This window comes from Streptomyces sp. NPDC058145 (assembly GCF_042884245.1).
GTDB lineage: Bacteria > Actinomycetota > Actinomycetes > Streptomycetales > Streptomycetaceae > Streptomyces.
Map to the genome: position 1 here is coordinate 469,444 of NZ_JBHVUH010000002.1, position 56,370 is coordinate 525,813.

Annotated in this window: 53 protein-coding genes and 2 pseudogenes (2 of these 55 cut by a window edge); 24 read left to right on the forward strand and 31 right to left on the reverse strand. The window is 72.0% G+C overall.

Translation table 11 applies throughout. The features are described 5' to 3' along the window. The 3 genes in view from ACFVVO_RS05955 to ACFVVO_RS05965 are tightly spaced (at most 5 nt apart) and all read right to left on the reverse strand, a layout consistent with a single transcriptional unit that may run on beyond the window. On the reverse strand, positions 1-2,164 hold the 5' portion of the coding sequence (locus tag ACFVVO_RS05955; RefSeq protein WP_390052060.1) for an acyltransferase domain-containing protein. 815 nt of this gene lie to the left of the window's left edge; the window shows 2,164 of its 2,979 coding nt (coding positions 1-2,164); its start codon is at positions 2,162-2,164; the stop codon falls past the left edge of the window. After that, positions 2,161-3,243, reverse strand: a complete 1,083-nt coding sequence (locus ACFVVO_RS05960) for a beta-ketoacyl synthase N-terminal-like domain-containing protein (protein WP_390052358.1) — start codon at positions 3,241-3,243, stop codon at positions 2,161-2,163. Before ACFVVO_RS05960 ends, ACFVVO_RS05955 begins: the two co-directional genes overlap by 4 nt. Positions 3,244-3,248: 5 nt before the next feature. Further along, complete coding sequence (locus tag ACFVVO_RS05965; RefSeq protein WP_390052062.1) at positions 3,249-4,949, reverse strand: fatty acyl-AMP ligase; 1,701 nt, start codon at positions 4,947-4,949, stop codon at positions 3,249-3,251. Between the two features lie 213 nt (positions 4,950-5,162). On the opposite strand from ACFVVO_RS05965, the gene ACFVVO_RS05970 reads away from it, so the two are divergent. Next, positions 5,163-5,489, forward strand: a complete 327-nt coding sequence (locus ACFVVO_RS05970) for an MFS transporter (protein WP_390052063.1) — start codon at positions 5,163-5,165, stop codon at positions 5,487-5,489. Here the strand turns inward: ACFVVO_RS05970 and ACFVVO_RS05975 are convergent. Beyond that, positions 5,452-6,981 (reverse strand): AMP-binding protein, encoded by a 1,530-nt coding sequence (locus ACFVVO_RS05975; protein ID WP_390052064.1) that lies wholly within the window; start codon positions 6,979-6,981, stop codon positions 5,452-5,454. The two genes, ACFVVO_RS05970 and ACFVVO_RS05975, sit on opposite strands and share 38 nt — an antisense overlap. A gap of 183 nt (positions 6,982-7,164) precedes the next feature. Between ACFVVO_RS05975 and ACFVVO_RS05980 the strand changes: the two genes are divergently transcribed. Continuing rightward, on the forward strand, positions 7,165-8,385 hold the full coding sequence (locus tag ACFVVO_RS05980) for a PucR family transcriptional regulator (RefSeq protein ID WP_390052065.1): 1,221 nt from the start codon (positions 7,165-7,167) through the stop codon (positions 8,383-8,385). 181 nt (positions 8,386-8,566) lie between these two features. Here the strand turns inward: ACFVVO_RS05980 and ACFVVO_RS05985 are convergent. Next, positions 8,567-8,659, reverse strand: a pseudogene (locus ACFVVO_RS05985) (DNA-binding response regulator); the annotation flags it as partial. A gap of 8 nt (positions 8,660-8,667) precedes the next feature. Here ACFVVO_RS05985 and ACFVVO_RS05990 point away from each other — a divergent pair. Beyond that, complete coding sequence (locus ACFVVO_RS05990; protein WP_390052067.1) at positions 8,668-9,198, forward strand: hypothetical protein; 531 nt, start codon at positions 8,668-8,670, stop codon at positions 9,196-9,198. 20 nt (positions 9,199-9,218) lie between these two features. Here ACFVVO_RS05990 and ACFVVO_RS05995 read toward each other — a convergent pair whose 3' ends face one another. From ACFVVO_RS05995 to ACFVVO_RS06005, 3 genes are all read right to left on the reverse strand, one after another. After that, the gene (locus ACFVVO_RS05995; RefSeq protein WP_390052068.1) at positions 9,219-10,244 is read right to left on the reverse strand and encodes a MerR family transcriptional regulator; all 1,026 of its coding nucleotides are present in this window, start codon (positions 10,242-10,244) and stop codon (positions 9,219-9,221) included. Next, on the reverse strand, positions 10,238-10,936 hold the full coding sequence (locus ACFVVO_RS06000; RefSeq protein ID WP_390052070.1) for a HEAT repeat domain-containing protein: 699 nt from the start codon (positions 10,934-10,936) through the stop codon (positions 10,238-10,240). Before ACFVVO_RS06000 ends, ACFVVO_RS05995 begins: the two co-directional genes overlap by 7 nt. 159 nt (positions 10,937-11,095) lie before the next feature. Next, positions 11,096-11,896 (reverse strand): alpha/beta fold hydrolase, encoded by an 801-nt coding sequence (locus ACFVVO_RS06005; protein WP_390052072.1) that lies wholly within the window; start codon positions 11,894-11,896, stop codon positions 11,096-11,098. Positions 11,897-12,040: 144 nt separating this feature from the next. Here ACFVVO_RS06005 and ACFVVO_RS06010 point away from each other — a divergent pair, with 144 nt between their 5' ends. Then, positions 12,041-12,925 (forward strand): AraC family transcriptional regulator, encoded by an 885-nt coding sequence (locus tag ACFVVO_RS06010; protein WP_390052074.1) that lies wholly within the window; start codon positions 12,041-12,043, stop codon positions 12,923-12,925. A gap of 65 nt (positions 12,926-12,990) precedes the next feature. On the opposite strand, the gene ACFVVO_RS06015 is transcribed toward ACFVVO_RS06010, so the two are convergent. The 7 genes from ACFVVO_RS06015 to ACFVVO_RS06045 form a co-directional block, all read right to left on the reverse strand. Continuing rightward, positions 12,991-13,773 (reverse strand): phosphatase PAP2 family protein, encoded by a 783-nt coding sequence (locus ACFVVO_RS06015; protein ID WP_390052076.1) that lies wholly within the window; start codon positions 13,771-13,773, stop codon positions 12,991-12,993. Then, on the reverse strand, positions 13,774-14,727 hold the full coding sequence (locus tag ACFVVO_RS06020) for a YihY/virulence factor BrkB family protein (protein WP_390052078.1): 954 nt from the start codon (positions 14,725-14,727) through the stop codon (positions 13,774-13,776). Next, entirely contained in the window at positions 14,727-16,457 is a 1,731-nt protein-coding gene (locus tag ACFVVO_RS06025; RefSeq protein WP_390052079.1) for a diacylglycerol kinase family protein, read from the reverse strand. The genes ACFVVO_RS06020 and ACFVVO_RS06025 overlap by 1 nt, the downstream gene beginning before the upstream one ends. A gap of 555 nt (positions 16,458-17,012) precedes the next feature. Next, the gene (locus ACFVVO_RS06030; protein ID WP_390052081.1) at positions 17,013-19,232 is read right to left on the reverse strand and encodes a SpoIIE family protein phosphatase; all 2,220 of its coding nucleotides are present in this window, start codon (positions 19,230-19,232) and stop codon (positions 17,013-17,015) included. 191 nt (positions 19,233-19,423) lie between these two features. Beyond that, entirely contained in the window at positions 19,424-19,822 is a 399-nt protein-coding gene (locus tag ACFVVO_RS06035) for an STAS domain-containing protein (RefSeq protein WP_390052083.1), read from the reverse strand. 104 nt (positions 19,823-19,926) lie between these two features. Then, positions 19,927-20,235, reverse strand: a complete 309-nt coding sequence (locus ACFVVO_RS06040; RefSeq protein WP_390052084.1) for an STAS domain-containing protein — start codon at positions 20,233-20,235, stop codon at positions 19,927-19,929. After that, positions 20,235-24,350 carry a SpoIIE family protein phosphatase gene (locus ACFVVO_RS06045; protein WP_390052087.1) on the reverse strand — a complete coding sequence of 1,372 codons (4,116 nt, stop codon included), beginning with the start codon at positions 24,348-24,350 and terminating at the stop codon, positions 20,235-20,237. The genes ACFVVO_RS06040 and ACFVVO_RS06045 overlap by 1 nt, the downstream gene beginning before the upstream one ends. Positions 24,351-24,797: 447 nt before the next feature. On the opposite strand from ACFVVO_RS06045, the gene ACFVVO_RS06050 reads away from it, so the two are divergent. The 6 genes from ACFVVO_RS06050 to ACFVVO_RS06075 all read left to right on the forward strand — a co-directional run bounded on the left by ACFVVO_RS06050 (position 24,798) and on the right by ACFVVO_RS06075 (position 29,584). Beyond that, entirely contained in the window at positions 24,798-25,163 is a 366-nt protein-coding gene (locus ACFVVO_RS06050; protein WP_390052088.1) for an STAS domain-containing protein, read from the forward strand. Positions 25,164-25,446: 283 nt separating this feature from the next. Further along, complete coding sequence (locus tag ACFVVO_RS06055; RefSeq protein ID WP_390052090.1) at positions 25,447-25,689, forward strand: hypothetical protein; 243 nt, start codon at positions 25,447-25,449, stop codon at positions 25,687-25,689. Next, a complete protein-coding gene (locus ACFVVO_RS06060) occupies positions 25,689-26,993 on the forward strand; it encodes a PP2C family protein-serine/threonine phosphatase (protein ID WP_390052360.1) in 1,305 nt (434 codons plus the stop codon). Before ACFVVO_RS06055 ends, ACFVVO_RS06060 begins: the two co-directional genes overlap by 1 nt. Positions 26,994-27,150: 157 nt before the next feature. Then, positions 27,151-27,954 carry an alpha/beta fold hydrolase gene (locus tag ACFVVO_RS06065; protein ID WP_390052092.1) on the forward strand — a complete coding sequence of 268 codons (804 nt, stop codon included), beginning with the start codon at positions 27,151-27,153 and terminating at the stop codon, positions 27,952-27,954. Beyond that, positions 27,954-29,225: a PP2C family protein-serine/threonine phosphatase gene (locus ACFVVO_RS06070; protein ID WP_390052094.1), complete on the forward strand. Its 1,272-nt coding sequence runs from the start codon at positions 27,954-27,956 to the stop codon at positions 29,223-29,225. Before ACFVVO_RS06065 ends, ACFVVO_RS06070 begins: the two co-directional genes overlap by 1 nt. Before the next feature lie 20 nt (positions 29,226-29,245). Next, positions 29,246-29,584, forward strand: a complete 339-nt coding sequence (locus tag ACFVVO_RS06075) for an STAS domain-containing protein (protein ID WP_390052096.1) — start codon at positions 29,246-29,248, stop codon at positions 29,582-29,584. Between the two features lie 112 nt (positions 29,585-29,696). On the opposite strand, the pseudogene ACFVVO_RS06080 reads toward ACFVVO_RS06075, so the two are convergent. Beyond that, a pseudogene (locus ACFVVO_RS06080) lies at positions 29,697-29,907 on the reverse strand (phosphoesterase); the annotation flags it as partial. 122 nt (positions 29,908-30,029) lie between these two features. After that, positions 30,030-31,019 carry a helix-turn-helix transcriptional regulator gene (locus tag ACFVVO_RS06085; RefSeq protein WP_390052098.1) on the reverse strand — a complete coding sequence of 330 codons (990 nt, stop codon included), beginning with the start codon at positions 31,017-31,019 and terminating at the stop codon, positions 30,030-30,032. 92 nt (positions 31,020-31,111) lie between these two features. Between ACFVVO_RS06085 and ACFVVO_RS06090 the strand changes: the two genes are divergently transcribed. Next, positions 31,112-31,510 carry a VOC family protein gene (locus tag ACFVVO_RS06090; protein ID WP_390052099.1) on the forward strand — a complete coding sequence of 133 codons (399 nt, stop codon included), beginning with the start codon at positions 31,112-31,114 and terminating at the stop codon, positions 31,508-31,510. Between the two features lie 222 nt (positions 31,511-31,732). Here the strand turns inward: ACFVVO_RS06090 and ACFVVO_RS06095 are convergent, their stop codons facing one another. Further along, positions 31,733-32,170, reverse strand: coding sequence for a hypothetical protein (locus tag ACFVVO_RS06095; protein WP_390052101.1), 438 nt, complete (start codon positions 32,168-32,170; stop codon positions 31,733-31,735). A gap of 242 nt (positions 32,171-32,412) precedes the next feature. Continuing rightward, positions 32,413-32,604: a hypothetical protein gene (locus tag ACFVVO_RS06100; RefSeq protein ID WP_390052103.1), complete on the reverse strand. Its 192-nt coding sequence runs from the start codon at positions 32,602-32,604 to the stop codon at positions 32,413-32,415. A 400-nt stretch (positions 32,605-33,004) separates the two neighbouring features. Here ACFVVO_RS06100 and ACFVVO_RS06105 point away from each other — a divergent pair, with 400 nt between their 5' ends. The 4 genes from ACFVVO_RS06105 (at position 33,005) to ACFVVO_RS06120 (ending at position 36,481) form a co-directional block, all read left to right on the forward strand. Next, the gene (locus ACFVVO_RS06105; protein WP_390052105.1) at positions 33,005-33,400 is read left to right on the forward strand and encodes a hypothetical protein; all 396 of its coding nucleotides are present in this window, start codon (positions 33,005-33,007) and stop codon (positions 33,398-33,400) included. Continuing rightward, complete coding sequence (locus ACFVVO_RS06110; protein WP_390052362.1) at positions 33,301-34,551, forward strand: protein kinase; 1,251 nt, start codon at positions 33,301-33,303, stop codon at positions 34,549-34,551. Before ACFVVO_RS06105 ends, ACFVVO_RS06110 begins: the two co-directional genes overlap by 100 nt. Positions 34,552-34,837: 286 nt before the next feature. Further along, positions 34,838-35,047 (forward strand): hypothetical protein, encoded by a 210-nt coding sequence (locus tag ACFVVO_RS06115; RefSeq protein WP_390052107.1) that lies wholly within the window; start codon positions 34,838-34,840, stop codon positions 35,045-35,047. Positions 35,048-35,299: 252 nt separating this feature from the next. Continuing rightward, a complete protein-coding gene (locus tag ACFVVO_RS06120; RefSeq protein ID WP_390052109.1) occupies positions 35,300-36,481 on the forward strand; it encodes an ROK family protein in 1,182 nt (393 codons plus the stop codon). Between the two features lie 9 nt (positions 36,482-36,490). Here the strand turns inward: ACFVVO_RS06120 and ACFVVO_RS06125 are convergent, their stop codons facing one another. The 5 genes from ACFVVO_RS06125 to ACFVVO_RS06145 all read right to left on the reverse strand — a co-directional run bounded on the left by ACFVVO_RS06125 (position 36,491) and on the right by ACFVVO_RS06145 (position 41,451). Beyond that, positions 36,491-36,925: a septal ring lytic transglycosylase RlpA family protein gene (locus ACFVVO_RS06125; protein ID WP_390052111.1), complete on the reverse strand. Its 435-nt coding sequence runs from the start codon at positions 36,923-36,925 to the stop codon at positions 36,491-36,493. Positions 36,926-36,984: 59 nt separating this feature from the next. Then, entirely contained in the window at positions 36,985-37,854 is an 870-nt protein-coding gene (locus ACFVVO_RS06130) for a glycoside hydrolase family protein (RefSeq protein ID WP_390052113.1), read from the reverse strand. Positions 37,855-37,868: 14 nt separating this feature from the next. Next, a complete protein-coding gene (locus ACFVVO_RS06135) occupies positions 37,869-38,588 on the reverse strand; it encodes a chitinase (protein WP_390052114.1) in 720 nt (239 codons plus the stop codon). Between the two features lie 28 nt (positions 38,589-38,616). Beyond that, positions 38,617-39,822: a beta-1,3-glucanase family protein gene (locus ACFVVO_RS06140; protein WP_390052116.1), complete on the reverse strand. Its 1,206-nt coding sequence runs from the start codon at positions 39,820-39,822 to the stop codon at positions 38,617-38,619. 90 nt (positions 39,823-39,912) lie between these two features. Continuing rightward, a complete protein-coding gene (locus ACFVVO_RS06145) occupies positions 39,913-41,451 on the reverse strand; it encodes a sulfatase (RefSeq protein ID WP_390052118.1) in 1,539 nt (512 codons plus the stop codon). Between the two features lie 213 nt (positions 41,452-41,664). On the opposite strand from ACFVVO_RS06145, the gene ACFVVO_RS06150 reads away from it, so the two are divergent. The 3 genes from ACFVVO_RS06150 to ACFVVO_RS06160 all read left to right on the forward strand — a co-directional run bounded on the left by ACFVVO_RS06150 (position 41,665) and on the right by ACFVVO_RS06160 (position 44,817). Further along, positions 41,665-42,384, forward strand: a complete 720-nt coding sequence (locus ACFVVO_RS06150; protein ID WP_390052120.1) for a response regulator transcription factor — start codon at positions 41,665-41,667, stop codon at positions 42,382-42,384. Next, positions 42,381-43,892 carry a sensor histidine kinase gene (locus ACFVVO_RS06155; protein WP_390052122.1) on the forward strand — a complete coding sequence of 504 codons (1,512 nt, stop codon included), beginning with the start codon at positions 42,381-42,383 and terminating at the stop codon, positions 43,890-43,892. The genes ACFVVO_RS06150 and ACFVVO_RS06155 overlap by 4 nt, the downstream gene beginning before the upstream one ends. Before the next feature lie 382 nt (positions 43,893-44,274). After that, on the forward strand, positions 44,275-44,817 hold the full coding sequence (locus ACFVVO_RS06160; RefSeq protein WP_390052124.1) for a hypothetical protein: 543 nt from the start codon (positions 44,275-44,277) through the stop codon (positions 44,815-44,817). Here ACFVVO_RS06160 and ACFVVO_RS06165 read toward each other — a convergent pair. Further along, positions 44,783-45,394 carry a TetR family transcriptional regulator gene (locus ACFVVO_RS06165; RefSeq protein WP_390052126.1) on the reverse strand — a complete coding sequence of 204 codons (612 nt, stop codon included), beginning with the start codon at positions 45,392-45,394 and terminating at the stop codon, positions 44,783-44,785. The genes ACFVVO_RS06160 and ACFVVO_RS06165 overlap by 35 nt on opposite strands. A gap of 103 nt (positions 45,395-45,497) precedes the next feature. On the opposite strand from ACFVVO_RS06165, the gene ACFVVO_RS06170 reads away from it, so the two are divergent. From ACFVVO_RS06170 to ACFVVO_RS06180, 3 genes are all read left to right on the forward strand, one after another. After that, positions 45,498-46,154, forward strand: coding sequence for a hemerythrin domain-containing protein (locus tag ACFVVO_RS06170; protein WP_390052128.1), 657 nt, complete (start codon positions 45,498-45,500; stop codon positions 46,152-46,154). Next, on the forward strand, positions 46,151-46,837 hold the full coding sequence (locus ACFVVO_RS06175; protein WP_390052130.1) for an SDR family oxidoreductase: 687 nt from the start codon (positions 46,151-46,153) through the stop codon (positions 46,835-46,837). The genes ACFVVO_RS06170 and ACFVVO_RS06175 overlap by 4 nt, the downstream gene beginning before the upstream one ends. A 181-nt stretch (positions 46,838-47,018) precedes the next feature. Then, positions 47,019-48,080: an ROK family protein gene (locus ACFVVO_RS06180; RefSeq protein ID WP_390052132.1), complete on the forward strand. Its 1,062-nt coding sequence runs from the start codon at positions 47,019-47,021 to the stop codon at positions 48,078-48,080. A 363-nt stretch (positions 48,081-48,443) separates the two neighbouring features. Here ACFVVO_RS06180 and ACFVVO_RS06185 read toward each other — a convergent pair whose 3' ends face one another. Together ACFVVO_RS06185 and ACFVVO_RS06190 are read right to left on the reverse strand one after the other, a co-directional pair. Then, on the reverse strand, positions 48,444-49,772 hold the full coding sequence (locus ACFVVO_RS06185; protein ID WP_390052134.1) for a class I SAM-dependent RNA methyltransferase: 1,329 nt from the start codon (positions 49,770-49,772) through the stop codon (positions 48,444-48,446). A 97-nt stretch (positions 49,773-49,869) separates the two neighbouring features. Continuing rightward, complete coding sequence (locus ACFVVO_RS06190) at positions 49,870-51,918, reverse strand: APC family permease (protein ID WP_390052136.1); 2,049 nt, start codon at positions 51,916-51,918, stop codon at positions 49,870-49,872. A gap of 161 nt (positions 51,919-52,079) precedes the next feature. Between ACFVVO_RS06190 and ACFVVO_RS06195 the strand changes: the two genes are divergently transcribed. From ACFVVO_RS06195 to ACFVVO_RS06205, 3 genes are all read left to right on the forward strand, one after another. Beyond that, the gene (locus ACFVVO_RS06195) at positions 52,080-52,202 is read left to right on the forward strand and encodes a hypothetical protein (protein WP_390052138.1); all 123 of its coding nucleotides are present in this window, start codon (positions 52,080-52,082) and stop codon (positions 52,200-52,202) included. 127 nt (positions 52,203-52,329) lie between these two features. Next, on the forward strand, positions 52,330-53,001 hold the full coding sequence (locus tag ACFVVO_RS06200; RefSeq protein ID WP_351666555.1) for a TrkA family potassium uptake protein: 672 nt from the start codon (positions 52,330-52,332) through the stop codon (positions 52,999-53,001). Then, on the forward strand, positions 53,001-53,669 hold the full coding sequence (locus ACFVVO_RS06205) for a potassium channel family protein (protein ID WP_390052140.1): 669 nt from the start codon (positions 53,001-53,003) through the stop codon (positions 53,667-53,669). The genes ACFVVO_RS06200 and ACFVVO_RS06205 overlap by 1 nt, the downstream gene beginning before the upstream one ends. 80 nt (positions 53,670-53,749) lie before the next feature. On the opposite strand, the gene ACFVVO_RS06210 is transcribed toward ACFVVO_RS06205, so the two are convergent. From ACFVVO_RS06210 to ACFVVO_RS06225, 4 genes are all read right to left on the reverse strand, one after another. Further along, positions 53,750-54,517: a DUF3159 domain-containing protein gene (locus tag ACFVVO_RS06210; RefSeq protein WP_390052141.1), complete on the reverse strand. Its 768-nt coding sequence runs from the start codon at positions 54,515-54,517 to the stop codon at positions 53,750-53,752. A gap of 3 nt (positions 54,518-54,520) precedes the next feature. Next, the gene (locus ACFVVO_RS06215) at positions 54,521-54,919 is read right to left on the reverse strand and encodes an OB-fold nucleic acid binding domain-containing protein (protein ID WP_390052143.1); all 399 of its coding nucleotides are present in this window, start codon (positions 54,917-54,919) and stop codon (positions 54,521-54,523) included. Between the two features lie 205 nt (positions 54,920-55,124). Next, positions 55,125-55,814 (reverse strand): response regulator, encoded by a 690-nt coding sequence (locus tag ACFVVO_RS06220; protein ID WP_390052145.1) that lies wholly within the window; start codon positions 55,812-55,814, stop codon positions 55,125-55,127. Continuing rightward, on the reverse strand, positions 55,811-56,370 hold the final stretch of the coding sequence (locus ACFVVO_RS06225) for an ATP-binding protein (RefSeq protein WP_390052147.1). Its footprint extends 1,987 nt past the window's final position; only the last 560 of its 2,547 coding nucleotides appear in the window; the start codon falls outside the window, past its right edge; its stop codon occupies positions 55,811-55,813. Before ACFVVO_RS06225 ends, ACFVVO_RS06220 begins: the two co-directional genes overlap by 4 nt.

Sequence of the window (56,370 nt, forward strand, 5' to 3'; positions counted from 1 at the left end):
AGCGGAGGACGCCGGGCGTGCCGAAGGAGGGCTCCTCGGGAGCGGCGAGCGGGGCGGCCACGGGGGCGTCGCCGAGCAGCGCCGCCACCGCGCGCAGCGTCCCCTGGCGCAGCAGTACACCGAGTTCGGGGGCCGCCCCGAACTCACGCGCCACGGCCGTGCGGATGCGGACCGCGGTGAGCGAGTCGAGACCGAGGTCGGTGAGGGGGACGTCCGGGTCGAGCCGGTCCGGGCCGAAGCCCATGATGTGCGCGACGAGCGTGCGCAACCGGTCCAGCGGGGTCGTCGCGGCCGGCCGTGCCTCGGGTGCGGGGGCCGGCTCGGGCCGCTCGCCCGCCCAGAACCGGCGGCGGTGCCAGCGGGGTGAGGGGACGTCCGTGATCCGGCCGCCCCGGTGCAGCGTCTCCCGCGCCTCGGGTATGCGCACGCCGTGCACCAGGAGCGTGGCGAGGCCGGTGCGGAAGGAGACCGCGTCGTCGGCGCCGCGCCGCAGGGTCGGGACGATCAGCGCGTCGGGCGCGCCGGCGGCCTCCAGCGTCCGCGCGAGCGGGTGCGCCTGGGTGGGGTGCGGGGCGACCTCGAGGAACACGCGGTGGCCGTCCTCCGCCGCCGCGCGGACCGCCTGTTCGAAGCGGACCGGACGGCGCAGGTTCGCCAGCCAGTAGGCGGTGTCGTAGGGGTCGCCGGCCCGGGGGTCGTCCAGGACCGTGGAGTACCGGCGGCATCCGGGCCCGGTGGGCCGGACGGCGCCGAGTTCCCACGCGAACTCCTCGAGCAGCGGTTCGACGTCGGGCGAGTGTCCCGCCACCGGCACCGGCATGGTCCGTGCGAAGGCGCCGTCGGCGGTGACCCGGGCGACGAGCGCCGCCACCTCCCGTGCCGCTCCGGTGACCACGCACTGCTCCGGTGAGGCGTACACCGCGACGTGCAGCGTCGGCAGGTCGCGGGTGATCGGGCCGATGGCCTCGGGGGCAAGGTCGACGACGGCCATCGTGCCGCCCCGTACGGTGGCCAGGAGGCGGGAGCGGGAGGCGACGATCCGGGCCCCGGCCGACGGGTCGAGGGCGCCGGCCGCGACCGCCGCCGCGATCTCGCCGAGCGAGTGGCCGATCACCGCCGAGGGCTCCACGCCGTAGGAGCGCCAGAGTTCGGCGAGCGCGAGCTGGAGGCCGTAGAGCGCCGGCATCACGACGGTGAGCGCGGACAGGTCGGCGTCGGGTGCGATCGCGGCGCGCAGCGAGATTCCGGCGTGTTCCCGCAGGACCGGTTCGAGCCGTTCGACGGCCGCCGCGAACACCGGTTCCTCGTCGAGCAGTTCCCGTCCCATGCCGGGCCACTGCGCGCCGTATCCGGAGAAGACCCACACCGGTCCCGGAGCGTCGGCGGCGAGCGGAGCGCGGCCGGCCGTGACGAGGTGGGCGTCCGGGTCGCCGGCGGCGAGGCGGTGCAGGGCGGTCGCGGTGGCGGCCCGGTCCCGGCCGACGACGGCCGCGCGCCGCTGACCGCGGCCGGTGCGGCCCGCAAGGGTCCGGGCGACGTCGGCGAGCCGGGCGCCGCGGCTCGCCGGCGAGTCCAGCCACCGCGCCAGCTCTCCCGCCTGGGCGCGGAGGCGGGGGTCGGTGGGGGCGTCGAGCAGCACCACGGCCGGCTGGGACGGTGCGGGTGCGGGGCTGCCGGAGTCCCGTGCCGGGTGTTCCGTGAGCACCACGTGCGCGTTGGTGCCGCTGAAGCCGAACGCGGACACGCCCGCGGTCGCCGTGCCCGAGTAGCGCGGCCACGGTTCGGGGGAGGTGACCACACGCAGGCGCAGCGCGTCCAGGTCGAGGTGCGGGTTGGGCCGGCCGAAGTGCAGTTGCCCGGGCAGCTCGTCGTGGTGCAGGGCGAGGACCGTCTTGATGAGTCCGGCGATCCCGGCGGCCGCCTCCAGGTGGCCGATGTTCGTCTTCACCGAGCCGAGCAGCAGCGGCTGTTCCGGAGGGCGGCCCCGGCCGAGCACCGCGCCCAGCGCGCCGGCCTCGACCGGGTCGCCGAGCAGGGTGCCGGTGCCGTGCGCCTCCACGTAGTCCACCAGCCGGCCGTCCGGGCCGTGCGCCCGGGCCAGCAGGGCCCGCTGTGCGGAGGCGTTCGGGGCGGTCAGGCCGTTGGAGCGGCCGTCGGAGTTCACCGAGGTGCGGTGATCACGGCGAGGACCCGGTCCCCGGCCCGCTCGGCGTCGGCGAGGCGTTTGAGGACGACGACGCCGCAGCCCTCGCCGCGGACCATGCCGTCGGCCGCCGCGTCGAACGCCTTGCACCGCCCGTCGGCGGCCAGTGCGCCCGCCCGCTGGAGGCCCAGCGTCACGGTGGGAGAGAGCAGCACGTTGACGCCGGCCGCGAGCGCCACGTCGCAGGTGCCGTCGGCCAGGCCGCGCACCGCGTGGTCCACGGCCACCAGCGACGACGAACAGGCCGTGTCGACGGCCAGGCTCGGGCCGCGCAGGTCGAGCGCGTAGGAGAGCCGTCCCGCGGCCACGCTCAGAGCGGCCCCCGCCGCCGTCCACGGTGTCACCGACTCCGGTCGCGCCGCGGTGAGATGGGCGTACTCGGTGCCGCTGATCCCGACGAACACCCCCGTCCGGGTCCCGGCGAGCGAGGGTGCCGGGATCGCCGCGTGGTCGAGGGCCTCCCGGGTGACCTCCAGGAGCATCCGCTGCTGCGGGTCGAGGGCCACGGCCTCGTCGGCGGCGATGCCGAAGAACTCGGCGTCGAAGTCCTCCAGACGGCCGAGGAAGCCGCCGTGTCCGACGATGTCGCCGGGCAGCTCGGACCCGGCCGGCAGGAACCGCTCCCAGCGCCCCTCGGGCACCGTCCCGACGGCGTCCCGGCCCTCGGCGAGCAGGTGCCAGAACGCCGCCGGGGAGTCGGCCCCGCCGGGGAATCGGCAGCCGACACCGACCACGGCGACGGGCGCCCCGGCTGCGACGGGTGTCCCGGCCGGCGGGGCAACGGCGGTGACCTCGTCGGCCCGGGGCTCCCCGTCCGCGGTGAGGGCCGCCACGAGCGCTCCGAGGGTCGGTGTCTCCCACAGCAGCGTCGCGGGCAGCCGCCGCCCGGTGACCTGGCCGAGGAGCCCGGTGAGGGCGACGGTGTCCCGGGAGGTGAGTCCCAGTTCGGCGAGCGGCCGGTCGTCGGTCACGTCCTCGGGTGCCACCCCGTACCAGTCGCCGAGCCGCGAGACGAGCACCTCGCGGATGCGCCGCGCCATGGTCGTCACAGCGCCTCCGCGCGCAGCGCGCCGGAGAGGAACCGCTCACGGCAGGCGGCCCGCGCCACCTTCCCGCTGGACGTGCGCGGCACCGTGCCCGCCGCCACCAGCATGAGCTCGGCCAGCCGCAGTCCGTGCCGTGCCGCGACCGCGGCCCGCGCGTGGGCCAGGGTCTCCCGCACCGCCGCCGGGTCCGCCCCGGCGTCCCGCCGCACCTCGGCCACCACCACGAGGTCCTCGTCCGGCGAGTCGTCCCCGCGCGGCACCTGGAAGGCGGCGAGCCGGTCCCTGCGCACCACCGCCACCGCGGACTGCACGGTCTCCTCCACGTCCTGCGGATAGTGGTTGCGGCCGTCCACGATGATCAGGTCCTTCAGACGTCCGGTCACCAGCAGCCTCCCGTCGTGCAGCGCACCCAGATCGCCGGTGCGCAGCCAGCCCTCGCGGAACGTCTCGGCGGTGCGCTCGGACTGCTTCCAGTAGCCCGCGCCGACGTTGGGCCCGCGCAGCTGGATCTCGCCGACCCGGCCTTCGCCGAGCACGGTCCCCGACTCCGGGTCGGCGATGCGCACCTCCTGCCCGACCGGCCGGCCGCACGCGGTGAGCAGCGCCGTCCCGCCGGGGTGCTCCTCGACGCGGCCCGCGGCGAGGGCTCGCGCGTCGCACGCCACCGTCCTCGGTGGCTCGTCGCGCCGGTCCGCGGTCACGAACACGGTGGCCTCGGCGAGCCCGTACGCGGGACACAGCGCCTCGGCGGCGAGGCCGGCCGGGCCGAACCTGCCGAGGAACCGGTCCAGGGTGCCGGGCCGCACCGGTTCGCTGCCGTTGAGCAGCGCCGCCACCCGGTCGAGCCGCAGACCGGCCGCCTCGTCCTCGTCGACGCGCGTGACGCAGTAGTCGAACGCGAAGTTGGGTGCCGCGCTGATCGTCCCCGGGTAGCTGCCGAGCAGGCGCAGCCAGCGCGCCGGCCGTTCGAGGAACGCCACCGGGTCGAGCAGCACGGAACCGAACCCGGCGAAGACCGGCGCGGCCACGCTCAGCACCAGGCCCATGTCGTGGAAGAGCGGCAGCCAGCCCACGGTCGTGCTGCGCCCGGGTTCGGCGTCGAAGGCGGTGACGGCCTGCCGCGCGTTGGCGACGACGTTCGCGTGGGTCACCATCACTCCGACCGGGCTGCGGGTTGAGCCCGAGGTGTACTGCAGATACGCCACGTCGTCCGGGGCGGGCCGGGGCAGCTCCGCCGCGGGTGGGCCGTCCGGCAGCGCGTCCACCGCGGTCACGGGCAGCCGGCCACCGGTCGCCCGGTCCACCGTGGCCAGCGACGGCGTGTCCGTCAGCACGTGGGCCGGCTCGCAGTCGTCGAGCACCGCGGCCAGCCGCCCCTCGTGGCCCGCCAGGTCGGGGGTGAACAGGGGAACCGCGATCACCCCCGCGTACAGGCAGCCGAGGAAGGCCGCCGTGTAGTCCAGCCCCTGGGGCAGTAAGAGCGCCACTCGCTCACCGGCCCGTGCCGTGCCCCGCAGGTGCCCGCCGATCGCGCGCGCCCGCGCGTCCAGGCCCTGCCAGCTCAATGTGCGGTGCAGGCCGGATGCGTTCGGTTCGGGGAACTCCACGTGGGTGACGGCACGTTCGTGAGCCCGGTGGGTCGCCCAGTGGCTCAGCCGGTCGGTCAGCAGCGGCGCGGGCTCGAACGGAGTCTCGGTCATCTCAACTCCCTGAGATAGCTCACGGTTCAACTGGGGCCCCAAGGTTCCGCCGCCGTGCCGCACCTGAAGAAGACGGGGTGCTGACAGTTCGGCCGGTGCGAACTGTCAGCGCGGTGACAACACAGGCCCCCGGAATCGGCAGCCGGCACAGCAGAGCGCGGGCCGCCCGCCCGCCCACAATCCGTTGAACACATCCGGCGGAGGGGCGGGGCCATGCATCGCAGAAGGCTGTCGGCGCTACTGGTCCTGCTGTCCCTGGCCGGCTTCCTGACCACACTGGACAACACCGTCATCAACGTGGCCCTGCCCACGGTGCAGAGCGAACTGGGCTTGAGCGTCGCGGATCTGGAGTGGGTCACGACCAGCTACGTCCTGTCGTTCGGGACGCTGCTGCTCGCCGGAGGGCGCGTCGCCGACCTCGCCGGACGGCGCCCCGTGCTGGCCGTCACGGGACTGCGACTGGCCGCGGGCTGCGTCCTGCTGGGCGCCGTCGTCACCGCCGTCACTCTGGGCCGCCCGGGCCGGCACCGTCGCCGATGAGGGTGACGAACCCGTCGGGGCCGCGCACCGCGAGCCGTCCGGTGCGCAGCCAGCCGCCCGCCGGGCCGCCTTGCCGCTCGGCGACCTGAGGCCCGCGCAGCAGCAGTTCGCCCGCGTCGCCCGGCAGCACGTCCACGTCGGGGAACCCCTCGACGGCGATCCGCACCCGCGTTCCTGGCAGGGCGAGCCCCGCCGTCCCCGGACGGGCGTCGGCGGTCAGGGGGTTGGCCAGCGCGACTCCGGCGGCGGCTTCGGGGCCGTACGCCTCGACGACGCGGGCGTCCAGCGCCGCCCGCACCCGCTCGCCGGTGGCGGCGTCCAGCGGGGCCGTGACGACGGTGCGCACCGTGCCCAGGGCCTCCCACTCGTGGGCGGGCCGCTCCAGCAGACCGCGCAGGTCGGCGGGAGAGGCCAGCAGGACGGTGGGCGCGTGGCGGCGCGCCGCCCGTAAGGCGCTCAGCGGATCGCCGCCGGGCACCAGGACGGCGCGGGTTCCGGTCAGAGTCGCCGCCAGGCTCGTCACGAGACTCCGCGTCCGCCACAGCGGCACCAGCGACAGCAGCCGTGGCCGCCGCGGCACCGGGCCGGTGTGCCAGGCGGCGATCTGGTGCGCCGCCGCCATCAGGTGCCGGTGCCGCAGCGCGATGCTCGTGCCGTCCCGCCGGTGCACGACGACGGCCACGTCCTCGGGCAGCGGGCCGCCGGACCAGTCCCGGTCGGCCGTGGAGTCCGGCCGGCGGCTCCGGCGCGGGTCGAGGTCGCGGTAGGCCACGACGACCACGGGCCGCCGCTGGGCCCGGCCGTCCCGCGCGCCGGAGGCGTCCGGCGGACCTGGACGCCGTGTCCGGTCGGCGGTGTCCCGCGATCCCCGGTCCGGCCTGCGCACCGAGACGGTGCGGCCCGGGCCGGGCGGCCGCGCCCCGCCCGGCGGGTCCACCCCAGGTGCCGGCTCGGCCACCGGCCCGCGGGTGCGGCGTGCCGCGTCCGGGCCGGGTGCCCCGGTCCGGCGGTGGCCGCCTCGCGGTGTCCGCGCCACCTCGACGGTCACGACGGCCCGCAGGGCCGTACGGCCACCCGTCTCCGCGACCTCCGCGGCGCGGTCGTCCGGTACGACGGCTGCCACGGCGTGCGCCACCGCCCGCCGGCGGTCCGCGATGTCACCCGGCACCACCACCGCCCCGAGCCGCCACACGGCGTGGCACATCACCACCATCTCCGGGCAGTCGGGCAGCAGCAGCGCGATCTGGTCGCCGCGCCGCACCCCGAGCTGTGCGAGCGCCTCCGCGATCCGCACGGCCGTCCGCCGCAGCTCGCGGAAGCCGATCCGGCGTCCCTCGCAGACGAGCGCCGTACGGCCCCCGTACCGGTGGGCCGCGCCGTCGAGCAGGCCGGGCAGCGCGCTGTCGGGCACCGGCAGGTGCCGCGGCACCCCGGCGGCATGGAATCGCAGCCCGGGCTCCTCGGTGGGCCGCCGTCCGAACAGGTCCGTCATACGCGGATGGTGGCGCACCGCGCCGTCCCGCCTCTTGTCTCCGCACCGCGCAGAACGCACCGGCGCGTTGTCACCCGGATGACAAGCACCGCCGCGGAATCTGTCCGCCGCCGACGGGCCGCCGCACCGGCCCGGCAGTATCGTCACCGGGCCCCCTGACGTCCGGTGTGAAGAGGGAGCCCCATGGTCGACAAAGCCCGTACGCGGATCGAACCCCTCGCGGACGACTCCCCGTTCAGAGAGCTGCCCACCGAACTCCTCGACCAGTTGTGGCCGTTCCTCGACGATCTCACCGAGGAGGTCGTACGGGCGATCCGGACCGAGATCGCAGAGTACGCCCGCCCGATGGATGAGACGTACATGCACGTCGTGAACCGTGGTGTCGAGCAGGCCCTGGAGGGTTTCCTCGCCCGGCTGTCCGGCTCCGGGGCGGACTGGGAGGACGTCAAGGCGACGTACCAGCGCATCGGAAGAGGCGAGGCCGACGAGGGCCGCAGCCTCGACTCGTTCCAGGCGGCGCTGCGCCTGGGCGCCCGGGTGACCTGGCGCAGGGTGAGCGAACTCGTCGAGGTCCACCGGCTGCCGCCCAACGTCCTCATCGCGTTCGGCGAGACGATGTTCCTGCACCTCGACGAGATGGCGGCGGCCACCACCGGTGGCTACACCGAGGCCAGACTGCACGCCGCCGGCGAACTCCAGCAGCGCCGCAGCCGGTTGATCGACCTGCTCACCGCCGAACCGGCGGTCTCCCCGGACGCCGTGGCCCAGCTCGCCCGGACCGCGCGGTGGCCGCTGCCGCGTGACATCGCCGTCGTCGTCACCGACCACGCCGGGGAGGGAGAGACGGCCCGTCCCATCGTGCCGCCCGAGTTCCTCGCCCGGTTCGACGGACAGCCGGGCGTCATCGTCGTACCCGACCCGGAAGGCCCCGGGCGGGAGCGGGCCATCGCCGGGGCCCTGCACGGAATGCGCGCCGCGCTCGGGCCCACCGTCGCCCTCGACGCGGGCGCCCGCTCGCTGCGGTGGGCCGGCGACGCCCTCGGCCTCGCCCGGCGCGGCGTGCTGCCCGGCACCGGGCTGGTCCGCTGCGCCGACCACCTGGCCACCCTGCTGCTCTTCCGCGACGAGGATCTCGCCGACGCGCTCACCCGGCAGCGTCTCGGTCCGCTCGACGCCGTGCGGTCCCCGCAGCGCGAGCGGCTCGCCGAGACCCTGCTGTGCTGGCTCAGCTGCGCCCGCAACGCGAGCGAGGTCGCCCAGCGGCTCGCCGTGCATCCACAGACCGTCCGCTACCGGCTGCGCCAGCTGGAGGAGGTCTTCGGTGACCAACTCCGTGACCCCACGGCACAGTTCGAGTTGCAACTCGCGTTACGGGCGCTCGATCTGCGCGGCTCGCCGGAGTGAACCATCGAGCGCCGTGGCACGGGATGTGACCCACGCGGGCAACACCCCGTCCGCCTCGGTACCCCTCGCCCTGGACCGGCTGCGGGGTGAACCGGCGAGGTGCCTGCGGACGGCCGGGCGCCGCTCGCCGGGTTCGGCACCGGGCTCTCCTGGGCGGCACACGCCGTACGGCTGCCGTAACTCACTCCCCGATGCCGAGGAAGCGCAGGACGGCCAGCACCCGCCGGTGGTCGGCGTCCGCGTTGGGGAGGTCGAGTTTGGCCAGGATGTTGTGCGCCCCGGGTGGACAGGACCTGGGAGGGCGACACGCTGCACGTGCGGCTGGCGGAGCCGGCGCAGAGCCGGCTGGACGGCCTCTCCCCCGCGCTCGTCGTGGAGATCCACATCCCGGCGGGAGTCCCGGTCACCGCCCGGCTCACCTCGGGACTGGCCGATCTGCGGGACCTGCGGGGCCCGTTGGACGTCCGGAGCGAGACCGCGACCCTGAGGGTGACCGACTCGCACGGGCCACTGCGGGTCGGTACGGAACGGGGCGCGATCCGGGCGAGCGGGCTGACCTCGCCGACGGTCCGCACGACGGTCGGGGCGGGTTCGGCGAGCATGCGGTTCACCCGCGCCCCGCACAGCCTCTCCGTGGTCGTCGGCAGAGGGGCGGTGCAGGTCATGGTGCCGTCCGGTTCCCGGTACCGGGTCGGCGCCCACGCCCCGCACGCCGACGTCCGCACGGCCGACGGCCTGGAGGACACCCACGCCGCTGATCACCTCGACGTAAGGGCGGGCCGTGGCGCGGCGGCGGTGTTCGGCTACGGATGATCCCGGCCTCGCCCGCTTGATCACCCTCGGTCTGCAGGAGCCCGCTCGTCGAGAACGGTGACGAAGGCCGAGGCGACGAGGGCGACGGCGCGGTCGTCGTCGTGCGCCAGTCGGCGCAGGGCCTCCCGCGCGGTGGTCCCCGGCAGCTCGACCAGCGCCTGGGTCAGGCGTATCCGCGTCGCTGAGTCCGCGGTGGGCGTGGTGAGTTCGCCGACCAGCGCGGTCAGGATCTGCTTCCCGCACCCGGGGTCCCGGGACAGTGTTCCCAGGACCTCCGCCGCGTCGACGTCGTGGGCGCCCTCGACCACCATGCCGATGAGCGCCGGCACGGCCGCGGCCACGCCACACCTGCCCAACGCCAGAGCGGCGTACCCGCGTACCGTCGCGTCCGGGTCCCCGAGCGCGTCCGCGAGCACCGCTGTCGCACCCGGGGCCTCGGGCATCCCGGCGATCGCCGGCACCGCGCGCCGCCGGATGTCGACGTCCTCCGAGCGTGCGCCCGCTGCCAGTGCCGCCATACCGTCGCCGCCCGACCGGGCGAGCGCCCAGCGCAGCGCGCCCGCGACGTTGGGATCGGACTCGGCCAGGACCGCCCGGGCCAGCAGCTCGGCGGGTACGGGCGCGCCCTCCGGCCGGGCCAGGACGGCCTGTTGCCTGCGCGCGGCACTGGTCGAGTCGAGCCCCTGCATCAGTTCGACGATGCGCAGGACGTCTCGCCAGCCGGTGGGCGCCGAGGCATCGACGGCGCGAAGCCGTTCGAGCAGCTCCCGTTCCCGCTCCAAGCGGTCTTCCGTCCACCGGATGAGGTCGCCGACCAGGGCGGACGGCGTGAACGCGGGGTCCTCCAGCGCGCGCCCGATCTGCTTGAGCGAGAGCCCGAGGGACCGCAGGCTCTCCACGTGGAAGATCCTGCGGACGTCCTCCGCGGAGTACTCGCGGTAGCCGCCGACGGTGCGACCGGTCGGTCGCACCAGCCCCAGGGCGTCGTAGTGCCGGAGCATACGAGTGCTCACCCCCGAGCGACGGGCGACTTCGCCGATCAGCATTCCGCGGCCTCCACGGCGTCCACGGTCTCCGCGGTCTCGGTGGCGTCCTTCCCCGCCGCGGCGGCTTCCGCCGGTGCCGGGCCGAGTGCGACGACTCGCTTCGCCTCCTCGACAGCCGCGTCGAAACCGGTCTCCGGATTCCGCCGGAGCAGCTCGGTGGCACGAGCGTGCGTGGCCACCACCGGGTCGGGGTTCGCCGCGGCCTTCTCCAGGACGGGCGCGCTCACGTCTCCGAGGTCGACCAGGGCCCGGCTCAGGCTCAGCCGCACCTCGCGGTCACCGCGGCCGAGCTGCGTCACCAGCTCGTCGGCCAGCTCCTCCTTCCCGTCCTCGGGCACGAGGTCCACCGCGACGCGCCACGCGGTCCGCGCGACCTCCTCATCGGCGTCGCGCAGCATGTCGCGGGTGATCCAGGCCCACGCGCTCCCATCGCCGATCTTGGACAGCGTGTGCAACGCCTGGCTGCGGGCCTGACTTCGCCCGGAGTCGAGTTCCTGGCGCATCCGGGGCAGGGTGATCTCCGGTGAGAGGCGGGTCAGCGCCCAGGAGAGCATGTCCCGCACGAAGAAGTCCGGCTCGACCGCGCACCGCTCGACGAGCGTCTCCAGGGTGCCGGGGTCGGGATTGGTACCGGCCGCCAGGGCCGCCTGAAGCCGGACCGACGAGTCCTCGGCGCGCAGGGCGTTGGCCACGCGGGCGCTCCGCGGGGTTCCGTTCGACGTGTTGATCGGGACCACCTCCTGCTCCCAGGGGACACCTTGTCACCATGTCAGGGTCAAGCCCATGACCGGCGGATCGGAAGGTCCGCCGGCCGGCGGCACGGGCGGCAGGGCGGGCGCGCTCTCGTGCGGTCAGTGCCGCAGGAGCGTGAGGAAGTCTCCGACGGCGGTCGCGACGGCGCCGGGGGCCTCCACGGGGAGCAGGTGACCCACGGCGGGGACGGTGGTCATGACCGCGTGCGGGATGTGCGGCAGGAGGCACTCGCGCAGGACGCGCGGCGGCTCCACCACGTCCTTCTCCGCGGCCAGCACGGTCACCGGGACCTCGATGCCGCGTACGGCGTGTGTGATGTCCTGGGCGATCCCGTGCAGGGGCCACTCCTGCCGGGCCTCCGCGCCGGAGGCGAGGCTGTCGCGCACCGCGGCGGCGCGCACCGCCGCGGGCAGCGGCGTGGCGGTCAGGACGTGGTCGAGGGCGTGCCGCACCGTCTCGGGCGAGTCGTACGCGTGGGACAGACCCTGCCGGTACTCCTCGGTGACGGTGGCCGGGGGCCGCGGGGGTGCGGGCGCGACGAGCACCAGGCCGGCCAGTCCGGCAGGCCCGCGCGCCGCGACGAGCTGACTCGCCTTGCCGCCCATCGAGTGACCGACGAGGACGAACGGCCCCGACACACACGCGTCGACCACGCGAGCGAGGTCGTCGGCGAGCCGGTCGAGGTGGTAGGGCCCGGGCAGCGCCCGCGAGGTGCCCCAGCCGCGCTGGTCGAAGCGGACGGTCGCCTGCCCGGGCGGCAACCGGTCGATCACGCCGCTCCAGGTGTCGGCGGAGCCGCCCCAGTAGTGGACGAACACCAGCGCCGGCCCGTTGAGGCCCCCCACCCGCACGTCCAGGGTCCCGCCCGGCACGGGGACCGGCATTGTCGTTTCCGTCATGATCACGTTCCTTGAGTAGACAGCCGCGAACATCCGTCGTCGGGTCGCCGCAGCTCGACCGGGTAACCTGACCCGCCTGTCAGGCCCGTTCTCGACCGTACGGAAGGCAAGGCCCGGTCTCCGGTGGAAAGGAGCGCGGTGCTTGTGGAAAACGGACACGACGCCGTGCGGCAGCTCCGCTATCTGCCCGCCGTCGGATCGCCCCACGGCGTGGAGGTACTCGATTTCGCCGCACTGCGCGCCATGGACACCCACCGCCGTCGCACACTCCCCCAGCGCCCCGACTTCCACGTCCTCGGCCTGATCCGCTCCGGCTCCGGCGCCCACGAAGCGGACTTCCACACCTACGAACTGGCCGCGGGAAGCGCTGTGTGGATCCGGCCCGGCATGGTGCACCGCTGGTGCGACGTAGACGCCTGCGACGGCCCACTGATCCTCTTCCGGCCCGGCTTCCTGCCCGGCTTCACGGCGGCGGAGGCCAACGCCCCGGCGTGCTGGCACCTGGACGAGCAGCGCCTCGACCTCGCCCTTCTGGCAGCCGAACACCTCCGCCGCGAACACGACACAACGGCGCTGACACCCCGGCTGGCGGCTCCCGCCCTGCTCCCGCACCTCTTGGCGGCGCTGCTCCTGCGCGCACTCCCCGCCTCCGACGTCCCGACCGACGCGACTGCCTCGGGCAGCCGGTACACGGACGTGTTCCGCGCCTACCGGACCGCCGTCGAGGCGCACTTCACCCGCCGGCACCACGTGGCCGACTACGCGCGCGAACTGGGCTACGACGTACGCACCCTCACCAGGGCGACGCGCGCCGCCACCGGCACGGGCGCCAAGACCTTCCTCGACCAGCGCATCCTGCTGGAAGCAAAGAGACTGCTCGCCCACACCGACCTGCCGGTCACCGGCTGCGCCCGACGCCTCGGCTTCCAGGACGCCGGCAACTTCACCACCTTCTTCCGGCGCCAGACCGCCATGCCCCCGGCCACCTGGCGCACCGAGTACGGCGCGGTGGGCGCCCGGGGGAACTGACAGCCCTCCCGCCCCCGGCGCCGGGGGCGGCGGCACCCCGCGACCGCCGTGCGCGGGATCGCCGCTCAGCGGGCCGGCGGGCCGGGTTCGGGCTCGGCTTCGCCGAGTTCGGGCTCCAGCCCCTGACTCACCGGGGTGCGGCGCCGCCCGGCGTCGGCGCGCCATGCCTCGAAGGCCCAGGCGGTGAGGGCGACGACGGCCACGCCCAGAAGCCAGCCGCCCAGCACGTCGCTGAACCAGTGCACGCCGAGAGCGACCCGGGTGAAACCGACCCCGAGGACGGAGAACACGGCCACACACCAGCAGGCGATGCGCCAGGCCCGCGGCACGAGGGGCGCCAGGACCAGTATGAAGACGGCGAAGGACGTGGTCGCCGTCATGGCGTGGCCGGACGGGAAGGAGTAGCCCGCGGCGTGCGCCACCGGGTCCTGCAGAGCGGGCCGGGCGCGCTCCACCACGGTCTTCACCAGCAGTCCGACCAGCCCCCCGGCCACGGCGGTCACCGCCGCCCAGGCCGCCAGCCGCCAGGCCCGGCGGTACAGGAGCCACACGGTCAGCACCGCGACGGCCGCACGTAGCGTCACGGGATCCCAGATCCGGTCGGACAGCAGGTGCAGCACGTCCGTCCACCCCGGATGGCGCAGGGCGTACGCGTGCAGGTCCCGCGCGGCGGAGGTGTCCAGGTGCCGCAAGGGCCGCCACTGGCCCTCGACCAGGGTCAGGAGCAGCCCGAAGGCGACCGCGGCCACGGCGGCGAGGGCCGCGGCGGCCAGCAGCCGTGCGCCGTACCTGCGGTCGGCCTTCCGGCGGCGTTCGCGAAGGGTGCGGAGTGCGGTCGGCTTGAGCATTCAGACTCCGGGGTCGGCTTGGACCGGGCCGGGGCGGCGGCCGCGCGCCGCCTCCAGTTGCGCGGCGAAGGCCAGCCCGAGGAAGAGGGCGATGGAGGTCAGGTAGGCCCACAGCAACAGGGACATGAAGGCGCTCAGCGGGCCGTAGATGGTGTCGAAGGAGCCGCTGAGGTCCAGGTAGAGGCTCAACAGCCAGGTCAGTGTCATCCACAGCACCAGGTAGACGGCGGCGCCGAAGGCCAGCCAGGTGTAACCGGGCTGACGGCGGCGCGGTGAACGGCGGAAGACGGTGCTCGCGGAGATGAGCGCGAGCAGCAGCCCGAAGGGCCAGCGCAGGATGTCCCAGGCCGCCCGGGTGCCGCCGCCGAGGTGGTAGACGGTCACCGCCGCCGAGGCCAGGTCGTCTCCGGCGATCATGACGACGAACCCGAGGCCGAGCGGGAGCCCCGCGCCGACGGACATCAGCAGGCCGCGCAGGTACTTGCGGTGGAAGGGACGGTCGCGCTCGTTGCCGTAGATCCGGTTGGCGCCCCGCTCGATCTGGCACATGGCGGTCGTGACGTTGACCAGGGAGAAGACCGCTCCGAACCAGAGGGCGACGGCGGCGCCGTCCCCCGCCGTGTGCCGGCTGCGGTCGAGGGCGTCGTCGACGACGTGTGCGCTGGGTCCCCGGGCGATCCGGTGGATCGTCAGTTCGGCCAGCCGGCCCACGTTCTCCGTGTGCAGGGTGGTCGAGAGTCCTACGAAGGCGATGGTCAGGGGTATGAGGGCCAGCACCGTCTGCAGGGCGAGGGCCCGGGAGTGGGTGAAGCCGTCGGCGTACCGGAAGCGGACGAACGCGTCCCGCACGAGGGACCAGCCGCCGTAGCGGCGCAGTGCCGCCCATGCCTCGTCGCCGGACAGCTCCTCCCCGCCCATGTCCCGCGTCTCGGGGACCTTCGTGGCGGTGCCCATCACTTCTCCCGCGCCGGCAGCAGCATGGTCAGGGCTCCAGGCCCGACCTCCACGGTCAGGTGCCGGCCGCAAGCCACGGGGTCGCCGTCCAGCTCGCGAGGCAGCGGGGCGTCGAAGGTGAACTCCGCGCGCCGGAAGGTGAGGAACTCCACGGGTGCGCCGCCCTCGTCGCCGTACCGCTCCGGGGCGGGCGCCGTCCTTCCGGGACGCAGCAGCGTCCGTACGGCGGCCAGCCAGCCGGTGATGCCGCGCGGGTCCAGGATGAGCAGGTCCAGCCGTCCGTCGTCGGACCGGGCGGCGGGAAGCAGCGTCACACCGCCCTGGACGCTGCCGACGTTGCCGACCAGCACCATGCGGGCGGTGCGGCGCAGCGCGGGCGCGCCGTCGAGACGGATGCTGACGCCCGTGCGGGGGCCGCGCAGTTCACGGAGGACGGCGAGCACATAGGTGGGCCAGCCGAGGACCGACTTGGCGCGGTCGTTCGCGTTGGCCCGCCGCATCGTCGCGGCGTCGAGTCCGGCGCCGGCCATGGCGGCGAAGTGCGTGGGGGCCAGGCCGTCGCCCTCGATGCGGCCGAGGTCCACACGGCGGGCCGTGCCGCGCAGCGCGGCGTCGAGGGCGTCGGCCGCCGCCAGCGGCAGGCCGAGATTGCGGGCCAGGAGGTTGCCGGTCCCGCAGGGCACCAGAGCGAGCGGTACGTCACTGCCCGCGAGGGCCTCGGCGGCCGCGCGGAGCGTGCCGTCGCCGCCGCACACCACCACGAGTGTCGCGCCGTCGCGGATCGCGCCGGCCGTCTGGCCGCCTCCCGGGTCGTCGGCGGTCGTCTCGACGAACACCGGTGCCCGGTGGCCGTGGTGTTCCAGGACCCGGCGCAGCGCCTCGCGTCCGGCGCGGTCGGTGACCGTGGGATTGAAGATCACGGCGGTGCTGCCGGGGCTCCGCTGCGCGGCGCCGGCCGCGGGCGGAGCGGGCTCGGGGAGAGCGGTCACGCGTCCGTCCGCGAGCAGGGCGCGCCCCACGATCAGCAGCGACATGCTTCCGTTGACGAGGCCGCCCGCAACGTCGGTGGGATGGTGCATGCCCCGGTAGAGGCGGGCGAGTCCGACCAGGAGGGGGACGGCGCAGAGCAGGCAGGCCACGGCTGTCCGCCAGGGTCCGCGCAACCGGGACAGCGCCAGCACGGCCAGGCCGCCGTAGAGGGCGGTGGCCGCACCGGTGTGGCCGGAGGTGTAACTGGACGTGGGCAGCGAGCCGTCGAGCCGGTGCACTTCGGGGCGGTGACGGTCGACCGCGAACGTGATGACCAGGAAGACCGCCGACTGCAGGGACACGGCCAGGGCGAGGAACGTGGCCTGCCGCCACATGGGCAGCCGGGGTATCAGGATCAGGCCCAGACAGCTCGCCAGGGTGAGGGCGATCACCGTCGGGGTGTTGCCGGCCTCCGACGCGATGGAGGACAGGGTGGTCAGCGTGGCCGTACGCGCGTGTGCGAAGGACTCGTTCACCCTGTCCTCGGCCGTCAGCGGCCACAGGTGGCGGGCGGGGCCGGTGATCAGCAGCCCGAGGCCCACCATGAGGGTGGCCTGACAGACGGTCAGCGCGCCGATCGACCTGACGGACCAGCCGGTTCCGCGTGGCATCACGAGGCGGCCCCCGCCCGCGGCTCCGGTTCCCTCGCCGGGTCTTTCCCCGGAAAGCCCGGCGGATCTACCGGGCACGGCAGTCGACATGAGTATCCCTCTGGTTCGGCGCTTGGCGACGGCGTTCGCCGGACGCTGACCTCTCCGGCTCACCGCCGTATGCCCGCTGGGCGGAGGACCAGACGGGGTGAACGGGCCGGGAGTGACGGGAGTGCGAGGAGACGACCGTCACCCCGATCCGGTGCTTCGGGTGAGCGGGCCGGCGGCGCGGCCTCGGAGCCGAGCACGCCGGAGCCGCCCGCGTGCGCGGGGCGAGGGCCCGGGACGCGGGCGTACTCCGTCCGGCCGCTCGGCACCACGAACCGGCCGCCCAGCGCCATGTCGTGGGGAAGGCCGCAGCCGGAACGCCGATCCGCACGCGCGGCGGGGACTTCGGCACCGGGCCGGGCGGCAAGTAACCACCGGAGGGAGATCCAGGCCGCTGTCAGAGCCCCGGCACGCCTGCGACGAGACGCGGGACGACGATCGCCATGCGTGTCACCACTCGCTCGTCGCCGTGTGATCGCTGTCCGGTCCCGCGGCTGCGTCAGGAGTCTTCCGAGCACGGCCGGCGGCACCGCCCGCGCGGCCCGCGGAGAGCCCCTGTCAGCCGGGGCACGGCTCCGGCCCGTCCGCGGTGATGACCAGAGCGGCCTGGTCGTCCTCCACGTCCCGGCCCGCCATGAAGCTCCGAACGTCCGCTGCCACGGTCCGCACGACGTCGGTCGCGGTCGGCCGGCGCGGGGCGGAAGCCAGGGCCTTGGCCAGTCGGATGTCGCCGTACTGTTCGGTGCCGGCGGCCCGGCACTCGGTGATGCCGTCGGTGTACAGAAGCAGGCTCTCGGACGGGCGGAGCGTGAAACGGCGCGCGGTGAGCCTGGACGGGATGCCGACGCCCAGCAGACCGCCGGACGTCTCGACCGCGCCGACCACGTGGTCGGTGTCCAGCAGAAGGGGCAGGGTGTGCCCGGCCCGGACGAGATGGACGGCGAGTCCGTCGGCCGCCGGCGCGAGATGGCCGTAGACGAGGGTGACGAAACCGTTGTTCTGATGGGTGTGACGGTCGTTCAGCGCCTTGTCGACGGCCCGGACGACATCGGCGGGATCGTCCAGCAGCGGGGCGACGGCGCGCGCGGTGTGGCGAACCAGAGCGGTCGTGGTGGCGGCCATGGCGCCGCGCCCGCAGACATCACCGAGGATGAAGGCCCAGCTGCCGTCGCCACGGTCGAAGACGTCGTAGAAGTCGCCGCCTATCTCCAGTCCTTCACCGGCCGGATGGTAGAAGGCGGCGAGCTGGGCGCCGGGGACGTCGGGCAGGTCGGGCAGGAGCAGGCCGGTCTGCAGGTCGCGGGCGAGTGCCGCGCGCTGCGCGTACTGGCGTGCGTTGCGGGCGGCCGAGCCGGCGCGGCGGGCCAGTTCCTCCGCCAGGGCGACCCGGTGACCGTCGAAACAGTGCCCGTCCGTGGAGAACAGGGTCAGCGTGCCGAAGGGGCGGCCGCGGTCCACGAGGGGCACGCACACGTAGCCGGTGACACCCAGATCGCGCCAGGGGCCGGGTCCGGTCGGGGTACGGCGGGCCACTTCGGTCAGGCCGGAGGCCAGGACCCGGGCGACGGCGTCGTCCTCGCCGTCGCGGGCCGGGGAGTGGGAGGCGAGCAGGGTGCGCGCCTCCTCGGCCGGGGCGGCGGTCACCACCCGTTGCACGCGTCCGGCCTCCACGATGTCCACGGCGGCCAAGGGCGCCAGGGCCGGGCTGGCCAGGATGGCCAGGCGCTGCAACGTCTGCTTCTCGTCCAGTCCGCCGGACAGTGCGGTGCTCGCGGTCAGCAGGAAGGCCAGGTCGTCGCGGGCCGCCTTCTCCCGTGCGTCCGCCGCCCGCCGGGCCTCCTCGATGTGGTGCCGCTCGATGGCGAGGGCCGCCGTGTCGGCGAAAGCGCGGGCGAGTGCGAGGTCGGTGCCCTGGGGGGCCCGTGGTGTGCGGTGGTACATCGCGAAGGTACCCAGTAGCCGGCCGTCGCCGGCCAGGATCGGCGTCGACCAGCAGGCGGCGAGCTCCGCCCGGCCGGCGAGGGCACGGAAGTCGCCCCACAGGGGGTCGGTGGCGATGTCCCGCACGATCACGGTCCGGCGCCGGTGGGCGGCGGTGCCGCAGGAGCCGACTCCTTCGCCGGCCGCGATGCCGTCGATGGCCCGGTTGTAGTGGTCGGGCAGACTGGGAGCCGCGCCGTGGCGGAGGTGACGGCCGTCCTCATCGGCCAGCAGGACCGAGACGATCACACCGGGACAGAGTCCCTCGATCGTCCTGCACATGCCGTCCAGCACGTCGTGCAGCGGCGCCTGGCGCGCGATCTGCTCCAGCAGCGCACGCTGCTCGGCAGCCAGTCGCCGGGCGTGTTTGGCCTGAGTGGTCTCCACGCCCATCATCCGTACGCCGATCACGTTGCCACCGGCGTCACGGCGGGCCTCGTAGGTGAAGTCGAAGTACGCCTCGACGACGTGGTCGCCGACGCCGATGACGACACGGGCGTCGCGGCCCACGTGCCGCTCGCCCGACCGGTACACCTGGTCCAGAAGCCCGATGAACCCCTGGGCCGTCAGCTCGGGCATGAGCTCCGCCAGCGGCACACCGGTGCGTTCCCGCCGGTCGCCGCCGATGGCCGCGAAGAAGGCCGGGTTCGCCGCCTCCAGCACGTGCGCGGGCCCTGCCATGGACGCGAACAGCGCGGTGGACGTTCCGAACAGCAGCGACAGGTCGTCGTCCATGTCACGCGCCGCCCCGGACCGGCGGATTCCGCTCGTCGGCCGCCGCTCACACTCAGCCGTCATCTCGCCCCCTTCGCCGGGCACCCGCCCCGAATTCCCGTGGGCCATCGTCTCCCAGGCATCGATGGATGCCTCACGCAGGTTCTTATGCACCGGACGGCCGGGTCCAAGCGTCCCCGAGCGGAACCCGAACGGACCCGGGGTCGTGCGCCACAGCCGAGGCCGACGGCATGGCCGCGGCGCCGCCGCCGGCGTCAGTCGCCGGCGGCGGCGCCTTCGCCGGCGCGCCCCAGGGTGCCGCCGGCGGTCCGGCCGGCCAGCGCATCGGTGACCGTGGCGTGGATGGGCAGCAGCTCGGAGATGCCGGTCATGGTCACCATGCGCGTGAGGCGGTCGGGTACGTCGGCGAGACGGAGGGAGCCGCCCGCCTGCTGGGTGGTGTGCAGGAGGCCGATGAAGGTGCTGAGGCCGGTCGAGTCGACGAAGTCCACCTGTGCCAGGTCCAGGACGAGATGCGGGACGCCCTGTTCCACCACGGCCATGGCATGCCTGCGCAGGGTGGCCGCCGTATGCAGGTCCACGTCCCCGGAGACGGAGACGACGGCGGTGCGGTCGCTCGTGTGCCGGACGGTCACGTCGAGGATGTCGGTCACGTTGGTATCACTCCTGGCCGGAAGGTTCGGGCACGGTGATGGCGCGTGCGGTGGCGGTCACGCCGTCGTCGGCGGTGGGGACGGGGCTCGCTGCGTCACACATGTCACGGCTGTGGTGCGTCGTCGTCGAGGCCGTGGACGGTGACGAGACCGGAGAGGCCCGAGACGGTGAGGACGGGCTCCAGCAGCGGCGTGACGATCAGCTCCAGCCGCTCGGCGTGGCCGAAGAGCACGCTCAGCCCCGCGCTGTCGAGGTATTCCACCGCGGTCAGGTCCAGGACGAGGGGGCCCGAGCCGCCGTCCAGGGCTTCGGCCAGGGAGGCGACGTTGCTCATGTCGATCTCGCCGCCGACCACGAGACGGGGAGTACCGTCCGGGCGTCTGCCGGGGGTGAGCGTAAGGGGGGTCGTCATCAGGGAATCCTCATCTGCATGTCGACGGTGGTGCCGGACGGACCGGGGGTGATGCTGACCTGCTGCATCAGGGCACGCATGAGGGCCACGCCCCGGCCGCGGTGGGCGTTGCGTTCGGGCTGGGGGTCCTTCCACCGACCGCTGTCGGCCACCGTCAGACTCAGGTTGTCGACGAGGGCTTCGGCACGCAGCCGCACGGCTTCCCCCGGGGCATACCGGTGACCGTGCTCGATCGCGTTGGCGCACGCCTCCCCGGCGGCGACGAGAACGTTCTGCACGGTGTTCGCGGGAAGGTCGCACTGGGCGAGCCAACCGCGCAGCGCCTGGCGGACCGGCGCGAGCTGGGACGACTCGGCCGGGAAGGAGATGTCCAGCGGCGCCGGATGGCGGTAGAGCAGCAGGGCCACGTCGTCGTCGTAGCCATCGGCCGGCGCGAGTTTCGCCATGACCTCGGTGGCGAGATCGTCGACGGCCGCGTCGCGGCCGTCCTGCACGGCGTCGCCGGCCTCATCGATCCCGGCGCTGAGCGGGCGCCGGCGACGCTCCACGAGCCCATCGGTGTACAGCAGCAGCGTGGCCCGTGCGGGCAGGGTGCACGCGGCCTCCGGGCGCTGTCTGCCCGGCCGTACCGCCAGCGGCAGGGAACGCCCTTCGTCCAGCAACCGGGTGGTGCCGTCGGGGTGCGCGAGGATGCCCGGCGGGTGTCCGGCGCTGGAGTAGGTCAGCTCTCCCGTGCCCGGATCGAGGACACCGCAGAAGACGGTCGTGCACAGCGCGCCGGGAACGCTCGCCGCGAACTGGTCGAGGGCCATCAGCGTCCGGGACGGACTGGCGTCCTGCAGCATCAGCGCGCGGCAGGCACTGCGCAGCTGCCCCATGACGCTGGCCGCTTCCAGGCCCCGCCCGACACAGTCGCCCACCACGATGCCGATCCGTCCGTCCGGCAGTGCGACGGTGTCGTACCAGTCACCTCCCACCTCGAGTGGGCGAGTGGCGGGCTCGTAGCGCACGGCGAAGCCCTCCGGGAGCTGGGCCGGGCCGAGGATGGCGCGTTGCAGCGCGATCGCGGTCTCCCGCTGCTGGTCGATCTGGTGCGCCCGTACCAGACCCTGCGCGAGGTGCCCGGCCAGCAGGGAGAGCAGGAGTTGGTCCTCGGAGGTGAAGGGCCGGTGTTCGCCGAGATCGATCCACAGGACCAGTGGCCCGTCGGGATGTTCGAGCAGAACCCCGGCGCCACTGTCCTCGGTCACCGGGGTGAGCGAGGACTGGCGGCGCAGTGCGGCGAGCGCGTCCCGCCGCTCCGGGGGCAGGTCCTCCCACCGCGGGGTCCCATCCGTCGCGGTGAGTACCGGTATACCGCCGCGCCCGAAAACGGCGGCCACCACGCTCCGCGCCCGCCACAAGGTCTTCAGTTCGCCCAGGGCCCCGGCGAGCGCCTCGGGCAGGCTCGCGGCCGTGGACAGGGTCGTGCTCAGCGCGGCCAGCGCCGTCTCGCGCTGGACGGCGTAATGCTCGGCGGTGACGTCGCGGAAGGTACCGACGGTGACTTGCCGCCCTGTATCGGGGTCCTCGGCCTTGTTGTAGGTGACGGCGACCCACACTCGATGGCCGTCCCGATGGGTGACGGGGACGGTGTACGAGCCCTGGTCGCGTTCCAGCAGGTCGGCGAAGGCGTCCCCGACCTGGCGGTGTGCCTCCGGATCGGTCGCGATCTCGGGCCACCACGGCTGAACGGGTGCGTAGGGCAGGTTCTCCGGGCCGTACCCGAGGATGTCGGTGAACGCGGCGTTGATCTCCACGACGGCCCCGGACTCGTCGCAGACGAAGAAGGCCTCCTGCAGGGAGTCGATGAGTGCTGTTCGCCATCGGACGTGATGGCTGCGCAGCCGGGCCAGTTCGACGTTCGCGCGCACGCGGGCCAGAAGCTCCGCGGCGGCGAAGGGCTTGACCAGGTAGTCGTCGGCGCCCGCCCGCAGCCCCTCGATCGACGCCTCCTGCCCGGCCCTGGCCGACAGCAGCAGCACGGGCACCGAGGCCGTGCGTGTGTCACCGCGCAGCCTCGCCACCAGTTCCAGTCCGTCCAGCCGCGGCATCATCACATCGCTGACGACGAGGTCGGGGATGTCACGGCGGGCGGAGACGAGCGCTTCGACCCCGTCGGTGACAGCGGTGACCTCGTATCCCGCTCCGGCCAGGATGCGCGTCAGGTACTCGCGCATGTCGACGTTGTCGTCGGCCACCAGCACCCGGGCACTCGGCCCCCGTGCGGGTCCGGACACGGTGGTGCTCGCCCCGGCCGGCCCCACCGGGTCGTCCGCCGCCCCATCGCTGTCGCTGCCCGGAAGCCAGCGCAGGGCCTCCGGGACGTAGGGGTCCGCGCCGGAGGACGCCGCGGTGCCGACCGCTTCCGGCACCACGGAGTCGGGAGGCAGATGGGCCGTGCCGAACGGCAGCCGGATGGTGAAGGTGGTGCCTTCGCCCTCACGGCTCTCGGCGCCGATCGTGCCGCCGTGCAGACCGACGAGTTCCTGCACCAGAGCCAGCCCGATGCCGCTGCCCTCATGGGAGCGGGAGCGGGCGTTCTCAATGCGGTGGAAGCGCTCGAACAGCCGCGGCATCTCCGCCTCCGGCACCCCGGCCCCGGTGTCGGCGAAGGTGACCACGGCATGATCGCCCACTTCGCGCACACCGACGCGGACCGCACCGTGGAAGGTGAACTTCAGCGCGTTGCTGAGCAGGTTGAGGACCACCTTCTCCCACATCCCGCGATCGGCGTACACCGGCTCGCGCAGGGGCGGGCAGTCCACGTCGAAGGCGAGTCCGGCCCGCTCCATGGCCGAGCGGAAGACGCTGGCCAGCTCGGCGGTCTCCACGGCCAGGTCGACCGGTTCGTACCGGGCCTGCATACGGCCGGCCTCGATCCGGGAGAAGTCCAGCAGCGTGTTGACCAGCCTGCCCAGCCGCAGCCCGTTGCGCTGGATGACGTCGAGTTCCTGGAGTACCCGCTCCTCCGCGCCGGCGAGCCGGGAGCGGAGTTCCTCGACCGGGCCCATGATCAGGCTCAGCGGAGTCCGGAACTCGTGGCTGATGTTGGAGAAGAAGGTGGTCTTGGCCCGGTCCAGTTCGGCCAGTTCCTCCGCACGCCGTTGCTGCGCCTGATAGCTGCGGGCACTGCCGATACCGGAGGCGATGTGGCCCGCGGTCAGCTCGACGAACCCCCGGTAGCCCTCGTCCGGCACGCGGTACCGGTTGAGCGCCGCCACGAAGAAGCCGTAGGGGGCGCTGCCCTGCTGCAGGAGCGGGACCACGAGCGCCTGCACGGGGGGCTCGGGCCAGTCACCCGTGGGCAGGCCGGCGAAGGCGTCCCCGGTCAGGGGCACCAGGGCCGTCTCGCCACCGGCCAGGACCGCGGCCGGCCACACACCACCGGGCGCGTCGATGCCGAGGACGGCCGGCGCGGCCGGGTGGCCGGCGGTGACGCCGCTCGCCCCGGCCAGCCGGGCGGTGTCACCGTCGAACAGGTAGGTCAGGGTGAAGGGCAGGTCCTTGCGATTGTGGCCCAGCTGCAGATCCGCGAAGGCCAGCACCTCCCGCTCGGTGCGGATCACGCTCGGATCCGAGCCCAGGTCGCGCAGGGTGGCCATGCGCCTCTCGCCGATCACCCGGTCGGTGTCCTCGGTCACCACGCACAGCATGCCCACGACCTTGCCGGTGTCGTCCCGCAGCGGGCTGTAGGAGAAGGTGTGGTACGTCTCCTCGCTGTAGCCGGAACGCTCCAGGAGCAGCAGCAGCCCCTCGTCCCAGGTGGCCTCGCCCGTACTGAGCACGGTTTCGATGCGCGGGCCGGCGTCGTCCCAGACCTCCGCCCACACCTCGTTCGCGGGCCGCCCCAGCGCCCACGGGTACTTGCGGCCCAGCGTGTCACGCCGATAGGCGGCGTTGCAGAAGAAGGTGAGCTGCTCGCCCCAGGCCATCCACATGGGAAAACGCGAGGACAGCAGGATGCTGACAGCTGTCCGCAGACTCTGCGGCCACTCCTGCGGGGGGCCGAGGTCCGTGGCAGCCCAGTCCACCCCGGCGAGGTCTGCGCCCACCTCAGGGTCAGCGGCGAACACGCGGCCCTCCTCCGCCGGATGCGGTCCGTGCCCAGCCTCGCCCGAACACCCCACGCGACACCCGTCCCCTCATGGCGACCCGTTCCTGGGCCATTTCATGCCGAACGCGCACGCGGGATCCCCGATCGCGTGCCCATGTCCTGTCTGCCCCGTGATCGCCGCCCCACCCCGACGGGTTTCCCGTGGACTCACAGGGGGTGGTGGCTCCTCCACGTCGGCAGGCATTCTCTCAGAGACCGAGGAGGCCTGATCCGCACGGGGCGGTCCGTGTCTCACGAGGTGATCGACCACGATCCCGGAGGATGATCCAGGCGAATCGGGAAACCTGTGCCGGTAGCGCATGGCCATGGATGCGCACGGGGCGGAGGAGGCGCGCTCCTCGCACACGAGGAGCGCCGAACGGAGTCCGCCGCCCCGCCGTAGCCGCCTCACCGCACAGGAGTCCGGGTGAACGAGACAGAGAGCGCTCTCTCCATCAGCACGCGACCCTGCCCGTCAGGGCCCGTGGTGCTGCGCCTGGCGGGAGAGCTGGACCACTACACGGGCCCCGGTCTTCGTACGGCCATGGCGGACGTGCTGCGCGCCCCCGGTACGGGCGTCATCGCGGACCTGTCGGCTCTCGAGTACTGCGACTCCACGGGGATGACCGAGATCATCACGGCTCACCATCGCGCCGAGGCCGTGGGCTCGTCGTTCTGGGTCGCGGGGCTCAGCCCGGCCATGGCCCAACTCTTCCGGGTGGCGGGACTCGACCAGCTCCTCACGGTGCACTCCAGCGTCGAGGAGGCACTCGACGCCCTGGACACGAACTGACGGCGGCGCGAGGAACGAGTCGTGCGGGTGCTCCAAAGCACCCGTCCCATCGAGTTCACCTGTGCTCGACACGCCCGCTGCGAGCCCGGCGGGGTCGAGGAGGATCCGTGCACCCCGCGGACCGCGGCCCCTCCTGCGGCCCCGTCCTCGCGGGGGCCCGTGAGCACGTATCGCTCGTGGAGTCCCGACGCCCCGGGTCTGCGAGGATGAGGCGTATGGACGTGCGATGCAGGGCACAGGAACGGGCGTCCGGCCGGCCGAACGTCCCGGTGGTGATGCAGTGGTGACGCCGGCGCACAGAATCCACCGCGAGCCGAGCCCCGGCCCGGTGACGTCGGTGGCGGGGGCCGCCCTGGCCGCCCGGTGCTCCAGCCACGCCATCGCCCACCCGGGAACCGGCGCCTTCGTCCAGGCGCGGATCGAGGGCCCCCGGCTCACCCCGACCACCACCGGGCGCTGCCGCCGGCTCGGCGCCCGCGGTGGGACCACGCGGACCATCACCACGTCCTCGGGATCACGACGATGATGTGCTCGACCGACGGCGACCAGGGCTCGGACCCCGAGCGCGAAGACCGCCCCGACGACGACCGGGCATACTCCGCCCTGCTGGAGGACAGCCTCGAGGACCTGTACGAGAACGCGCCGTGCGGATATCTCTCCACCCTGCCGGACGGGCGGATCATCAAGGTCAACACCACCCTGCTGAACTGGCTGGGCCGCAAACGCGGCGACCTCGTCGGCCGAAGGACGTTCTCCGACCTCCTCACCGTCGGCGGGCGGCTGTACCACGAGACGCACTTCGCACCGCTGCTGCGCATGCAGGGCGAGATCAGCGGCATAGCACTGGAGATGAGAGCGGCCGACGGCAGCCGGCTGCCGGTCCTGGTGACCTCCACCGTCAGGACCGGGACCGACGGACAGCCACTGCTGATCCGCACCACCGTCTTCCATGCCCGCGACCGCCGCGCCTACGAGGAGGAGCTGCTGCGCGCCCGCCAGGAGTCCGAGCGCGAACGCCGACGCCTCCAGCAGCTCGCGACCACCCTGCAGGCCACACTGCTGCCGCCCATGCTGGCCGACGTGCCGGGTCTCGACGTGGCGGCGCACTACCACATCGCCTCGGTCGACGAGGTCGGCGGAGACTTCTACGACCTGTTCCCCCTTGCCGCCGGGACCTGGGGACTGTTCCTGGGTGACGTGTGCGGCAAGGGCGCCGAGGCCGCGGCCGTCACCTCCCTGGCCCGCTACACCCTGCGCGCCGCCGCGGTCTACGACCCCGACCCGGTCGCGGTCCTGGGCAACCTGAACACCGTCCTCAACCACGAGTACAACGGCACCGACCCACGGTTCTGCACCGTCATCTTCGGGCTGCTCACCTCCGACGGCGGCCAGGGCGGATTCCGCATCACCCTGGCCAGTGGCGGCCACCCCCCGGCCCTGCTGCTCCGCGCCGACGGCACCGCCGACTACCTGCCCACTCCTGGCGGCCAGCTCATCGGCGTCCTTCCCGACGCGCACATCGCCACCACCACCTTCCGTCTCGATCCCGGCGACACCCTGCTCCTGCACACCGACGGCCTCACCGAAGCGCACACCACCCGTCGCGGCGACCGCTTCGGCGACGACGCACTTCTCGACCTCGGGCGTGCCCTGGCCCCCGCCACCGCCCGGCACACCATCGCGGCCATCCGCGACATCCTCGACAGCCTGGGCACCGGGGTGGACGACGACACCGCCCTCCTGGCCGTCCACGTGCCCCGCCCCGACCGTGCGGACCGGCCGAGAGGGAGCCGGGCCCCGGCGGCGACCGGACCAGCGGCATCCACGTGACCGCTCGGGCACCGACCCGCGGAACCGCAACCGGCGGGAGGAGGCCCCGGGGCCTCGCCGCCGTGCTCCGGCCGCCCGGGTGTGAAGCCGATGGGCGGGACGTGAGGTGATTCGTCGCCGCGGCGGAGCGGTGGTCAGGGCCTGCGACACTGGAGGAATGGATGTAGTCCGCAGGAACAACGTCACCGTCACCGGCAACCCCCAGGGGCGCACGGTGGTGCTGGCGCACGGCTTCGGGTGTGACCAGAACATGTGGCGGTTGACGGTCCCCGCGCTGGTCCGGGACTACCGGGTGGTGCTGTTCGACTACGTCGGCGCGGGCCGCTCGGACTCGACCGCGTTCTCGGAGCACCGGTACTCCTCGCTGGACGGATACGCCGAGGACGTGGTGGAGCTGTGTGAAGCGCTGGACCTGCGCGACGCGGTGTTCGTCGGTCATTCGGTCAGCGCGATGATCGGCGTCCTGACCGCCGGCATGGCCCCGGAGCGGATCGGCGCGTTGGTGATGGTCGCCCCGTCCCCGCGGTACATCGACGACGACGGCTACCGCGGCGGGTTCAGCGCCGAGGACATCGACGAGCTGCTGGCGTCACTGGAGTCGAACTACCTCGGCTGGTCGGCGGCGATGGCACCGGTGATCATGGGCAATGCCGAACGGCCCGAACTCGGCGAGGAGCTCAAGAACAGCTTCTGCGCCACCGACCCGGACATGGCGCGCGTCTTCGCACGGACCACCTTCCTGTCGGACTCGCGGGACGACCTGAAGAGCGTACGGGTGCCGACGCTGGTACTCGAGTGCACCCAGGACGTCATCGCCCCGCGAGAGGTCGGCGTCTTCGTCCACCAGACGGTCCCCGGCTCGACCTTGATCACCCTCGACGCCACCGGACACTGCCCGCACCTGTCGTCGCCCGAGGCCACCAACGAGGCGATCCTGCAGTTCCTGGCGGGCCTGCGATGATGTGCCGCACCGATCAGCAGCCCGAACCCCACGGAGCCGGCGAGGAGACGTCGGGGGCGGCGTTCGCCGCACTGCTGGAGGACAGCGCCGAAGAACTGTACGAGTCCGCGCCCTGCGGATATCTGTCCACGCTGATGGACGGAACCATCGCGAAGATCAACACCACGCTCCTGGACTGGCTCGGTCTGGAACGCGAGGCGGTCGTGGGCCGGATGCGGTTCACGGACCTGCTGACGGTGGGCGGCAAGCTGTACCACGAGACGCACTTCGCGCCGCTGCTGCGGATGCAGGGCGAGATCAGCGGGATCGCCCTGGAGATCAAGCAAGCCGACGGCGGCCGGATACCCGTGCTGGTCTCCTCGGTGGTCAAACGCGGCGGCACGGGCGAGCCCCTGCTGCTCCGCACCACCGTCTTCGACGCCCGGGACCGCCGCGCGTACGAGGAAGAACTTCTGCGCGGCCGGAAGGTGGCCGAGGAGGCGCGCAAGCAGGCGGAGGCCGACCGCGCCCGGCTGCAGGACGCTCTCGCCGTGCTCCAGCATTCGCTGCTGCCCGACAGCCTGCCGCAGGTCCCGGGCGTGGAGACGGCCGCCTACTACCACACCGCCTCCCCGGACCGGCTCGGCGGCGACTTCTACGACGTCTTCCCGATCGACGGCAAACGCTTCGCGTTCTTCCTCGGCGATGTGTGCGGCAAGGGCCCCCAGGCCGCGGCGCTCACCTCACTGACCCGCTACACCCTGCGCGCCGCCGCCCTGCACGACCCCGACCCCGTGGCCGCCCTGACCACCCTCAACACGGTGCTGCACGAGCGGTACGCCGACGGCGGTGACCCGCGCTACTGCACCGCCGTCTTCGGCACGCTCGAACCCGATCCCGCAACCGGTCAGGTCACCGTCCGGCTCGCCTCGGGCGGCCACCCGCCCGTGCTCGTCCTGCGCGCCGACGGCACGGCCGACTTCCTGCGGACCCCCGGCGGCCTCCTCGTCGGTGTCCTGCCCGAGGCCTTCTTCACCCCCGCCGGCACCGCTCTCGCTCCCGGCGACACCCTTCTGCTCTACACCGACGGCCTCACCGAAGCCCGTACCGGCAAGGACCGCACCAGTCTCTACGGAGACGACGGCCTGCTCGCCTTCGCCACCAGCCACGCGGGCGAATCCCCGCGTGCCGTGGTCCGGGCCCTCACCGGGCTGCTCGACAGCTTCGGCGACGGTCTCGACGACGACACGGCCCTCCTCGCCTTCGGCGTCCCCGCCGACCTCGCCACCTGACCAGCGACAAGAACCCCCGAATGAGACCACTGAAGATCACCGTCCGAGACGCCGAATCCGGTTCTGTTATGGAGATCATCGGCGAACTGGACTACAGCAACGCCGCCGAGCTGCGCGACCGGCTCACCACCCTCGCCCTCGAACCGGGCCAGCGCCTCGTCCTGGACCTGGCCGGCATGGACTTCTGCGACTCGAGCGGCATCACCGCTCTCATCGCCGCGCGCAACCACGCCCACGCCGCCCGGGCCGACATGGCACTCGCCGCGGTCCCGTCCCACACCCTGCGCGTATTGCACATCGTCGGCCTCGACCAGATCTTCCCGCTCTATCCCGACAGCGACACCGCCACCCGCTCCTGACCCACGAGACGGGGCCTGTTCCTCCGTGTCGCGGTGCGGCGCCCAGCGAACGGCCCGGGCCGTCGGCTGCCCGGCTCCCTCTCGTCGCGCCCGCCGCACGTGGACCCGCCGCTCAGCGGGCCGGTGGGCCGGGTTCGGGCTCCAGCCCCTGGCTCACCGGGGTGCGGCGCCGCCCGGCGTCGGCGCGCCATGCCCCGTAGGCCCAGGCGGTGAGGACGACGACGGCCACGCCCAGGAGCCAGCACGTCGCCGAACCAGCGCACGCCGAGGGCGACCCGGGTGAAACCGACCCCGAGGACGGAGAACACGGCCACACACCAGCACGGACCTGGGCCTCCTCCCCTTCCCGCGCATCCGCGCGCGGACGCATCACCGGGAACGAACCGGAACGGTCCGGGCGCGCACCGTCGTCGCGGGGAGACCGTCCCGGTCGTCACCCGTGCTGTCAGTCCTGGCGGGCGTAGGACGCGAGGCGATCGGCGAGTGCCGCGACCAGGTCCCGGAGTTCAGCGGGGCGCTCGACGACGAACGGCCGGTCGAGTGCGGCGAGCACCGGCGGCAGCCAGTCGAGCCGCTCCGCCCACAGCGTGACGCGTCGCCAGCGCTCGGCCGCCCGGTCCTCGCCCACCTCGGGCTCGTACTCCTCCAGACTCGCGACGCCGACGGGAAGGCGGGCTCGGATCTGCTCGACCGTCCCGTGGATCCGCAAGGTCACCTCATGCCGGTACTCGGCCGCGGCCAGGCCCGACAACAAGCGCTGTGCCGGATCGGGACCCCTGGGCGCCTCGAACGAGCCGGGCAAGGCCCTCGCGTCCGTGATGCGGTCGAGCCGGAAGTTGCGGGGCTCGTCGATCCGGGCGTCCTTGCCGGTGACGTACCACCGGCCCGAGTGGGCGACGATCCCGTACGCGTGCAGTACGCGTTCGCTCTGCCGGCCGTTGCCGTCGGTGTACCTCATCGAGACCGGCCGGTGGTGGCGCACCGCATCGGCGATGGTGAGCAGGACCGCGGCGTCCGGGGTGGCGAACCGGCCGGGCCGATCCGTGAACGCGAGGGATTCCAGGAGCGTGTCGAGCCGGCGGGCGACGTGCCGGGGCAGCACCCGCCGGATCTTGGCCGATGCCGTCTCGCTCGCCGTGTCCGTGGTCGTCGTCAACCCTGCCCGGCGGCCGGCGACCAAGCCGAGCAGCACGGCCAGCGCCTCGTCGTCACTGAGCATGAGCGGTGGCAACCGGTACCCGGGTCCGAGCCGGTACCCGCCGTAACGGCCGCGCACCGACTCCACGGGCACGTCGAGTTCGATCAGCCGGTCCACGTACCGCCGCACGGTGCGCCCGTCGACGCCGAGCCGGTCGGCGAGTTCGGCCACCGTCCGGGTGCCGCCCGACTGCAGCAGTTCCAGGAGGATCAGCACGCGGCCGGTGGGTCGAGACACATACACAGCCTAACGCGAATAGAGGACCGATTCTGTCCGGTATTTCTCCTAGCCTGCGAAGCGCAGCGACTTCGGCAACCAAGGAGATCACCATGGACTTCGTCTCGATCCGCATCATCACCGGCGACATCACGCGCCTCGTCGAGTTCTACGAGCGGGCCACCGGGGTGCGGGCGACATGGGCGACGGACGACTTCGCCGAACTCAGGACCCCGCACGGCACCCTCGCGATCGCCGGCACCCGCACCGTCCCGTTGTTCGCCCCGGGCTCGGCCCGTCCAGCGGACAACCACAGCGTCATCACCGAGTTCCTCGTCGACGACGTGGACCGCGTGTACCGGGACCTGGCCGGCTACGTCACCGACTTCGTCAACGAGCCCACCACGATGCCCTGGGGCAATCGGTCACTGCTGTTCCGCGACCCCGACGGCAACCTCGTCAACTTCTTCACACCTGTCACCCCGACGGCCGCCGCGAAGTTCGCACGCTGACGTCACGCAGAGCGGCCCGCCCGGGAGCCCCGGATCCTGCGGTGCTGTGGCACGTCCGGCGAAATGTCTGCAGTGAGCGACGGCGACGGGGCGGTGGGGCCATCATCGAAGCGTCGACGGCCGCAGGGGCTCGGCGGCACGGGGAGGGCTTGTGGGTCCATCGCGCTCTCCCCCCGAGTCCTCCACTCCCCCACCGGAACGTTACCCGGTCCACCGGTGCAATCAACCGGTGCTGGGTGGACGGGCGTTGGCGTACCGCTCGTGGGGCGGAGCGTTTCGAGTCCGCTGATCAAGGTGGGAGGCCGCGCCTTCGGGCAGGACCAGAGCGGCCTGCCCGCCCTCTTCGCGGGGCGTTCGGCGCCGCTGGGAGCGGGCGACGAGGGCACGACGGCCGAGGCCGGCACACCCGGCCCGGTGACCGAGGCCCGCGCGGGCCTCGACGACCGCCTCCAGCGGTGCCTGACCGGACGGGGCATCACCGATCTGGAGCGGGTCGTTCTGCTGGGCGGCCACCCGGTGGACCTGCTGTTCACCGACGCCGGCGCGAACACGGCGGTGCTGATCGACCCCGGCCGAGGGCCCGGAGCGGACCCCGCGCGGCACCTTCGACTGACCCACACGCGAGGCGACCTGATCACCGGACTGCCCTCCGGAGGCCATGGGGCCAAACCCTGCCCCGTGAGCCGTACGGTGCGGGTGCCCGCCCGGCGGATCATCGCGGGCGAGCCCGAACAGCCGGGCCCGGCGGCCCGCTCAGCCGCCGGGCAGACTCCGCGGCACGTACGTCACGTGCTGGAGGCTCCCCGACCGCAGCCAATCCGTCGGCCCGCCCACACTCTCGCTCGTCGAGAGCGGACCGTGTGCGCAGTCACTCAGCTATTCAGCACCGACAACCACCTCCCTCAACGATGCGCCGACCCGTCTACGAGAATCAGGCTCTTCCGATAGACGACGAAATCACATGTGGTGGCGAGATGCGGTGCAAGTTCCGGATAGAGATCATCGATCGACCCCGTGCTGGTGACCTCATAGCCGATGCGCGTGCACCACTCGTCAAGAAAGACCTCGGACGGGTGCGACCATTCGCGGGGCACGAGCAATTCCAGTTGCAGTTAGGCAATGTCGAGTCGACCTTCGCCACTCATGCCGCTCCGCTCCCCGTGTGTCTTCTCTGCGCCTTGCACGACACCGCGAGGCAGAGCCCGTCCGTCGTCACTCGTCACCCCACAGCCGGATCAATTGATCCCGGTTGCCCGGAAATTTGTCCCCAGATCGCTCGCGAGGGTGTATCGGTGAGTTATTCCTCGCGGCGGAGCATTTAATCCGGCCCTACGGGCCTTGCTGTCGCGTCGCCCAGGGTTCTAACCTCTGGCAACGACGCACGGCGAACGAGCGCCGAGTGCCGGGTGAATCCGCATCGGAAATCGCGCTCGTAGCGTTCTTCCGAAACCGTGGCAACTGCCGTGTCACCTCCCGAAGGAAATGTGAGAGCACGTGATGTCCGGAGACGGCGACCACGAGGTGGCTACGCGTGCGGAACGGGTGATCGCCGGACGGTATCTGCTGCACGACGTCCTCGGCAGTGGCGGCATGGGCACGGTCTGGCGCGCCCACGACCAACTGCTGGACCGGCCGGTCGCCGCCAAGGAACTGCACATCCTCGCCAACGGCGACGAGGACCACCGCGTACGGGTACGGCGTGCCGTCCGCGAGGCCCGCGCGGTCGCCCGGTACCGCATCCCCACGTGGTGGGAGTTCACGACCTGGTCGAGTCCGAGGACCGGCTGTGGATCGTCATGGAACTCGTCGAGGGGTCCTCACTGGCACATCGGATCACCGAGGCCGGACCGCTCACCCCGCAGCGGACCGCCGCCGCCGGCCTGCAACTGATCGACGCGCTGGATGCCGTCCACGCGGTCGGGACCCTGCACAGGGACGTCAAGCCCGCCAACGTGCTGCTGCGCCGAGACGGCAGCGCCGTCCTCACCGACTTCGGCATCGCGGCCCTCGACGACGGCGAGTTCCTGACGACCACCGGTGAACTGATCGGCTCCGTAGAGTTCATGGCACCGGAACGCGTGACGGGAGCGGAGGTCGGGCCGGCCTCCGACCTGTGGTCGCTCGGCGCGACCCTTGCCACGGTGTGCGGAGGCCAGTCCCCGTTCCGCAGGCCGGGAGCGCCCGCGACCATGCACGCTGTGGTGTACGAGGAACCCGCCGTGTCGGAGCGACTCGGTCCGCTGCGCCCGGTCGTCGAAGCGCTGCTGCGCAAGTCCCCGAGCGAGCGCCCCTCAGCGGCCACCGTGCGTTCCGCGCTGCGGGGCGTGGTGGCAGGCGGGCCGGACGCCGGGGTGATGCCGTCGGCCACCGTACGTGAGTTCCGGCCTGCGGCCCCACTGTCCGACGCCAACACGATCACCGGCAGCCGGACATGGCTCGCACCTGCCGGGGAGTCCGTGCCGACGGGGCGGCGCACCACGTCGTCCGAACCTCCGCAGCCGCAAGGGCGGTCGCGCCGCCCTGCGAGACCGAAGCCGCCGTGGTGGGCGCTGGCCGGAACGGCCATGCTGGCGGCGGGAGTTGCGGGCGGTCTCGTCCTCACCGGGACTCTGCCGCTCAAGGACCGTCCGAAAACGGCGACGACCCGTCAGGTCGTCCAGTCGACGGCCGGTTGGCAGCCGGTCACCGGAGTGTCCGTCCTGCGCGGTGACCGGATCACCGTGCAGTTCGTCTCCGGCGAATGGACCTCCAGCTACCGCAAGTTGCCCATGGCCGGGCCGGCCGGCTACGACGCGGACACCGACAGCTTGCCGGACGGGGTGAAGGCCTGCAAGGTCAAGGGCGCGGCACCGTTCGCCGCCCTGCTGGCGCGACTTGTGGGTGACCAGAACTTCCCGGTGCACGCCGTCGGGCGGAGACTGACCTTCCGGGCGACCGGGAACGCCACACTCCAACTGGGCATCAACGACACCGCAGGTGTCTGCTCCCAGGACAACAGGGGAACCCTGACCGTGCAGGTGAGCGTCACGCGTCAGCCTTGACAGGCTGCCTGCCCTGAGCAACGGCCCCGTCGTCAGCGTGCGTTGCGCTCAAGTCGGACATCCACCCGGCGGAGCCCAGCGCCGGGCGACGTGGGCCCTCGCACGCATGCGTAGGCATCCGGGCCTCTGGAGCGTGGGCCGACGCGGCGGAGGCCGAGGGGATCGATACCGGTGGCTCCGATCGTGTCGTCACCATGGTGGGCTGGGCCGCTGCCGTGGGCGCTCCGTTCTTCGCCCCCGTGACACGGGCCATCGACCGCATGGACGAGCCTGAGGTGGGAGGCTCGTGGCTCCGCTGACCGAATATCTGGAGCCGGCGGAACTCGTCGAGCGCGCGCTGAGCGATGCCGGACGCGTGGAGGTGCGCTCGGAGAGCGTAGGGGTCGAGTTCGCCGTCCCCGGCGCCGAGATCTTCCTGGACGAGTTCGATCCGGTCCTCCGCATCTTTACCCCAGTACCGCACCGCGATCTCCCAGGACGGCAATCGTCTCCGTGAGCTCCTGGCCGAGGAAGTGCGACTGATCACGGAGACGGGAGCACCTCCGGTGCGGGGCAACGCCGCCCACGCCCGAATACATTCCCTCTGAGTGGTGGGCGGTCGCATCACCCATGTCGTACCCGACCTGCCGCCGCATCGCAGGCCCACAGAGTTCCCACAAAGACGCCCCCTAACTTCTCGCGCCACAGGTGGCGGATCAACTCCGCCCTGTCACGTGACAGCTGCACTGAAAGAGGGGGAGCCTTCGCCATGCTGACCGAGCCGACACCGGCCTCCACCGCGCACGAGGCCCTGGTACTGCGCCTGCTGCGCGAGCACGGCCCGCTGACCCGACGAGAGTTAGGGCCCCTGAGCGGCCTGTCCCGCACCACACTCTACGACGCTGTCGGAGCGCTCATGGACAACGGCACCGTCCTCGCCTCGGTACCGGAGGTGGCCCGGCGCAGGCGGGGCCGGCCGGCGGAGGTGCTGACCCTGAACCCCGGGGCAGGCCGGCTGCTCGGTATCGAGTTCGCGCGCCGGGCGGTGCGGGTGGCCGCGATGGACGCGACGCACGCGATAGCCGGCACGACCGGCGAACCGCACGGTCCCGACACCCCGTGGCAGACCCGCATCGACCTCGCGTGGCGGCTGGCGGACCGGCTGACGGGCGGAACGCTGCGGCCGGGCGCCCTGAACGGCATCGGCATCGGCGTGATCGGGCCGGTCGGACCGTCGGGGCACGGGCCACTGTGGTCTCCTCGGCATGACGTCGTGGTGGCGCGCGTGCGCGAACGCTTCGGCGCACCGGCGCTGATCGACGACAACACCCGGCTGGCCACCCTGGCCGAGACGGTCTGGGGAGCCGCCACGGGCGAACGGAACGTGCTGTATCTGCGGTTGTCGCACTACGTCGGCGGCGGACTGGTGATGGCCGGCGCCCTGCACCGCGGCGCCGACGGCCGCTCCGGAATGTTCGGCCACATCAGCGTGGACCCCGACGGCGCGCCCTGCGAGTGCGGCGCGGTCGGATGCCTGGAGACCGTGGCGTCGGTCGGGGCGGTACTCGACGCCTGCCGAACCGCGGGATGTGCGGTGGCGGACGTGTCGGAGCTGGTGACCGCGCTGGAGTCCGGCGACGAGATCGCGCATGCGGTGTTGTCGCAGGTGGGCGCGCAGGTCGGGAGGGTGCTGGCCGATGTGAGCCATGCCGTCGGACCGGACGTGATCGTCATCGGCGGTGAGTTGGTCGACGCCGGTCGGGCCCTGATGGCGCCGATCGAGCGCGTGCTCGACACGCGTATCGCCCGCGGCTCGTACGGGGTGCCTCGCGTGATTCCGGCCGGACTCGGCGACCGCGGCACCGCCCTCGGCGCCATCGCCCTGCTCCGGTGGCACACGGATCGTGAAACGCCCGGGCTGCGGGGGACAGCCCGGGCGCTCATGCCGTGAACCGGGTGGCTAGTGCAGGACCTTCTGCCGGACAACAATGTGACCGGCGTCGGGGTCGAGGCTCCCGCCGAGCCTGCGGAAGGCGCCGTCGGTCAGGTCCAGGCACTTGGGTTCCTGCTTCGTGTGCTTGAACGTGCCACGGTCGTTGATGCGTACGACCAGGGACTTGCCGTTCGCCACGTTGGTGACCTTCAACCTGGTGCCGAAGGGCAGCTGGTGCTTGCGCGTCAGCGAAGTCGCCGCGGTGTTCTTGCTGTTGTCGAAGATGTCGCCGTTCGACGTGGTGCTGCCGGGAGGTACCGGGCCGTAGTGCGTCGCCCAGCACTTCGGCCTGTGGGCCTGTGCGGAGTCGGTCGCGGCGGAACTCGCCGGAGCGAGGGCGACGACCACGGTCAGTGCGGCTGTTCCGGCCGCGAGGCAGGCGTGCAGGATCCGCTTGCTCATGTCGTGAGCCTCGTTTCTCTTCTCTTGTCGTTGGATCGAAAGGGCGGCAGAGGGTCTTTTCAGCCCGCCGCCCGATATGCGGCGCCCACCCGGTTGGCCTTCGGACCGTGGTACAGGCCGGTGCCGTCGCCGCGGTTCGTGGAGAGGGTGAACCACGCGTAGCGCCGGACGTAGGACAGGTGCTGGAGCATGGCCGTCGACTTCTTCACGAAGGCGGCCTGTTGCTCCTTGGTCGGATAGCGCGGGGTGCCGGACGAGAAGTCGGTCAGGGCGTATTCGGTGAGCCAGATCGGCTTCTTGTAACGCTTGTGCACGGCCTCGATGTAGCCACGCAACTGCCCTGTCGCCCGTCGGGAGTCGAAGTCGGCGCCGTACCAGTGCAGGGGAATGAAGTCGACCCGGTAGTGGCGGGCGGCGGCGCCCTTCATGAACCGGTCCAGCCAGCCGCCGGCGACATCGCCGCCGGTGGCCACGGCGGGAGCGCCGAGGCGCAGACCGGTCGACTGGAGCCGGGGCCACAGGTCGAGTGCCTGGTCGACGGTCATGTCCGCCTGGTCCGGCCTGTCGGGTTCGTTGAAGCCGAGCAGGGTACTGCCCTGCTTCTTCGCCTGGCCGAGCTCCTTCTTGGTCACCGAGCCCTTGTCATGGATCATGGGCACGAACTCGACGCCCCGCGGCGGCTTGATGCCGCCCTTGCCCGAGGACCAGGTGTAGAACCACCCGACGTTCGAGTTCGCGAGCGCCTTGGTGACGCCGTCGAACTTCCAGGCGCTGATGCCCTTCTTCTTCGCCGCGGAGGCGGCGGAGGCCGTGGAGGCGGCGGCGGAATGGCCGCCCGCCGCGAACGCGGTGGGCGTTGTGCCCTGGCTGCCGGCCGCGAGTACGGCCGAGAGCAGTAACGGCAGGGCGAGGACGCGTATGTGCGGCATGACGTCCCCCGCCGTCAGCAGCTGAGGTGCCGGCCGGTGCCGACGTGGAGCATCTTGGTGAACTTCTTGTACTTCGCGATCCGGTCCCGCATCTCGGCCGTGTTGCTGCCGTTGCATTCGAGGCTGCCGTTGATGCTGCGGATGGTCTCGCCGAAGCCGCCGCTCCCTGCCATCGCGTGGTGGGGCGTCATGGTGCCGGGGCCGGATTGGGTCATCCAGTACCAGAGCGCGAGCTTCCAGGTCACGACGGAGTTCTTCGCCGCGAGGTTCGGGTGGTGCAGCAGGTCGACGTGGAACTTGTCACCGGCGGCCTTGTAGTTGTAGTTCCAGCTGATCTGGAGCGGGCCGCGGCCGTGGTAGGCGGACTGGCCGGCGGGACAGCCGTACGGCTCCGGCTGGCAGTACGTCGGCCAGTTGGCCTTGTTCTGCTCGTTGATGTAGATCAGCCCGCTGGTCTCGTGGCTGACGTTCGCGAGGAACGCGGCGGCCTCACGCTTCCTGGTCCCGGCGTCGCCGGTGTTCGCGAAGGCCGGGAACGCCTTCATCGCCTTGACCAGGCCCTGGTAGGTATAGAGCTTCTTGTGGTGCGGGAACATCTTGTTGTACTGCGCCTTGCTGACGACGAATCCGCCCCGCTGTTCCGCGGCGGACGCCGTGTTGACGCTGAGACCGATCGCGGAGCTCGTGATCAGTACGGCCGTGAGAACGGCCTGGACGGTGCGTGGCTTGCGCATGCGGCAACTCCTTGCGGTGGCGGTCGGTTCAGAACGGGGTCAGCGTCAGGTGCATGTGCTGGGGCCTCGGGTCCTCGATGTAGGAGGCCCAGTCGGCCACGTCGTCGAAGGCGAAGCCGTAGGCCTTGCCGTTGGTGGTCGCGGCGTGGATGGCCTTGGCGTAGTGGTTGGTGACGGCGGTGCCGTAGAAGGCCGAGGCGTGGGTGGTGGGCTGCTTGTGGTGGCTCAGCAGCGTCGAGCGGTTGAATCCGGCGCCGAGGGCGGCGGCGACGGGGCCGGTGGTCCCGTCGTTGGGGGCGGCGAGCGCCCCGTCGCAGAAGAGCACGTCACGGGTGGAGGGCTTGGCGAATGACACCTGCGCCGGGCCGGAGAAGGTGAGCCGCTGGTCCCTGACCCGGCCGGTGAAGGTGCCCGCGTTCGTCCTGACGACGAGGTTCTTGTCGCGGTAGGTCTGCCAGACCTTGTCGATGTAGTGGTCGAAGTAGTGCTGGGGGAACAGACCGGCGTCGAGGCCGTGGCTCGGGGCGATGATGCGCCGGTTCCCGATGACGAGCCGTGAGAAGTCCGGGTGGTTCCGCAGGGCGTGGAAGACCTGTGCGCGGCCGCCGGCGCGCAGCCGGCCGGTGCTGTGGTTCTTCGCTCCGTTCAGACCGATCATCATCGGAACGCTGAACATGTCCACCATCGTGGTGTTGCAGTGCATGCCGGCCGCGTCGTGGGTGAACTCCACGAAGTCGTGCAGCACCGGGTGGTTGGGGTCGGACTCCACCCAGCCGGCCGGCTGCTGCAGGCCGATCCTGCCGTCGGCGCCCCGGACGGCCTTGAACTTCAGCTTGTGGCCCAGCGCCACGTAGATGCGTCCGGACATGCGCGGCAGCCGCAGCCTGGTCGCGCCGCGGGCGGTCAGCGGGATGGCGTAGTCGGTGAAACCGCCCGCGTGGTTGTCGGAGAGTTTGACGGGGGCCAGGGTGCCGCGCCGGGTGACCCGCACCTGCCGGTCTCCCTTGCTGCCCACGATGTACAGGTGAATCGCTTGGTTGGCGAACGTGCCGCTGCTGTTGACGACCGTGAGCGGCAGCCCGCCGCGCGCCGCCTCGGCGGCCGGCTCGGCACTGTCGGAGTCGGCGAAGGCTCGCGGGGCGCCGGACACGAGCGCGGATCCGGCGACGGCGGCCCCTGCGATCGAGGCCAGCGCCCTTCGGCGGCTGGGTGGTTGGGCATCGGACGAGAACATGCGGAAGAACCTCTTTCCGGTGCTGTGCATGACGGAAAACGGGCCGGAGGGGGTGAACAGGCTTGTGTACGGGACCTGTTGGCTTGCGAGCTACGGGTGTCCGGCGCTCCAGCAGCCGTCGCCCTGGCAGCTCTTCAGGCGGGTCAGCGCGGTGTGCAGCTTCGCGAGGCGGGCCCGGCTCAGCCGTCCGGCGATGTTGTGCAGCTCGTCGGGGTCGGTGCGCAGGTTGTAGTACTCCTTGGCGCCGCTGTCGTACTCGACGTAGGTGTAGGAGTTGGTGCGCATGGCGTGGTAGTTGGGCGGGCTGATGCTCTCGCTGCCGTGGTTGTCGGGGTCGTCGGGAGCCTGCTGGGCGTGGCGGTGCTCGATCAGGTTGGCCGTGCGCCAGCCCGCGGCCGATCCGCCGTCCAGGAGCGGGAGCATGCTGTGCCCGTCCACCCGGGACGACACGGCGGCGCCGCCGATCTTCTCGAAGGTGGGCGCGAAGTCGATGTTCGACACCTGGGCGTGGCTCGTCCGGCCGGCCGCGACACCGGGGCCGGCGATCACCAGCGGCACGCGCACGTCGGTGTCGAAGGCCGTCTGCTTCCCGGCCTTGAGGCGGTACTCACCCAGGTGGAAGCCGTTGTCGGAGCTGAAGACGACATAGGTCTTGTCCGCGACGTGTGCCCTGGTCAGGGTCTGGCGGAGCTTGCCGAGCATCTTGTCGACGGCCTGGAGCGACTGTGCGCGCTTGCGGAACTTCTTGTCGATCGTGTTCTTCTCGCTCCGGGTCAACGGATTCTGCCGGGCCAGCCACGGCGGCGCGTTGGTCGGGAGCTTGTCGAAGGCGGGCCCCTGCGGCGCCTTCAGCCCGGGGAAGTCCTTCTTGTCCCGGCGGGCCGGCCTGGAGGGGCCGTGCGGCGTGAAGAGGGCGACCTCCAGCATGAACGGCTTGTTCGCCGCCGCGGACTTCTTGATGAACGACTGCCCCTTCTTGCTGAGGACGTCGGTCAGATAGTCCTTGTTCTTCTTCCCGTGCGGTTCCATCGTGTGATTGTGGGCGAGCTTGTAGTTGTACTCCGGGTAGCCGTTGCCGACGACGTCCCACTGGCTCCAGCCCTGCGGCACGTACGGCTGCTGGCCGTCGACGGTGGACCTGGGGTCGTAACCGTTGAGGTACTTGCCCATCATCGCGGTGCGGTAGCCCTTGGCCTTCAGCGCCGCGGCGAAGGTGTCCTTCTCCAGCCCGTTGTCGTGGAAGGCCTTGAAGCCGCCGTTGGGTCCCTCGTTGCCGAGGACGCCGGTGTTGTGCGGGTACTCACCGGTGAGGATGGACGAACGGGACGGGCAGCAGAGCGAGTTGCTGACCACGAAATCGCCGAACGACGTGCCCTGCGACTGGAGCTTCTGCACCTGGGGCATGTACGGCAGCAGATTCGAGGACATGTCGTCGGTGAGGACGAAGACGATGTTCGGTTTGCTCGCGGCCGCCGCAACGGATACGGATGCGGATGCGGATAGGGCCGGCTGCGTGACGGGCCGGGTGGGGACGGCGGCTGTCGCCGCCCCGCTCACTCCGCTCTGGACGGAGAAAGCCACTGCCACCAACCCGGCCGCCAGTGTCGGTAATTGACGAGTACGAATCATGCTCGGAGCGTTTCAGCGCGATTCCGGCCCGGTCAATATTTGTTCGTCTCTCGTCGAATTATTCCGAACCGGGGTCAATTAATCCGCGACGAGGCAAATTAATCCGCGAAGGCGGCAACTCACGGGCACCATTCCGTCCGAGGCTGTCGCATCATGTGATTTGATCGGTCTTCTTCCGGCAGATTCGTTCGACGCGGTGAAACCGAGGTGTGCATGGCAGGCAGGACCGGGCGGGTGCTGGTGATCGACGACGACGCGGCGATACGGCGGTCGCTCGCACGGGGTCTGCGGCTGAGCGGATTCACCGTGGACGTCGCGGACGGCGGTCGTACCGGTCTCGCGGAGGCCCGCGCCGGCCACCCCGACATCATCGTCCTGGACATCTCCATGCCCGACCTCAACGGCATCGACGTGTGCCAGGCCCTGCGCGACGACGGCGACGACGTACCCGTGCTGATGCTCTCCGCACTGGACGAGACGGCCGACCGGGTGGCGGGTCTGCAGGTGGGCGGGGACGACTACCTCGTCAAGCCGTTCGCGCTCCAGGAGTTGGTCCTGCGGCTGCACGCCCTGCTGCGGCGCCGCCCGCCGGCCGCCGGTGCCGCCACCGTCCGCATCGGCGGCCTCCTGCTCGACCCCGCCTCTCACCAGGCCGTTCTGGACGACCGGCCGCTGCAGCTGACCCGGCGCGAGTTCGCGCTGCTGGAGGTCCTGGCCCGCAACGCCGGCATCGTCCTCACCCGCGAGCAACTGCTGGACCTCGTATGGGGATACGACTTCCAGGTCCGCAGCGACGCCGTCGACACCTTCGTGAGCTATCTGCGACGCAAACTGGAGGCGGGCGACCGGCCCAGGATCCTGCACACCGTGCGTGGGGTCGGCTTCGTCCTGCGCACGGACCGCCGGCCGCCGCACAGCGAGGTCACGCCGTGAAACTGTCCACCCGGATCGCGCTCGCGGTCGGCGTGAGCGTGCCCGTGCTGGTCCTCGCCTCCGGCTGGCTGCTGCTGCACCTGGTCGGCAACGACCTGCGTACCCACCAGGACGACCAACTGCGCGCCCGCGCAACAATCGTGGCCAAGAACGCCAAGGCGTACCTGGACGTGGCCGGCACCGACCACCCGCTCCTGGAGCGGGTCCGCCGAGGCCGGCTGGTCAACTCCGCGCGGGACGTGGGCATCCGGCTGACCGGGCCGCAGGGCACGATCTCGGCGGGCCCGCAGCCCGATCCCTACCCCACACTGCCCCGCCAGGCCCCGGACCCCGTCAGCGTGACCTCCGGCGGCAAGGACTGGCTCGTCCTGTCGCTGCGCGTCGGTGCCGCGAAAGAGGGCACCACGCCGAACCTGTGGCTGCTGTCACCGGACACCGCCGAGGAAGAACTGGCTCTGGTACGCGGGCGGTTGCTGACCGGAGCACTGCTGGCCGCGGCACTCGCCGGAGCCGCCGCCTGGGCCATCGCCGCCAGAGCGGTGCTTCCGCTACGACGGCTGCAGCGGCGGACCAGCGGTCTCGACCCGCGGACCAGCAGCGTACGTCTGGAACACACGCCGACCCGGATCGCCGAGGTGGACGACCTCGCGCACACGGTGCAGACCGTGCTGGCCCGCTACGACGAGCAGGTGGCGCGCACCGGGGAGGCGCTGGCCACCGCCCGTGCGTTCGCCGCGACCGCCTCCCACGAACTGCGCACCCCGTTGATGAGCATGCGGACCAACCTCGACATCCTCACCGACCACCCCGGACTCGACCCCGAGGACCGGACGGAGGTCCTTGGGGAACTGGGTCGCGAGCACGCCCGACTGCTGGGTCTGCTGGTGATGCTGAAGGTGCTCGCGCAGGGCGACCTGATCGAGGCGGACGCGTTCACGTCGCTGGACCTCGCGGAGCTCGTGGAGGCGTCGGTCGCCGACCTGCGGCGCACCCGTCCCGACGCCGAAGTGTCCGTACGCGCGACCGCCGGAGTGCGCGTCCACGGCTGGGAGCAGGGGCTGCGCTCGGCGGTGGACAACCTGCTGGCCAACGCCTGGACCCACGGCCGCGCCGCCGACGGCGTCGCCCGTATCGAGGTGACCCTGCGTCCGCCGGGCGGTGGGCATCGGGCGACTGCCGTACTCGCCGTGGACGACCATGGCCCCGGCATTGCCCCGGAGTGCCGCGAGGACGTCTTCGAGCGCTTCCGCAGGGGCCCGGACAGCCCGGGCTCCGGCCTCGGCCTGACTCTGGTCGCCCAGCAGGTCGCCCTGCACCAGGGCCGGATCACCGTGTCGGACCGTCCTGACGGACGGCCCGGCACCCGCTTCGCGGTCAGCCTGCCGGCCACCGGCATCCAGGACGTGGAGCACACCCTGCCGCTGCTGCCCCGCGACTGGCTTACGGGCACGCCCGAGACGCTTTGGATTCGCCCGCATCCAGGTCCGTCGGGCGGCGCGCCAGGATGATTCCGCGAGGGTGGATATCCGCTCCTTGCAGCTGTCTCCGGTGTCCCCGGCATCGTCACGCACGGGACTCAGCGCTCTGTCCACCACCAGGCGACGGCGGGGATCGGAGGTGTGCTCGACCGGCCGTCGGAAGGAGTCCTCGCCCGCGGTGACATCACCGGCTCGACCGCTCGGCCATCGTGGTGGCGGGGCACCCGTACGCTCCATTCCAGGTTGCCCCGGATGAGATGGTCCAGTTGGCTCAGGTGGCGGCGCACCGGCGCGGTCGCGGTCGGCTCGATCTCCTCGCACAGGGTCAGGCAGCGGCACATCAGCCGGTCGTGCAGCGGAGGTGAAGCCTGCCCGCCGTCCTGGCAACGTCGCCGTCGAGGCGGCCCGAACGGTGTCCGGATCGCGTCAGACTCCGGCAGTCCGCGAGCTGCCAGGCCGGTGCGTCGCCGAGTGCGCCACCTCGGCCGACATCGCCCTGTTCGGCAAGTTCACCGACCGGCCCGGTCACGAGCGAAACCTGACCTGGCACTGGTTCACCTCCGCGCACTGGCGTTCCGTGCTGCGCTCGGCATCGCCGCAGGAGGAGGCGACCAGCCTGTCGTACGTGGCCGACCTGAGGGCCATCCTCGCCCAGCGCGGCCACGACCCCGCCGCCGCGACACTGGTGGCCGATCTGCGCGCGGCAAGTGCGGAGTTCGCCGGCATGTGGGACCGGCATCGGGTGTCGACGCTGCACTGCTCGACGACGTCCGTGTTCAACCGGCAGGTGGGTCGCCTCGATCTGGACTGTGTGGTCCTCGCCAGCCCACTGTCCCGGCAGCGGCTGCTCCTGCTGCGGCCCGTGCCGGGCACGCCGACCACGGACCGTTTGAACCGCCTCCGGCGGTTGATCGAGGAGCTCAGCCGAAGAGGAGGCCCCGCAGTATCCGTGTGAGGTGTTCGGTGAGCTGGTCGGACGGCATCGAAGCGAGAGGCTCGGTCCGTGCGATGTACCGGCTGAACGCCACCCCCATCATCTGCGCCCCCACGAGCGCCACGCGGGTGTCCAGGTCGTCGCCGGGGGCGACGGTCTCACCGGGTGACAGGACGGACCGGTAGACGGCGGTGCTGTGCTCCTGCATCGCGGACAGGAGGTCCGACGCGGCACGCTGGTCGGACGCGGCGCTGCGCAGCAGGGCGATCAGCGGATCGTTGACGGCGTCGGTCTCCAGCCGCCGTACGAAGGCACGGGCGATCCGGTCGGGCAGCGTGGCGGGGTCACCGGCCGCGACGTCCTCCAGGTCGCGATTGCCCGGCATCGCCGCGAGGAACAGCCTTTCCTTGGAGGCGAAGTGACGGGTGATCAGGCCGTGTGTGACGCCTGCCCGGCCGGCTATCTCACGGAGTGTCGTACGGGCGTATCCGCGCTCGGCGAAGGCTTGGCGAGCCGCCTCGATGATGGCCGCCCGGTTTCCCTCGGGATCCCTCCGGCGCCTGCGTGGCTGCTCGGAGACCGGCTCTGCGTCGTTCACGGCACCTCCTTCATGTGATCACTCTACGGCGGCGCGACACCTCGCCCGTCGCCACTGCTACGTTAGTATCCACTTGGATATCAACTAGGGGATGGATCCCATAGTGAGCGTTGAGACACCCGAAGGCGGCGCGGCGGTCGCCGAGACCCGCCTGCTGCACAAGATGCACAGGGCCGCGACGTCCCTGTTGGCGGAGGCGGCACGGCGGGACACCGCCCCCGCCACGGCCCTGGCGGAGTTGCGTGACTTTCTCGTCGCGGCGCTGCGGCACCACCACGAGAGCGAGGACGACGTGCTCTGGCCGCTACTGACCGCCGCGGACCCCGCGGCGGCGGCCGGGCCGACGGACCTGGCGGCCGAACACGACGCGCTGGACGCGGCACTGGACGCGCTGGCGGCCACTCCCGTGCGGGATGCCGACGAGCGGACGGCGCTCGCCGACGCGGCGGTGGCGGTACGCGACCTGGTACACGCCCACCTGGAGCACGAGGAGCCGGTGCTGTTTGCTGCGCTGACGGCACACATGTCCGACGAGGCCTGGGCGGAGTTCTCCCGCGCGGTCATCGCCTCGGCCCCGCCCGTGGGTGCCCACCTCAACATCGCCTTCTTCGAGCAGGTCGGTACTCCCGGCGAACTCGCGGTCGTCACCGGCAACCTGCCGGAAGCCGCCCAACACCTCGTCCCGGCCATGCGCGAGCAGGCCGAAGCCACCCTCAGCAGCCTCCAGGCCGCCGAACCCGGAAGGACCTTCACAGCATGACCAGCACACTCATCGTCGGCGGCAGCGGCGGACTGGGCGGCGTCATCGCGGAGCACTTCGCCGGCCGCGGCGACGACGTCATCGTCACCGCCAGGGACAAGGCGCGGGCCGAGGCCGTAGCGGCGCGCATCGGCGGCGGCACCCGCGGGCTCGCCCTCGACCTCGGCCGCCCCGAGACCATCGACGCCGCACTCGCGGATGTCACCCGGATCGACCATCTGGTGATCACCGCCGTGGGCCAAGCGGCAAACACACTCGCGGAGTTCAACATCACGGACGCGGTCTCCGCCGTGACCATGAAGCTCGTCGGCTACGCGGAGACCGTCCGCGTGCTGCGCGACCGGTTCACCCCGCAGGCGTCGGTCGTGCTCTTCGGGGGGCTGGCCAAGGAACGCCCGTACCCTGGCTCGACGATCGTCAGCACCTTCAACGCCGGGATCACCGGCCTGGTCAGGACGCTCGCGGTGGAGATCGCGCCGCACCGCGTCAACGCCCTGCACCCCGGTCTGATCGGCGACAGCCCCAAGTGGCGCGACGTCCCCAACCCACCGCACTCCGCCCAGACGCCGATCGGACGGCTGGTGACCATGGCCGAGATCGCCGACGCCACCGACTTCCTGCTCCGCAACACCGGTGTCAACGCCCACGACCTGCACATGGACGGCGGCCTGCTCGCCACCTGACGGCCCGGTGCCCACCGAGTGCCACATCCGCCGGTCCAGCATCGACATCCTGACGGCGACGACACGAACGTACGGACGGATGCGCGACATACAGCAGCCCCTCGTCCCAGCAGCCGCACCTACGCCCGGCCGCGGACAACACGCAGACCAGGTACTGCGGTTGCTGCGTGAGTCGGGGCCCATGACGCGAGGTGAGCTCGGCGCACGGTGCGGGCTGTCGCGTACGACGCTGTACGAGGTCGCCGGCAGGCTCGTGGACAGCGGACTGGTGATCGCCACGGTCCCGGACACCGGACGACGGCGGCCGGGACGCCCGGCGGAGAAGCTCGCTCTCAATCCGGCGGTCGGCCGCCTGCTGGGCATCGACTTCGGCCGACGCCACGTGCGGCTGGCCGCGATCACCGCGGCAGGCGACGAGATCAGCACGGTCGGCGGGACACACTCTCCCGCCGCTCCGTGGTCCGAGCGCATCGCCGTCGCACGACGGCTGGCCGCGGGACTGACCGGTACCGTCCCTCGCCTCGGCCCCCTCGGCGATGTGGGCGTCGCGGTGGCAGACCCTGCCACCGTCTCCCTCGCCGCCGACGGTGATCGGGCGTTGGCCGACATGCTCGGCCGCAGCCTCGGCGCCCGAGTACGGCTCGGCAACGGTCCACGGCTGGCGGCGCTGGCCGAGACGGTGTGGGGCGCGGCCAAGGGCCTGACGGACGTCCTGTACCTGGAGTTGTCGGACCGGGTCGGCGGGGGCCTGGTGACCGGCGGTGCGCTGCACCGCGGCGCTCACGGCCGGTCGGGCGGGTTCGGGCACATCCTCGCCGAGGCCGCGGGTGCGCCCTGTTCCTGCGGTGGCCGGGGCTGTCTGCAGACGGTGGCGTCGACCACGGCGGTGCTCGACGCTTACCGGGCCGCGGCGGATCTGCCACAGCTGGCGGCCGCGCTGAGTGCGGGAGAGGAAGCGGCGCACGCGGTGGTACGGCGGGCCGCGATCCACACGGGCAGAGTTCTGGCCGGCCTGGCCAAGGCGCTCGGGCCGAGCATGGTCGTGGTGGGCGGCGAGCTCGTCACGCTCGGACCGCCCCTGATGAAACCGCTGGAGAACGAGGTGCGGGCGAACGCCCTGACCTACCGTTCACCACCGGAGATGCCCGTCCGTCGGGCCGAGTTGGGCGACTTCGCCGCAGCGGTCGGCGCCGCCTCGCTGCTGCAATCGCCCAGTGACGCGGCTTCAATCCCGTCCGCTTGAGCCTGAACAGCTGAAGCCGTTCTCCAGGCAGGCACTTTGTGTCCTCTGCCAGAGGGCATCGGTCTGTCGGGGATCGCCGTCAGCGGCTCCGCGCCGCGCTGTTGTCGGGCACAAGCCCTGCTGAGGCCCCTGCCCGTCCTGACCAGCCTGGAGGTCACCATGCAGGATCGGCATCTTGGGAAGCCGGTTCAAAAGGTCAATCGCTCGCACACGGCCACGTGCCCGCGCCGACCAACGCCGGGCTGTCGCCAACTCCAGGTGCTGCGCCACCACCCTCACATCGGCGACGGATTCAGCCACACCGTGCACCCGCTCGGCACTCAAAAAGAGGTCGAGCGGGCTCTCCATCCACGAGCACGCAGGTCAGAGGCCCTTCGCCGCAGGCTCCAAAATCGCCACGCACTCCACATGCGAGGTCATCGGAAACAGGTCGAACGCCCGCAGCGTCCGCACCCGGTAGCCACCGTCCCGGAAGTACCCCAGGTCGCGGGCCAGGGCGGCCGGGTCGCAGGCCACATAGGCGATGCGGCGGGCGCCGAGGGAGGTGAGGTGGTCGACGGTTCGGCGGCCGGCGCCGGCGCGGGGCGGGTCGAGGACGATGAGGTCGACCTCCGTGATGCCCGTGCGCGGGAGGACCGACTCGACCTTGCCCTGTTCGACACGGACCCGCGGGAAGTCGGCCAGGTTGTGCCGCGCGTCCTCCACCGCCCGCTTGCCGGACTCGATGCCGAGGACCGCGCCCTTCTCGCCGAGGCGGTCGGCCAGGGCGCCGGCGAACAGGCCCACGCCGCAGTAGAGGTCGAGGGCCATCTCGCCCTTGCGCGGCAGCAGGCCCTGCATGACGGCCTTGACGAGGGTGTCGGCGGCCTTCGGGTGGACCTGCCAGAAGCCGCCGCTGCCGACGCGGTAGGTGTGGTCGTCGGCGCGCTCGCGCACGAACGCGCGGCCGTGGACACGGTGGATGCCGCCGTCCTTCTCGTCCACGCGCATCACGGAGACGGGCCTGTCGAGCTCGACCAGGGGCAGCCGGGCGCCGGGCCGCGGCTCCAGGATCACCATGCGGTCCTGGGAACCGGTCGCGGCGATCGCCTCGACGGAGGCCATGCCCGCCCAGTCCCGGTCCTCGATGCCGAGCTCGCTGACACCGGGCGCGGCGATCATGCAGTGGTCGATCGGCTCGACCTCGTGGGAGCGGTGGCGGCGCAGTCCGGCGTTGCCGTCGGCGTCCACCGCGTACTGGACCCGCGTCCGCCACTGCGGCACCTGACCGGCGGGCAGCTTGTCGCCCTCGGCCGGCACCACCGTGCCGTCCCAGCCGGCCTCCTCCGGGGTGAGGCCCGCGAGCCGCTGGAGCTGCTCGGCGATCACCTCGCCCTTGAGGCGGCGCTGGGCGCCCGGCTTGGCGTGCTGCCAGTCGCAGCCGCCGCAGCGGCCGGGGCCGGCGAAGGGGCAGGGGGCCTCGATGCGGTCCTTGGACGCGTCGAGGATCTCGACGGCGTCCGCGCGCAGGAAGCGGGCGCCCTCCTCGCCCTCGGTCACCCGGGCCACCACCCGCTCGCCCGGCAGCGTGTGCCGGACGAACAGCACCTGGCCCTCGGCGGTGCGGGCGATGCAGTGGCCGCCGTGGGCGACGGGGCCGATCTCGACTTCGTACTCCTCGCCCACCAGAGACTTCGTCGGTTCTGTCTGCATGGTGGGGTGACTCCAGATCGGGAAGGGGAGAGGCCGCAGCCGGTGGGCCTGACAACAGCCCACCAGTCTACGGCCTCTCCTGGATTGCCTGGACGCCTCACTCCTTGGCGGCCGGCTCCTTCGGGCGTTCCACCGCCGGGCCACGCCGGACCGCGCCGGGCGCGTTCCAGTCCTGCCGCCTGCGGGCCCGCAGCTTGGCCGCCTCGGAGGACGCCAGCTGATAGGGCACGGAGGTGACCATCACGCCGGGGGTGAAGAGCAGGCGGCCCTTCAAACGCAGGGCGCTCTGGTTGTGCAGCAGGTGCTCGTACCAGTGGCCGACCACGTACTCGGGGATGATCACGGAGACCGCGTCGCGCGGGGACTCCTTGCGCAGGCTCTTGACGTACTCGATGATCGGCCGCGTGATCTCGCGGTAGGGCGAGTCGAGGACCTTCAGCGGTACGTCGATCCCGCGCCGCTCCCACTCCTCGCGCAGCGCCTTGGTCTCCGCCGGGTCGACGTTGACGGTCAGCGCCTCCAGGGTGTCCGAGCGCATCAGCTTGGCGTAGGCCATGGCGCGCAGGGTGGGGCGGTGGATCTTGGAGATCAGGACGACCGAGTGCACCCGGGAGGGGCGGACGCTGTCGTCGCTCGGGCCCTCGGGCGCGGCGATCTCGTCGGCCACGCGGTCGTAGTGCTTACGGATCGCGGTCATCGTCGCGTAGAAGATGCACATGCCCAGCAGGGCGACCCAGGCGCCGTGCGTGAACTTGGTGACGAGGACGACGACCAGCACCAGGCCGGTGAAGAAGGCGCCGAAGGCGTTGATCGCGCGGGAGCGGATCATGTGGCTGCGGGCCGCCGGGTCCTTCTCGACCGCCAGGTGGCGGTTCCAGTGCCGGACCATGCCGGTCTGGCTGAGCGTGAAGGACACGAACACGCCGACGATGTAGAGCTGGATGAGGCGGGTGGAGTCGGCGCCGTAGATGATCACGAGCAGCGCGGCGGCGCCCGAGAGCAGCACGATGCCGTTGGAGAAGGCGAGGCGGTCACCGCGGGTGTGCAGCTGGCGCGGCAGGTAGCGGTCCTGGGCGAGGATCGAACCGAGCAGCGGGAAGCCGTTGTACGCCGTGTTCGCCGCCAGGAACAGCACCAGGGCGGTGGCGGCCGCCAGCAGGACGAACAGGAAGCTGCCCTTGCCGAACACCGCCTCGGCGACCTGGGAGATCACCGGGTTCTGGACGTAGCCGGAGCCGACCGGGCTGCCGTTGTGGATCAGGTCGGTGGCCGGGTGCTCGGCCATGCGGACGTCGGTCGACATGGCGAGGGCGATGATGCCGCAGAACATGGTGACGGCCAGCAGGCCCATCATCGCCAGCGTGGTCGCCGCGTTCTTCGACTTGGGTTTGCGGAAGGCCGGGACGCCGTTGGAGATGGCCTCCACACCGGTCAGCGCGGCACAGCCGGAGGAGAAGGCGCGCAGCAGCAGGAAGACGAGGGCGAAGCCCGCGAGACCCTGGTGCTCGGCCTTGATGTGGTAGTCGGCCGTCGGAGCCCGCATGGCGTCGCCGAGGACCAGTCCGCGGAAGGCGCCCCACGCGATCATGATGAAGACGCCGCCGACGAACACGTAGGTCGGGATCGCGAAGAGCTTGCCCGACTCCTTCACGCCGCGCAGGTTCATCAGCGTCAGCAGGACGATCACGGCGGTCGCGCAGGACACCTTGTGCTCCACCACGAAGGGGACCGCGGAGCCTAGGTTCTCGATTCCGGAGGCGATGGAGACGGCGACGGTCAGCACGTAGTCGACGAGCAGCGCGCTGGCCACGGTGAGGCCCGCCTTGGGCCCCAGGTTGGTGGTGGCGACCTCGTAGTCGCCGCCGCCGCTCGGGTACGCGTGCACGTTCTGCCGGTAGGAGGCGACCACGGTGAACATCAGCACGACGACCGCGAGGGCGATCCAGGGGCTGAAGTGGTACGCCGACACACCCGCGATGGACAGGACCAGCAGGACCTCCCCCGGCGCGTAGGCGACGGAGGACAGCGGGTCGGAGGCGAAGACGGGGAGGGCGATGCGCTTCGGCAGGAGCGTTTCGCCCAGCCGGTCACTGCGCAGTGCGCGCCCGATCAGGATCCGTTTGGGCACGTCGGTCAGTTTGGACACGACAGAGGATCGTAGGCCTTCGAACAGGCACCCGCCCACCCGGCATCCCGGTTCTGCCTCACGAGTGAAATCGCGGGCGCGCTGAACTGCGGATTCCGTGGTCCGTACGCCCTGCGTGCCTAGATGGCAGATCCCGGTCGGCACCGCACCTCGGAGGTCCCATGCCCGCGACCGCAGAGCTGATCGGGGCCACCGTCGCCCTGGTCGGCCTCGGAATCCTGACCCTGTGCAGCGTGCGCAGCATCACGCGCCGCAGGGGCGCCACCGTGGATCCCCGGCGGTGACCGGCACCGGTGATCCCGGAAACCTCCGCACCGGGGGTGCCCACCCCGAACCGCCCGTGTGTAGCTTTGGGCGTCGGTCTGAGACCCTGATGCTGAGCAGTAACTTTGGGACACCGGAAGGACGGTCGTGCACATCGTCATCATGGGCTGCGGCAGAGTGGGTTCCGCTCTTGCCCAGACCCTGGAGCAACAGGGGCACACGGTCGCCGTGATCGACCAGGACCCCACCGCCTTCCGCCGGCTGGGCCCGGGCTTCGGGGGCCGCCGGGTCACCGGCGTCGGCTTCGACCAGGACACCCTGCGCGAGGCGGGCATCGAGGAGGCCGGCGCCTTCGCCGCGGTCTCCAGCGGTGACAACTCCAACATCATCTCCGCGCGCGTGGCCCGCGAGATGTTCGGTGTGGAGAACGTGGCGGCCCGTATCTACGACCCCCGCCGTGCCGAGGTCTACCAGCGCCTGGGCATCCCCACCGTGGCCACGGTCCGCTGGACCGCCGACCAGATGCTGCGCCGGTTGCTGCCCTCGGGCGCCGAGCCGCTGTGGCGCGACCCCACCGGCGGTGTCCAGCTCGCCGAGGTGCACGCCTCCGCCAAGTGGGTCGGCCACAAGATCAGCAGGCTGCAGGAGGAGACGGGCGTCCGGGTGGCGTTCCTGACCCGGCTGGGCGAGGCGATCCTGCCCACGTCGCAGACGGTGCTGCAGGAGGGCGACCTGGTGCACGTGATGATGCGCACGGACGACGTCGAGAAGGTCGAGGCGGCGTTCGCCGGGGGCCCGGAAGAGGAGAGCGGTCACTGATGAGGGTCGCCATTGCCGGAGCCGGCGCCGTCGGCCGCTCGATCGCGGGCGAGCTGCTCGAGAACGGGCACGAGGTCCTGCTCATCGACAAGGCCCCGACCGCCATCTCGGTGGAGCGGGTGCCCCAGGCGGAGTGGCTGCTGGCCGACGCCTGTGAGATCACCTCCTTGGACGAGGCGGCGCTGCAGCGCTGCAACGTGGTGATCGCCGCGACCGGTGACGACAAGGTCAACCTGGTCGTCTCGCTGCTCGCCAAGACGGAGTACGGCGTTCCGCGCGTCGTCGCCCGGGTGAACAACCCGAAGAACGAGTGGCTGTTCACCGAGGCCTGGGGCGTGGACGTGGCCGTCTCCACCCCGCGCCTGATGTCCGCCCTGGTCGAGGAGGCGGTGAGCGTCGGCGACCTGGTCCGGCTGCTCCGCTTCAGCCACGGCGACGCCAACCTGGTGGAGCTGACCCTGCCCGAGGAGTCGGCCCTGGCCGGCACCCAGGTCGGCGACGTGGAGTGGCCGCAGGACACCTCCCTGGTCACGATCATCCGCGGCACCCGGGTGCTGACGCCGTCCCGGGAGGACTCCCTGGAGCCGGGCGACGAACTCCTCTTCGTGGCCGCGCAGGCCCGCGAGGAGCAGCTCGAGGAACTGCTGTCGGTCCGGCGCGAGGACTGACCGCGCGGAAGGCAGAGGAAAGGGCGCCCTTGAACTCAAGGGCGCCCTTTCTCTTCGTACGAAGGCTGTGCAGCGGCTCGCTACGCCTCCCGGCGGTGCCGTCCGCCGGCGGGCTCGCCGTCCTCCGCGGCCAGGGCGGACCGGCGCTCCTTCTCGGCCTGCTCCTCGGCCTCCATCTCGGCGAACACGTCGATCGGCGCGGGCGCCTTCGCCAGGAACATCCAGGTCAGGTAGACCGCCAGCAGGAACGGCGGGATCTTCAGGGCGACAAGCACCCAGCCGAGCTGCGCGGTGTCGGCCCACCAGTACAGCGGGAAGAGGATCGCGCACTTGGCGAGCAGGATCAGACCCCAGGCCCAACTGGCCTTGGCATAAGCCTTCTTGCGGCCGGGGTTGCGGGTCCGCCAGGAGAGGTTCTCCTTGAAGACCGGGCCGAGGATGAGGCCGATCAACGGCACACCGGCGAGGGTCGTGATGAGGTAGGCCAGCGCCAGGCCCAGCGTGTAGAGCATGCCGGGGAGGTAGAAGTCCTTGGCGTTGCCCGTGAACATCGCGAAGACCACGCCGAACGCCACGCCGAAGACGCCGCTGAAGGCGTGCTTGACGGTGTCCTTGCGGACCAGCCGGACCACGACCAGCACCAGGGACAGGGCCAGCGCGGCGATCGCGGCGAAGTGCAGGTTCTTGTTGATCGTGAAAATCGCGACGAAGAGGAGACCGGGCAGCACCGTCTCGACCATGCCGCGGACACCGCCGAACGCCTCGAACAGGGCGGCCTCGGTGACCGCGCGTGCGTCGTCCGACTGGGTCTGATCGGTGTCTTGGGTCGGCTTGTCGAGGGACGTCACCGGCTACTCCCGTCCAAGGGGTCGCAGTTCGTACTTCGGATTGAACAGCACCCGGCGGCCCCGGCTCATCGAGATCCGGCCCGATGCGATCAGTTTGCGTCCGGGTTCTATCCCCACGATGGAGCGCCTGCCGAGCCACACCACGTCCAGGGGGGCGGAGCCGTCGAACAGCTCGGCCTCCAGGGCCGGGACTCCCGCGCGTGGCCGCAGGGTGACCGTGCGCAAGGTACCAGTTACGGTGACGATCTGCCGGTCGCGGCAGTCACCGATCCGGGTGCAGCCCGCCGTCTCGGCGTCCTCCCGCAGCTCCTCCGACTCCAGGTCCTCCTGCGAGGAGGAGAGCCGGTCGAGCATGCGCCGGAACCGGCCGGCCGGCTTCTGGGAACGAGGAACAGCACTCATACAGGAAGCGTACCGGGGTGCGCCGACACCGCCGTAGCGCAGCTCACTTCCCGAACCGGTATCCCATTCCGGGCTCCGCGATACCGCATCTCCCCGGGGGCCGATCCCCGGAACCCCCGGCCGGTCACTTCTCGAACCGGTATCCCATTCCGGGCTCCGTGATACCGCATCTCCCCGGGGGCCGACCCCCGGAACCCCCGGCCGGTCACTTCTCGAACCGGTATCCCATTCCAGGCTCCGTGATGAAGTGCTCCGGGTGCGCCGGGTCCGTCTCCAGTTTGCGCCGAAGCTGCGCCATGTACACCCGGAGGTAGTTGGACTCGGTGCCGTACGACGGCCCCCACACCTCCTGCAGCAGCTGCTTCTGGCTGACCAGGCGGCCGGTGTTGCGGACCAGGACCTCCAGCAGGTGCCACTCGGTCGGGGTGAGCCGCACGTCCTTGCCGGACCGGTTGACCTTCTTCGCCGTCAGGTCGACGGTGAAGCCCGCGGTCTCCACGGTCGTCACATCGTCCTCGCCGGGCCCGACCGGCTCGGCCCGGCGCACCGCGGCGCGCAGCCGGGCCAGCAGCTCGTCCATGCCGAAGGGCTTGGTGACGTAGTCGTCGGCGCCCGCGTCCAGCGCCTGGACCTTCTCGTCGGAGGAGTGGCGGGCGGACAGCACCAGGATCGGCACCCGGGTCCAGCCGCGCAGCCCCCGGATCACCTCGACGCCGTCCATGTCGGGCAGGCCCAGGTCCAGCACGACCACGTCGGGGTGGCGGGAGGCGGCGAGCTCCAGGGCGGTCCTGCCGTCGGGGGCCGCGTCGACCTCGTACTGGCGTGCCTTGAGGTTGATCACGAGGGCGCGCACGATCTGCGGCTCGTCTTCGACCACGAGCACCCGGGTCGTCATAGGGCCTGCCTTTCCGGTTCTGCGGTGTCCTCCAGGGGGTGGAGGGATTCGGGAGCCGCGCGGAGGCTCAGCACCATGGTGAGCCCGCCGCCCGGTGTGTCCTCGGCGTTCAGGGTGCCCCCCATCGCCTCGGCGAAGCCGCGGGCGACGGCGAGGCCGAGACCGACCCCGGCACCGCGCGGGGCGTCCCCGTACCGCTGGAAGGGCTCGAATATGCGGTCCTTCGCGTCGTCCGGCACCCCGGGCCCGCGGTCCACCACCCGAACCTCGACCCGGTCCGCGATGGCGCTGGCGGACACCAGGACGCGCCGTCCGAGGGGGCTGTACTTGACGGCGTTCTCGACCAGGTTGGCCACCGAGCGCTCCAGCAGCCCGGGGTCGACGGCGACCATGGGCAGGGTCTCGGGGACGTCCAGCTCCACGCTGTCCTCGGGCACGCCGCCCAGGGCCATCGGGACCACCTCGTCCACGTCGATCTCGCGGATGAGCGGAGCCACGGTGCCGGTCTGCAGCCTGGACATGTCCAGCAGGTTGCCCACGAGGTGGTCGAGCCGGT

Coding starts and splice junctions, on each gene's coding strand:
- ACFVVO_RS05960 (WP_390052358.1), bottom strand. CDS start 3,243: ATGGCGCGGCGCATCCGCGAGGTGCTCGTCTCGCGGCTCGGCGACTGG.
- ACFVVO_RS05965 (WP_390052062.1), bottom strand. CDS start 4,949: ATGACCGAGACTCCGTTCGAGCCCGCGCCGCTGCTGACCGACCGGCTG.
- ACFVVO_RS05970 (WP_390052063.1), top strand. CDS start 5,163: ATGCATCGCAGAAGGCTGTCGGCGCTACTGGTCCTGCTGTCCCTGGCC.
- ACFVVO_RS05975 (WP_390052064.1), bottom strand. CDS start 6,981: ATGACGGACCTGTTCGGACGGCGGCCCACCGAGGAGCCCGGGCTGCGA.
- ACFVVO_RS05980 (WP_390052065.1), top strand. CDS start 7,165: ATGGTCGACAAAGCCCGTACGCGGATCGAACCCCTCGCGGACGACTCC.
- ACFVVO_RS05995 (WP_390052068.1), bottom strand. CDS start 10,244: ATGCTGATCGGCGAAGTCGCCCGTCGCTCGGGGGTGAGCACTCGTATG.
- ACFVVO_RS06005 (WP_390052072.1), bottom strand. CDS start 11,896: ATGACGGAAACGACAATGCCGGTCCCCGTGCCGGGCGGGACCCTGGAC.
- ACFVVO_RS06015 (WP_390052076.1), bottom strand. CDS start 13,773: ATGCTCAAGCCGACCGCACTCCGCACCCTTCGCGAACGCCGCCGGAAG.
- ACFVVO_RS06020 (WP_390052078.1), bottom strand. CDS start 14,727: ATGGGCACCGCCACGAAGGTCCCCGAGACGCGGGACATGGGCGGGGAG.
- ACFVVO_RS06025 (WP_390052079.1), bottom strand. CDS start 16,457: ATGTCGACTGCCGTGCCCGGTAGATCCGCCGGGCTTTCCGGGGAAAGA.
- ACFVVO_RS06030 (WP_390052081.1), bottom strand. CDS start 19,232: ATGACGGCTGAGTGTGAGCGGCGGCCGACGAGCGGAATCCGCCGGTCC.
- ACFVVO_RS06040 (WP_390052084.1), bottom strand. CDS start 20,235: ATGACGACCCCCCTTACGCTCACCCCCGGCAGACGCCCGGACGGTACT.
- ACFVVO_RS06060 (WP_390052360.1), top strand. CDS start 25,689: ATGTGCTCGACCGACGGCGACCAGGGCTCGGACCCCGAGCGCGAAGAC.
- ACFVVO_RS06065 (WP_390052092.1), top strand. CDS start 27,151: ATGGATGTAGTCCGCAGGAACAACGTCACCGTCACCGGCAACCCCCAG.
- ACFVVO_RS06070 (WP_390052094.1), top strand. CDS start 27,954: ATGTGCCGCACCGATCAGCAGCCCGAACCCCACGGAGCCGGCGAGGAG.
- ACFVVO_RS06075 (WP_390052096.1), top strand. CDS start 29,246: ATGAGACCACTGAAGATCACCGTCCGAGACGCCGAATCCGGTTCTGTT.
- ACFVVO_RS06090 (WP_390052099.1), top strand. CDS start 31,112: ATGGACTTCGTCTCGATCCGCATCATCACCGGCGACATCACGCGCCTC.
- ACFVVO_RS06095 (WP_390052101.1), bottom strand. CDS start 32,170: ATGGCCTCCGGAGGGCAGTCCGGTGATCAGGTCGCCTCGCGTGTGGGT.
- ACFVVO_RS06120 (WP_390052109.1), top strand. CDS start 35,300: ATGCTGACCGAGCCGACACCGGCCTCCACCGCGCACGAGGCCCTGGTA.
- ACFVVO_RS06125 (WP_390052111.1), bottom strand. CDS start 36,925: ATGAGCAAGCGGATCCTGCACGCCTGCCTCGCGGCCGGAACAGCCGCA.
- ACFVVO_RS06130 (WP_390052113.1), bottom strand. CDS start 37,854: ATGCCGCACATACGCGTCCTCGCCCTGCCGTTACTGCTCTCGGCCGTA.
- ACFVVO_RS06135 (WP_390052114.1), bottom strand. CDS start 38,588: ATGCGCAAGCCACGCACCGTCCAGGCCGTTCTCACGGCCGTACTGATC.
- ACFVVO_RS06140 (WP_390052116.1), bottom strand. CDS start 39,822: ATGTTCTCGTCCGATGCCCAACCACCCAGCCGCCGAAGGGCGCTGGCC.
- ACFVVO_RS06145 (WP_390052118.1), bottom strand. CDS start 41,451: ATGATTCGTACTCGTCAATTACCGACACTGGCGGCCGGGTTGGTGGCA.
- ACFVVO_RS06150 (WP_390052120.1), top strand. CDS start 41,665: ATGGCAGGCAGGACCGGGCGGGTGCTGGTGATCGACGACGACGCGGCG.
- ACFVVO_RS06175 (WP_390052130.1), top strand. CDS start 46,151: ATGACCAGCACACTCATCGTCGGCGGCAGCGGCGGACTGGGCGGCGTC.
- ACFVVO_RS06180 (WP_390052132.1), top strand. CDS start 47,019: ATGACGCGAGGTGAGCTCGGCGCACGGTGCGGGCTGTCGCGTACGACG.
- ACFVVO_RS06185 (WP_390052134.1), bottom strand. CDS start 49,772: ATGCAGACAGAACCGACGAAGTCTCTGGTGGGCGAGGAGTACGAAGTC.
- ACFVVO_RS06195 (WP_390052138.1), top strand. CDS start 52,080: ATGCCCGCGACCGCAGAGCTGATCGGGGCCACCGTCGCCCTGGTCGGC.
- ACFVVO_RS06205 (WP_390052140.1), top strand. CDS start 53,001: ATGAGGGTCGCCATTGCCGGAGCCGGCGCCGTCGGCCGCTCGATCGCG.
- ACFVVO_RS06215 (WP_390052143.1), bottom strand. CDS start 54,919: ATGAGTGCTGTTCCTCGTTCCCAGAAGCCGGCCGGCCGGTTCCGGCGC.
- ACFVVO_RS06220 (WP_390052145.1), bottom strand. CDS start 55,814: ATGACGACCCGGGTGCTCGTGGTCGAAGACGAGCCGCAGATCGTGCGC.